The organism is Streptomyces sp. NPDC002730 (genome assembly GCF_042888805.1).
Classification (GTDB): Bacteria; Actinomycetota; Actinomycetes; order Streptomycetales; family Streptomycetaceae; genus Streptomyces.
Genome location: NZ_JBIAQG010000003.1, coordinates 563,299 through 619,217 on the forward strand (window position 1 = coordinate 563,299; position 55,919 = coordinate 619,217).

The following is a 55,919-nucleotide window of genomic DNA, read 5'->3' on the forward strand; positions in this document are numbered from 1 at the left end:
GGTGAACGGCGTGGACACCCCCGGGTATGTCACCCTTCTGGTGGCGGTCACCGCACTCGCCGGCGTACAGATGCTGATGCTGGGGGTGGTCGGCGAGTACGTCGGCCGTATCTACTACGAGGTGAAGCGGCGACCGCACTTCCTGGTGAAGGCCACCGACGCCGACCTTCCGCACCAGCAGGAAGGAGAACGGCGTACACGCACGGGGGAGCTCGTAAGACGATGACAGTCCGGGTCCAGATGGTCAGATTCGCCCTGGTAGGGGTGGTGAACACCGGGACGTACTACGGGATGTATCTGGCCCTGCTGACCTGGCTGCCGTATGTCGCGGCGCATGTCATCGCCTTCGCGCTCAGCATGGTCGGGTCCTTCTTCCTGACCTCGTACTTCACCTACAGGACCCGCCCGACCTGGCGGAAGTTCCTGCTCTTCCCGCTCACCAACGCCGCGAACTTCGTCGTCACCACGACCGGCGTCTATCTGCTGGTGGACGTACTGCACTTCGGCAGCCGCTATGCGCCGCTGATAGCGGCGGGCGCGGCGATCCCGATCACTTTTGTGGTCTCCCGGACGATCATGCTGCGACCGGATCCGGTCCCGCGCGAGCGGGAGCCGGAGCCGGAACGGGTGCCTCAGATCTGATACGGGAACGGGACACTATGCAGTCGGCCGGCTGACAGCCGCTCCGCGCATCCGCAACCGCAGGCGAATCGTTTGGCGAATCAGTGGCCCAGACCCCTGGGACTGCCTACCATCGATCACCGCAGGGTCTTGTGCACCGAAGCACAATCACGCCGGGAGGCTCCTTTGCACCGCCGCCGTCGCACCGCGCTCATCGTCTCCGCCGCGCTCCTCACCGCCGCGCCTCTCCTCTCCGCCTGCGGCAGTGACGCGCACCCAGGGGCCGCCGCCGTCGTCGGTGGCGAGCGGATCGATGTGTCCACCGTCCAGGCGAAGGTGAAGGACGTACGCGCCGCCCAGCAGCGCTCCCCCCAGTCCGCGCAGCTCATCAAGGACAGTGGGCAGCTCAGCCGCGCCAAGCTCTACGACCTCATCGTCGACCAGGTCGTCCAGCGCGCCGCCGACGACGCCGGCGTCAAGGTCAGCCGCAAGGAGGTCCAGGACGGCCGGGCCACCCTGGTTCAGCAGTCCGGTGGCGAGGAGCAGCTCTCCGCCATGTATCTGCAGCAGCGCGGCGTCGCCCCGGCCCAGCTCGACGACGTCGTACGCCGCGACGTCCTGGTGAACAAGCTCGCCACCTCCCTCGGTGCGACGAACACCCCCGAGGGCCAGCAGAAGCTCAACCACGCCTTCACCGCCGCCGCCAAGGCGCTGCACATCGACGTCAACCCGCGCTACGGCACCTGGGACGACCAGAAACTCGAGCTCAGCAGCTACAAGGCCCCCTGGATCACCCAGGTCACCAAGGAGGAGCAGCCCGTCGAGGCGGGTGCCTAGTGCGAGGTAGGTTCGACGGGTGACCACAGAAGCACCCGCTGCCTCCGGCCGTATCGTCCTGCTCACCGCCAGCCACCGCGTCGCACCCGGGCTGTTGTCCTGGCCCGCGTGGCAGACGCTGCACGCAGCCGACCGGGTGCTGTGCGCCGACGAGGGGCATCCGCAGCTGCCGTATCTGCGCGAGGCGGGTGTCGACGTCGAGATCGCCGCGCCCACCGCACAGGAGCTCGTCGACGCCTGCGCCGGCGGCCGTACCGTCGTGGTCGTGCCGTCCGGCGAGGGCGACCGGGCCCTGACCGACGGGCTCGCCAGGCTGGCCGGGTCCGGACGGGTGCAGATGCCGGATCTGGAGCTGCTCCCCGGCTCGTACGACCTGCCCGGCGCCCGTCTCATCGACCTCGTCCAGGTCATGGACCGGATCAGGCTCGAGTGCCCGTGGTCCTCGCAGCAGACCCACAAGGGCCTCGCCAAGTACGGCATCGAGGAGGCGTACGAACTCGTCGAGGCGATCGAGGACGGCGACCGCGACGAGCTGCGCGAAGAGCTCGGGGACGTACTCCTCCAGGTCGTCTTCCACGCGCGCATCGCGGAGGAGGACGAGGAGCAGCCGTTCTCTGTCGACGATGTCGCCGGGACGATCGTCGAAAAGCTGATCCACCGCCACCCACATGTCTTCGGCGACGAGAGCGCCGAGACCCCGGAGGACGTCAAGGAGCACTGGCTCCGCACGAAGGCGATAGAGAAGCAGCGTGACTCTGTGACGGACGGCGTGCCGCTCGGCCAGCCCGGCCTTGCGCTGGCCGCGAAGCTCGCGGGCCGGGTCCGTACCGCGGGACTGACCGTGCCGCTGCCCGTCGGCGAAGGCATCGGGTACGAACTGCTGGCCCTCGCCGCCCGTGCCGAGGCGTCCGGCACCGACCCGGAGGCCGCGCTGCGGGCTGCTGCCCGGGCCTACCGGGATGCGATCCGCGCGGCGGAGGGCCACGCCGGGTAGTACCTTTCGGTGCCCCGGTGCCAGGGAGGCGCTCGACGGGAAGCCGGATAACGTCGGGGCGTGAGCAACACACCTGCCCCCGAACTCTTCACCTGGGAGTTCGCCACCGACCCCTACCCCGCCTACGCCTGGCTGCGCGAGCACGCCCCCGTGCACCGCACCCGGCTCCCCAGCGGGGTCGAGGCATGGCTGGTGACCCGGTACGCCGACGCCAAGCAGGCGCTCGCCGACCAGCGGCTGTCCAAGAACCCGGTGCACCACGCCGAGCCTGCGCACGCCAAGGGGAAGACGGGGATCCCGGGCGAGCGCAAGGCCGAGCTGATGACGCATCTGCTGAACATCGACCCGCCCGACCACACCCGGTTGCGGCGGCTGGTGTCGAAGGCGTTCACTCCGCGCCGGGTCGCCGAATTCGCGCCGCGGGTGCAGGAGTTGACGGACCGTCTCATTGACACCATCTTCGAGAATCAGCACAGCACGGAGAAGGGGGAGGCGGACCTCATTCATGAGTTCGCGTTCCCACTCCCCATCTACGCCATCTGCGACATGCTCGGAGTCCCGCGCGAGGACCAGGACGACTTCCGCGACTGGGCGGGCATGATGATCCGGCACGGCGGCGGTCCGCGTGGCGGTGTCGCTCGTTCTGTGAAGAAGATGCGTGGCTATCTCGCCGAACTCATCCACCGCAAAAGGGAAGATCCGGGCGACGACCTCATCTCGGGCCTCATCCGCGCCAGTGACCACGGCGAGCACCTCACCGAGAACGAGGCCGCCGCGATGGCCTTCATTCTTCTCTTCGCGGGCTTCGAGACGACGGTCAATCTCATCGGCAACGGCGTGTACGCGCTGCTGCGCAACCCGGCGCAGCGGGAGCGGCTCCAGGCCTCCCTCGCGGCCGGGGAGAGCGAGCTGCTCGCGACAGGTGTCGAGGAACTGCTGCGGTACGACGGGCCGGTGGAGCTCGCGACCTGGCGGTTCGCCACGCAGCCGCTCAGCCTCGGCGGACAGGACATCGCCGCCGGCGATCCCGTACTCGTCGTACTCGCCGCGGCCGACCGGGACCCGGAGCGGTTCACGGACCCGGACATTCTCGACCTCTCCCGGCGCGACAACCAGCATCTCGGGTACGGGCACGGCATCCACTACTGCCTCGGTGCGCCGCTCGCCCGGCTGGAGGGGCAGACGGCGCTGGCGACGCTGCTCCGCAGGATGCCCGACTTGCGGCTTGCGGGAGATCCGGCCGATTTGCGGTGGCGCGGGGGGCTCATTATGCGTGGATTGCGCACTCTGCCCGTTGAGTTCACACCTCGATAGATCTGACGGAGCGTCAAGACTGTGACTTTCACGTGATCTCCGCTGCATCGACTTGTGACCCGCGTTCGAATGCGGCTACCTTCACCGTCGTCCCACCAGTCACATCTGTGGTCAGGCCTGTGGTCAGGTCCGCAGCCATGGCTGTAGTCACGTCTGTAGTCACGCGAAAGGCAACCGCATGCGCTCCGGGAACGGACGACACCGCCGACCCCGCCAGGCTCCGGCCATCGTCGTCGCGGCAGGGGTGACTGGATCGGCCATCGCCATCCCGCTGCTCGGCGCCGGATCGGCCTCCGCCGCCGACGCCTCCACGTGGGACCGCGTCGCGGAGTGCGAGAGCGGCGGCATGTGGAGCGCCGACCTCGGCAACGGGTTCTACGGCGGTCTGCAGCTCTCGCAGGAGACCTGGCAGGACTTCGGCGGTACGGCGTACGCGCCCACCGCCGACCTCGCGAGCCGCTCCCAGCAGATCGCGGTCGCGGAGAAGGTCCTCGACGCGCAGGGTCCCCAGGCGTGGGCCACCTGTTCGCTGCTGTCGGGGCTGACGAACGACGGCGCCGCGACCGGCGTCGACCCGGGCGCCATGCCGTCGCCGGGGCAGAGCACCCCCGCACCGCCGGCCGCGTCCGCGGAGCCCTCCGCCGGGACCTCCGGGTCCGCCGAGCCGTCCGCCGAGCCGTCCGCGGACTCCTCCGCGCCGGCGAGCCCCAAGGCGTCGACCCAGCCGTCCGGGTCGGCGAACCCGGGTGCGGGGCAGGACGCCGACGCCGACAGCGGCACCGGCAAGCACCGTGGCGCCCCGGAGGAGACCGAGCCGGGCAATACGGACAATCCACGCGAAGATGCCCGCCATGCCTCGCGAGGTGACGGTGCGACACGTGACGAGGTCGACAAGACCGGCAACACCGACAAAGCGGACGCCCTGCCCGGCGAGTACACCGTCCGCCCCGGCGACAGCCTGTGGGCCATCGCCGACGAGCAGAAGCTGACCGGTGGCTGGTCCGCGATCTATGAGGCGAACCGCGAGACGGTCGGCGCCGATCCCGATCTCATCCTCCCTGGCCAGAGCCTCGATCTGGACGTGAAGTAGCGGCAGTTCGCCAACGTATGTCCGAGTTTGTACAACTGAGACATGGGTCTCTTTGTCCCAACTGGCATATCTCGCCCCTCGGGTCCGGTTGTTCCGCTTCTCACCTGCGGAAACGAGAGTTCCCTGAGCAGTGAAATGGGCGATTTCTCCCCGATGTTCATCTTTGGATATCGGGGAGAGCTGTGTCTACGGTCTGAACCGCTCGCCACCGCGGGCACCACTGACCGTCACGCCGAATCCTGCCGCCGGTCGGGGGGACTAGTCGTTCGCACAGAGCGCCGAAGGCAGGAGCGGGGGACCCAAGGTAAGCGCCGGGCCCGGCCGTTGAGAGCAGTTCGCAACGGCCGACGGACCGGCTTGGGGTGAAGCCGCGCGCAGGACGCGCGGCCGGGCAACTCACTTGGCCCGAACCCGACAGCTCACCTCGTAGGCGTCGGTGAGGAGACGTTCCATGCTGTTTTCCAGCAAGAACAAGCACCGCCGCCCGACTGTTCTTGATCGGACTGCCCGCATCGCCGCGCTCGCCGGTGTCACCGGTGCCGTCGTCGCCGCCCCGCTGATGGGCGCCACCTCGGCCTCCGCCGCGACCGCCTCCGAATGGGACAAGGTCGCCCAGTGCGAGGCCGGTGGCAACTGGTCCATCAACACCGGCAACGGCTTCTACGGCGGCCTGCAGTTCTCGGCCTCCACCTGGGCCGCGTACGGCGGCACGGCGTACGCCTCCTCCGCCGACCAGGCCTCCAAGTCCCAGCAGATAGCGGTCGCCGAGAAGGTCCTGGCCGGCCAGGGCAAGGGTGCCTGGCCGAACTGCGGCGTCGGCCTGTCCAACGCCGCCTACAACGGTGGCTCCGGCACCACGCAGCAGGCGCAGCCTGCCCCGAAGCCCGCCCCGAAGCGCGCCGAGGCTCCCACCACGCGCTCCGAGCGCCCCGCCGCCCCGGCGAAGTCCGCGCCCGCCGCCAAGGGCTTCAAGAAGGGCGACGGCGAGTACAAGGTCAAGGCCGGCGACACCCTCGGCACGATCGCCGAGGCCAAGAAGGTCAAGGGCGGCTGGCAGAAGCTGTTCGACCTCAACAAGGACATCGTCAAGGACTCCGATGTGATCTTCCCGGGCCAGCAGCTCCACCTGAGCTGACCCCCCGGGTCCCAGACCCCCGGTGCAGCTCCACCTGAGCTGACCCCGGGTCCCAGACCCCCCGGTCCGGCGCGTCTCCCCCCCCCGTACGCGCTGGGCCGGGGCTCTGTCTGTCCCGGTCGCTACCCGTCGTTACCGGTCCCTGTCGGGCCCTCGTGGCGTTACCCGCAGGTAGTTCACGTGCTGTTTGTCCTGGGCCGCGAGTCTTCGGGGCGTTTTTCGTCCCAGCGGGCGGGCAACGGCTGGCCGATGCCGTGGAGCCGGTTAGGCTCATGTCGCAAGGCCAAGAGACCCTGCACTTCTCGCGTCACATCCCAGAAGGAGATGCTCGTGCCGTCCATCGACGTCGTCGTAGCCCGGGAAATCCTGGACTCCCGAGGCAACCCCACGGTCGAGGTCGAGGTTGGCCTCGACGACGGCAGCACGGGCCGTGCTGCTGTTCCGTCCGGCGCCTCCACCGGTGCGTTCGAGGCTCTTGAGCTCCGCGACGGTGACCAGAACCGCTACCAGGGCAAGGGCGTCGAGAAGGCCGTCCTCGCCGTCATCGAGCAGATCGGCCCGGAGCTCGTCGGCTACGACGCCACCGAGCAGCGCCTGATCGACCAGGCGATGTTCGACCTGGACGCCACTCCGGACAAGTCCTCCCTCGGCGCCAACGCCATCCTCGGCGTCTCCCTCGCCGTCGCGCACGCCGCCTCCGAGGCCTCCGACCTGCCGCTCTTCCGCTACCTCGGTGGCCCGAACGCGCACCTGCTGCCCGTTCCGATGATGAACATCCTGAACGGCGGCTCGCACGCCGACTCCAACGTGGACATCCAGGAGTTCATGATCGCGCCGATCGGCGCCGAGTCCTTCTCCGAGGCCCTGCGCTGGGGCGCCGAGGTCTACCACACCCTCAAGTCCGTCCTGAAGACCAAGGGCCTCTCCACCGGCCTCGGCGACGAGGGCGGCTTCGCGCCGAACCTGGATTCCAACCGCGCCGCCCTGGACCTCATCCTCGAGGCCATCAAGCAGGCCGGTTACGCCCCGGGCAAGGACATCGCGCTGGCGCTCGACGTCGCCGCGTCCGAGTTCTACAAGGACGGCCTGTACGAGTTCGAGGGCAAGTCCCGCTCGGCCGCCGAGATGACCGAGTACTACGAGGAGCTCGTGGCGGCCTACCCGCTCGTCTCCATCGAGGACCCGCTCTTCGAGGACGACTGGGCCGGCTGGAAGGTCCTCACCGACAAGCTGGGCACCAAGGTCCAGATCGTCGGCGACGACCTGTTCGTCACGAACCCGGAGCGCCTGGCCCGCGGCATCGAGGACGGCGCCGCGAACGCCCTGCTCGTCAAGGTGAACCAGATCGGTTCGCTGACCGAGACCCTGGATGCCGTGGAGCTCGCCCAGCGCAGCGGCTTCAAGTGCATGATGTCCCACCGCTCCGGCGAGACCGAGGACGTCACGATCGCCGACCTGGCCGTCGCCACCAACTGCGGCCAGATCAAGACCGGCGCCCCGGCCCGCTCCGAGCGCGTCGCCAAGTACAACCAGCTGCTGCGTATCGAGGAGATCCTCGACGACGCCGCGGTGTACGCGGGCCGCTCCGCCTTCCCGCGCTTCAAGGGCTGATCACCGGCTGACGCCCTGTCATTCGCGCTGTGCATCCAGAGAAGTGAATGGGTGGCAAAGGCGTAGCGAAGCGAAGCGTCCCCGGTCACGGTCCCGTACCGTGTCCGGGGACGTACGCGCGTAATGGGGAGGCGAGACCATGGCACGCAAAGGGGACCAGGACCGGTTCTCCACCGCGACCAGGCTGCGGCTGCTCGGCGAGCAGACCGCGGCCCGCGTCTACCGTTCCCAGAGCCGCCGGCAGGACCGCCGCTCCCGGCTCACCGGCCGGGCGGCGTTTCTGACCCTGGTGATCTGCTCGCTGGTCGTCGCCCTCGCGTACCCGATGCGTCAGTACGTCTCCCAGCGCGCCGACATCGCCGAGCAGAGGCGCCGGATGGACAACGCCGAGCAGCAGGTCGAGCGGCTCAGGGACGAGAAGGCGCGCCTCCAGGACGACAGGTACATCGAGCGGCTGGCCCGCGAGCACCTGCACTTCGTGCTTCCGGGAGAGACTGGGTACACGGTGATCGACCCCGAGGCCGCCGAGCACCGCCGTACCGACGAAGGCGCGGCGGACCGTCCCTGGTACTCGAACGTCTGGGACGGCGTCGACAACGCCGACCGCAAGTAGCAGCCAAGTAGAACCAAGGCAGGCATGGAAACGCCCCCTCCCACCACCGACCCCACTCCGCCGACCGACGCGGACATCGCCGCGTTCAAGGAGCAGCTCGGCCGCCCGCCGCGCGGTCTGCGCGCGATCGCGCACCGCTGCCCGTGCGGCCGGCCGGATGTCGTCGAGACCGCTCCGCGGCTCCCCGACGGCACGCCGTTCCCGACGCTGTACTACCTGACCTGCCCGCGGGCCGCGTCGGCGATCGGCACGCTCGAGGCGAACGGCGTCATGAAGGAGATGACCGAGCGCCTGGCGACCGACCCGGAGCTGGCCGCCGCGTACCGCGCCGCCCACGAGGACTACATCGCGCGCCGTGACGCGATCGAGGTGCTGGAGGGCTTCCCCAGCGCCGGCGGCATGCCCGACCGGGTGAAGTGCCTGCACGTCCTGGTCGGCCACTCGCTCGCGGCCGGGCCCGGGGTCAACCCGCTGGGCGACGAGGCGATCGCCATGCTCCCCGAGTGGTGGCGCAAGGGCCCCTGTGTCGCACCGTGTGAAGCGGTCGCGCCCCGTGAGGAAGTCGCGGCTCGTGAAGAAGTCGCGGCTCGTGAAGAAGGGGACAAGGAGTGACCCGGGTCGCCGCCATCGACTGCGGTACGAACTCCATCCGCCTCCTTGTCGCCGACGCTGACCCCGAGACCGGCGAGCTGGTCGACCTCGACCGGCGGATGGTCATTGTCAGGCTGGGTCAGGACGTGGACCGCACCGGACGGCTCGCGCCCGAGGCGCTGGAGCGGACCTTCGCGGCCTGCCGCGAGTACGCCGCCGTCATCAAGGAGCACGGTGCCGGGAAGCTCCGCTTCGTGGCCACCTCCGCCTCGCGTGATGCCGAGAACCGCGACGAGTTCGTCCGTGGCGTCCTCGACATCCTCGGCGTCGAGCCCGAGGTGATCACCGGCGAGCAGGAGGCGGAGTTCTCCTTCACCGGCGCCACCGGGGGCCTGCCGGGCCATGAGGAGCGCCTGGTCGTGGACATCGGCGGCGGCTCGACCGAGTTCGTCGTCGGCGAGGAGCACGTGCTGGCCGCGCGGTCCGTCGACATCGGCTGCGTACGGCTCACGGAGCGCCACATCCGCAACGATCCGCCGGCGGCCGACGAGATCGCCGCGATCCGCGCGGACATCCGGGCCGCGCTCGATCTGGCGGAGGAGACCGTCCCGCTGCGGGAGGCGCGCACCCTGGTCGGTCTCGCCGGATCGGTGACGACGGTCGCGGGGATCGCGCTCGGCCTCGACGCATACGACTCGGCGAAGATCCACCACGCCCGGATCCCTTACGAGCAGGTGGTGAGGATCAGCGACACGCTGCTGGAGTCCACGCACGAGCAGCGCGCCGCGCACCGGGTCATGCACCCGGGGCGCGTGGATGTCATCGGCGCCGGGGCGCTGGTGCTGAGGGAGATCATGGAGCGGATCGGCGCGCGCGAAGTGGTCGTCAGCGAGCACGACATCCTCGACGGGATCGCCTGGTCCATCGCCTAGAGACCGGTCTCGCGACTGCGGCGCGACGAACTTCGTGAAGTTCTTCACAAGGAAAACGTCCTTGTTGGGCGCTGCGGGGGGTCGAAAGCCCCCCGCGGCCCACCCGTCGGTCCCGGGCGCGTGCATTCCGGACGGATCCAGGCATGTTGCGGGAGTGTTGATCAGGGCAGTGGTCCACCGCCGGGCGGCCCCTTAGGGACCAGCTCACGGGGGGCGAACAATGTTTGCCTTTACACCGTGGTTCCCCTCCACCGCCATGACCTCGGTCACGTGGGCGGCGCAGTGTAGCAGAGGTGGGTCAGGACCTTGTGAAGGGGCTCACGAGCCCCCCCTCCGAGGGGGGTGGATACTCGATGGCATGAGCACCACGGAGCGTCCCAGGATCCTCGTTGTAGGCGGTGGGTACGTAGGCCTGTACGCAGCTCGACGCATTCTGAAGAAGATGCGTTATGCGGAAGCGACCGTCACGGTCGTGGACCCGCGCTCGTACATGACGTACCAGCCCTTCCTCCCCGAAGCCGCCGCCGGCAGCATCTCGCCGAGGCACGTCGTCGTACCGCTGCGACGCGTCCTGCCCAAGGCCGAGGTGCTCACCGGTCGGGTCACCACCATCGATCAGGACCGCAAGGTCGCCACGATCTCGCCGCTGGTCGGCGAGGCGTACGAGGTGCCCTTCGACTACCTGGTCGTCGCGCTCGGCGCGATCTCCCGCACCTTCCCGATCCCCGGCCTCGCCGAGCAGGGCATCGGTATGAAGGGCATCGAAGAGGCCATCGGCCTGCGCAACCACGTACTCGAGCAGCTCGACAAGGCCGACTCGACGACCGATGAGGACGTCCGCCGCAAGGCGCTCACCTTCGTCTTCGTGGGCGGCGGCTTCGCCGGCGCCGAGACCATCGGCGAGGTGGAGGACCTGGCGCGCGACGCGGCCAAGTACTACACGAACGTCAAGCGCGAGGACATGCGCTTCATCCTGGTCGACGCGGCCGACAAGATCCTTCCCGAGGTCGGCCCGAAGCTGGGCAAGTACGGCAAGGAGCACCTCGAGGGCCGCGGCATCGAGATCTACCTCTCGACGTCGATGGACTCCTGCGTGGACGGCCACGTGGTGCTGAAGAACGGCCTCGCGGTCGACTCCAGCACCATCGTGTGGACGGCCGGTGTGAAGCCGAACCCGGCGCTGGCCCGCTACGGCCTGCCGCTGGGCCCGCGCGGCCACGTCGACACCACGACGACGCTGCAGGTCCAGGGCACCGACTACATCTGGGCCGCCGGCGACAACGCCCAGGTCCCGGACGTCGCGGCCCGCAAGGCCGGCGTGGAGAACGCCTGGTGCCCGCCGAACGCCCAGCACGCGCTGCGTCAGGCGCGGCTGCTCGGCGACAACGTCATCTCCGGTATGCGGGGCTTCCCGCAGAAGGAGTACAGCCACGCCAACAAGGGTGCGGTGGCCGGTCTCGGCATGCACAAGGGCGTCGCGATGATCGTCATGGGCAAGGTGAAGATCAAGCTCAAGGGCCGGCTCGCCTGGTACATGCACCGTGGCTACCACGGCATGGCGATGCCGACCTGGAACCGCAAGATCCGTGTCTTCGCGGACTGGACGCTGGCGATGTTCCTGAAGCGTGAGGTCGTCTCGCTCGGCGCGATGGAGTCGCCGCGCGAGGAGTTCTACGAGGCGGCGAAGCCGGCTCCGGCGGCCGCTCCGAAGCCGGCAGCGGAGAAGGCCGAAGCGCAGAAGGCGGAAGCAGAGAAGGCCAAGGCCTCCTAGCCGCAGCAGCACAGCACGTCCTACCCCGAAGGGGTCGCCCGCCATCCGTGGTGCGGGCGGCCCCTTCGGCCGTGCGCGGGACATTTCTTCCGTCAACGGAGCAGCCGCACGCGCCCGTTCCCGTCGCCCGGACGGGTACGTGTGGCATGCAGGTATTTTGCTCGGGCATTGCGTGATGTCGGGAAGCGCGCAGGGTGGTCGGATTGTTCCCTGGAGTGCACCGCGCAGCCCAGCGCGTGGTGCGCAGCATTTCTGGGATCCACCGTCACGGAGGTGTGCGCCATGGCCGACGCCGCACTGCGGCTGACCGCTCTTGCCGAGGAGTTGCTCGGAGACCCGCTCCCGGTCCGTATCCGGGCCTGGGACGGCAGCGAGGCCGGGCCGCCGGGCGGTCCCGTTCTCGTCATTCGGCACCGGCGCGCGCTGCGCCGGCTGTTGTGGCGGCCCGGGGAGCTCGGGCTGGTCCGGGCCTGGGTGGCCGGGGAGATCGATGTCGACGGCGATCTGTACGCCGCGCTCGGCCTGCTCGCCGGGCTCCTCTGGGAGCGCGGCGACGAGTCCACGGACAGCGTCCACCCGGTCCGCGACCCGCGCATGCGCGCCGCCGCCCGCGGGCTGCTGAAGATCGGCGGGATGCTGCCACCGCCCGCCCCGCCCGCCGAGGAAGTCCGGCGGCGCTTGGGGCCGCTGCACACCAAGCTCCGCGACAAGCGGGCCATCAGCCACCACTACGACGTCGGCAACGACTTCTACGCGCTGGTGCTCGGGCCGTCGATGGTCTACTCGTGCGCGTACTGGGAGGACGAGGACAGCAGTCTCGAAGATGCCCAGCGCGACAAGCTCGACCTCATCTGCCGCAAGCTCGACCTGAAGGAGGGGAACCGGCTCCTCGACGTCGGCTGCGGCTGGGGCGCCATGGCCATCCATGCCGCCCGCGAGTACGGCGTCCAGGTCATCGGCGTCACCCTCTCCCGTGAGCAGGCCGCCTTCGCCCGCAAGCGCATCGCCGAAGAGGGCCTCACCGACCGGATCGAGATCCGCGTTCAGGACTACCGGGACGTCAGGGACGGTCCGTACGACGCCATTTCCTCCATCGGCATGGCCGAACACGTCGGTGAGGTCCGCTACCACGAGTACGCCGAACAGCTCTTCTCGCTCCTCAAGCCCGGCGGCCGGCTGCTCAACCACCAGATCGCCCGCCGTCCCGAGAAGGACGAATCCGCCTACCAGGTGGACGAGTTCATCGACCGATACGTCTTCCCGGACGGTGAGCTCGCCCCGCTCGGCCGTACCGTCGGCACGCTCGAGGAAGCCGGCTTCGAGGTCCGTGACGTCGAGTCGATCCGCGAGCACTACGCGCTCACACTGCGCCAGTGGGTCGCCAACCTGGAGGCGAACTGGCGCAAGGCGGTGCGGCTCAGCACTCCTGGCCGTGCCCGTGTCTGGCGGCTCTACATGGCTGCCTGCGCGCTCTCCTTCGAGCGCAACAGGATCGGGGTCAACCAGATCCTGGCCGTGAAGTCGCCGGAGAGCGGGACCTCCGGGCTGCCGCTGCGTACGCGCGAATGGAATCGGGCCGGGTGAGTCGGCCCGGGGCCGACTGAGGTTCCGGGCGATCCGGAGGCAACCGCAAGGGCCCCGCGACCTGCACAGGTCGCGGGGCCCTTGCGGCGTACAGGACCTACTCGGTCTTGATCGCCGTCAGCATGTTCAGCTTCGCGGCACTGCGCGCCGGCCACAGCGCGGCCAGCACCCCGACCACACCGGCGAGCAGCAGGAAGATCCCGATCCGGTCCCACGGCATGACCAGCGCGTACCCGGGGATCTGCTTCCTGATCGTCTCGCCGATCGCCCAGGCCAGGAAGGACCCGAGCCCGACACCGATCACCGCGCCGAAGACCGAGATCACCACCGCCTCCAGGCGGATCATGCGCTTGACCTTGCGGCGGTCCAGGCCGATCGCCCGCAGCATGCCGATCTCCTGCTGACGCTCGAAGACGGACATCGCGAGGGTGTTGATGACGCCGAGGACCGCGATGATCAGGGCCATCGCCAGCAGTCCGTACATGATGTTCAGCAGGGTGTTGATCATGCCGCCGAACTTGTTCCGGATGTCCTGCTGGTCCATGACGCTCATCGCCGGGCTGTTGCCCAGCGCGTCCACCAGCGCCTGCTCGTTGGCCTTGGTCGGACCGCCGTCCATCTTCACCCAGACCTCGGGGATGTACGGCTTCGCCTCGTACGGAGCGACGATGTCCGTGGAGACCAGCACCGGCGAGAGGAACTCGTTGTCGGTGTAGACCGCGCCGACCGTCAGGTTCTTCGTCTCGGCCTTGCCGCCGTCATGGTCGTCGCCGAACTTCACCGACAGCGAGTCACCGGGCTTCCAGCCGTTGGACTTGGCGGTCTTCTCGGCGACCGCGATCTGGCCCTTGCCGAGGGTGGCCATGGAGCCGGAGACCGTCTTGAGGTCGAAGACCTTCTCCACGTCCCCGGGAGTGACCGCGGAGACCGAGTGCCATTCGCCCTTGATCTCCAGCGAGGTGGCCTGTTGCGGGGAGACCGCGCTGACACCCTTCGCCTTCTCCAGCGCGGTCAGCGCCGACTTGTCCAGCGCACCGCCGCCGGCCATCGTCACCAGGTAGTCGGCCCTGATGTTGTCCGTGGTCATCTTGTCCACGGCACGGCCCATCGTGACGCCGAGTACCGAGAGGCCGGTGACCAGGGTGAGGCCGATGGCCAGTGCCGAGGCGGTGGCTCCGGTACGGCGCGGATTACGGACCGCGTTCTGGCCGGCCAGCTTGCCGGACACTCCGAACACACGGTGCAGCAGTGGACGCGCCAGTGCGATCACGGGACGGGACAGCAGCGGAATCAGCACGATGATGCCGATCATCGTCAGGAACGCGCCGCCCGCGATGAGCATCCGGCCGTCCTTGCCGATCGCCGCGCCGCCGAGGATCCCGGCCGCGCCGAGCAGCGTGATCACGCCGCCGATGGAGTTCCGTACGACCAGCGACCTGGTGGTCGCCACCGCGTGCACGCTGCTCATCGCCGCCACCGGCGGGATCTTCGCGGCCCGGCGGGCGGGCAGCCACGCGGCGAGCACGGTGACCAGCACACCGACCGCGAGGGCGGAAGCGATCGCGGTGGGCGAGATGATCAGCGGACCCGCCGGCACCTTCGCACCGAAGGAGGTCATCGCGGAACGCAGCCCGGTCGCCAGCCCGATACCGAGAACGAAGCCGATCACGGAGGCGAGTGCGCCGACGACCAGCGCCTCGAGCATCACCGAGCGCTTGACCTGGCGGCGCGAGGCGCCGACGGCGCGCATCAGCGCCAGTTCCCTGGTGCGCTGGGCGACCAGCATGGTGAAGGTGTTGGCGATCAGGAAGACGCCGACGAAGAGCGCGATGGCGGCGAAGGCGAGCAGCGTCGTGTTGAGGTTGCTGAGGCCTTCCTCGATCTCCCGGGCCTGGTCGTCGGCGAGCTGCTTGCCGGTCTGCGCCGCGGCGTCCTTGGGCAGCAGCGGCTTGACCGTGTCCAGGATCTTCTGTTCGGAGGCTCCGGCCGCGGCGGTGACGGTGACGTCCTTGAAGTAGCCGGGCTGCAGATACAGCTTCTGCGCGACCGGGGTGTCGAAGAGGACCAGGCTGCCGCCGGCGTTGACGGCGCCGTCCTCGGTGGTGAAGACACCTGAGAGGGTGTACTCCTTCACCGGGCCGTTGGTCGCGACCCGTACGGTGTCCCCGACCCGGTACTTGCCCTTGGTCGCGGAGTCCTGGTCGAGGGCGACCTGGCTGTCCTTCACCGGGCCCGAGCCGTCGGTGAAGGTGTAGGCGGAGTCCTTGCCGTCCTTGCCGGGGGCGAAGTTCGCACCGGTGTTGGACCAGCCGTTGCCGATCAGCTTGCCGTCCTGGTCGGCGACGCCGGCGAAGCCGGAGACCCGCCCGGTGGCGCCGGCGACCCCGTCCAGACCCCGGATCCTTTCCAGGGTCTTGGTGTCGATCCCGGCGTTCTTCTTGCCGTCGGTCTGATCGGCGTACGTGGTGACGGCGACCGCGACGTTGTCGTAGCTCTTGGCCGACTGCTTGCGGTAGGCGTTGCCGAGGGTGTCGGTGAAGACCAGGGTGCCGGAGACGAAGGCCACGCCGAGCATGACGGCGAGTACGGTCATCAGCAGTCTGGCCTTGTGCGCGAGCACATTGCGCAGGGCGGTACGGAACATGTCTGAGTCAGTCCTGGTGTGAGAGCCGGAGGTCTACGGGTCAGCGGTCGTTCAGCTGGTCCGGCCCCTGGCGTCGAACTCCTTCATCCGGTCGAGGACGCCGTCCGCGGTGGGGTGCAGCATCTCGTCGACGATCCGGCCGTCGGCCAGGAAGATCACCCGGTCGGCGTAGGAGGCGGCCACCGGGTCGTGCGTGACCATGACGACGGTCTGCCCCATCTCGCGTACGGAGTTGCGCAGGAAGCCCAGCACCTCCGCGCCGGAGCGCGAGTCCAGGTTTCCGGTCGGCTCGTCACCGAAGATGATCTCCGGCTGGGAGGCCAGGGCGCGGGCGACGGCGACGCGCTGCTGCTGGCCGCCCGAGAGCTCGGTGGGGCGGTGGCTGAGCCGGTCCTGCAGGCCCACCATGTCGATGACTCGCTGCAGCCACTGCTTGTCCGGCTTGCGGCCCGCGATGTCCATCGGGAGGGTGATGTTCTCAAGACCGGTCAGCGTCGGCAGCAGGTTGAACGCCTGGAAGATGAAGCCGATCTTGTCCCGGCGAAGCTGGGTCAGCTGCTTGTCCTTGAGCGACCCGAGCTCGGTCTCACCGATCCGTACGGACCCGGAGCTGAAGCTGTCCAGGCCGGCCACGCAGTGCATCAGCGTGGACTTGCCGGAGCCCGAGGGGCCCATGATCGCGGTGAACTCCGCCTGCCGGAAGTCCACGGTGACCCGGTCCAGCGCGACCACCTGGGTCTCGCCCTGTCCGTACACCTTGGACAGTTCCGTGGCGCGAGCGGCCACTGCGGTGGCGCGGTGAGCGATGGGGGTGGTGGTCACGAGGATGGCTCCTGTCGAGGTGGCTGAGGGGACCACCCCATCCTGTCCGCCACCCGGCCGCGGATCGTCCGTCCGGATGCCCGTTCCCGGGGCCCACTTGGGTCGGACCACGCGGCCCGTTCCTCCTCCTTTGGTATGACGGCGTCCCTGAGACGCGAGGAGGCGACTTTCCGTCATTCCCATGATGGCGCGAGGGCGGCCGGCGGCCGTGCGGTGCGGGTACGAATGCCCCCTTACCTGCACTGACGCACCCTCAGAAGCCAATAAAATAAGACAACATCGGGCCACAGGGCCCGCAGACCGGTAGATCCACCCGGATAGGCTCAGGGGCCGAAGCGGACCGCACGCCTTGCCCGGATGGTGGAATGCAGACACGGCGAGCTTAAACCTCGCTGCCCCTCGGGGGCGTGCCGGTTCAAGTCCGGCTCCGGGCACTTCATCGCCCGTTCCACCTGCAGCTGACCGCCCCGCCGGGGCGCCGTCCTGGATGCGGGTCCGGTCACGATCCTGGAAAGATCCTCCCCGAGCACTAGAGTGTTGCTTTTGCCTTCGCATTACTCTTGTCGTCAAGGCCGCGCAGGGTGGCCATGGAGGAGTGAAATGAGGAGCAGTAACCCGGTCTTCTCGCGACGGGGGTTCAGCCGCGACAACGGCTACGCGGGGTTCAACGCGCAGCAGCCGCAGGCCGGGGGCCCCACCGTAGGAACCAACCCCTACGCCCAGGGCGCGGGCAACCCGTACGCGACCAACCCTTACGCACCGGCGGACGCGCAGTACGGCGCCGGCCCGCAGGCTCCCGCCCGCGCCAATGTGATGACCATCGATGACGTCGTGGCGCGTACCGCCATGACGCTCGGCACGGTCGTCCTCACTGCGGTGCTCGCCTGGGTCATGCTGCCGGTCGACGAAGCCAATATCGGCAAGTCGTACGGCATCGCGATCGGCGCGGCCCTGGTGGCCATGGTCCTTTCGCTCATCCAGGCGTTCAAGCGCAAGCCGGTGCCGGCGCTCATCCTGGCGTACGCGGCCTTCGAGGGTGTCTTCCTCGGAGTGATCTCCAGCGCCGTCAGCACCTACATCGGCCCGGGCACGGTGGTGCAGGCCGTCATGGGCACCATGTGTGTCTTCGTCGGTGTGCTCATCGCGTACAGGACCCGGCTGATCCGGGTCAACCGCCGCTTCTACGGCTTCGTGATGGCAGCTGCCATGGGCTTCATGCTGCTCATGGCCGTGAACCTGCTGTTCGCCCTGTTCGGCGGCGGTGACGGCCTCGGCTTCCGCAGCGGTGGCCTCGGCATCCTCTTCGGTGTCATCGGCATCATCCTCGGCGCGTGCTTCCTTGCCCTCGACTTCAAGCAGGTCGAGGACGGGGTCACGTACGGCGCTCCGCGCGAGGAGTCGTGGCTGGCGGCCTTCGGCCTCACCATGACCCTGGTGTGGATCTACCTGGAGATGCTGCGACTGCTGTCGATCCTCCAGGGCAACGACTGACGCAGCCGGCTGTAGTCGTGCGAAGGGCCCGCAGGCAACCGCCTGTGGGCCCTTCGGCGGTTTCGGCACACCTGGAGCGGCTAGAGCAGTTTGCGCGCTGCCCGCCTCAGGTCGTACTCATGGATGATCGCTTTGGCGTGTCCGTAGGCGAGGTCGTGCTCGCTCCGGAGCCAGCTGACCTTCTCCTCGAAGCGGAAGAGGGACGGGCCTTCGTCGACGGTGCGGAGCCAGTCGGAGATTTCACGACCGGTGCAATGGGGGATTCGCGAGAGCAGATTTCGATGGGTCTCTTCGGAGAAGACTTGGGACATCGGCGCCTCCGGACGCGTTGCGCGTGTGCTCCTTCCCGCCACCGTGCCTGAGCGCTCGCGTATTGGCAACAGGCCGGGGGCGGCGCGTAGGGTCGCGGCGTGTTTGATACCACTGAGCTGACGGCCGCCGTGGACCGCTTCGCCGACCGGTTGCGGGCCGCGCCGCAGAGCCGGCTGCAGCGTGGTGCGGCCGCCGAAGGGCTGGTGCTGGCCAGGGAATTGGCGCTGCGGGCCCAGCGGATCGAGGCGCCGGACAGGGCGCCGCGGATCATGCCCGACGCGGGTCCGTTCGCGGTTGCGGATCAACTGATGGTGGCCGGGCGGGATTTGGCCGAGGCATTGCGAGCGGCCCCGTCCGGTTCTCTGGAGGAGGTCGACGAGGCCGTGAGTCTGGTGCGGGCGGCGATGGGCCGGGCGGGGCTGTAGCCCGGGGCCTGGCGCGCGTGGGGCCGGGCTGTCACCCGTGCGGCCGGGCGCGCGGGGGCCGGGCTGTCGCCCGTAGACCGGTCTAGAGCGACGCGATCACGCGGTCCGCGAGGATGTACACGCTCTCCTCGCCGCACGCGAAGGTCAGGGCGTACGCGCCGGAGACACCGGAGCCGCCCAGCAGCACCGGGCTGTCGCCCGCGCGCAGCGCCTCGGCGAGCCGCTCCGCCGTCTCCCGGTGGCCGGGGGTCAGACAGAGCGTCGTGCCGTCGGCGAAGGCATAGACATCGAGTGTGCCGAGCGGGCCGGGGCGTACGTCCGTGAGCTCCGTACCCGTCTCCGCGAGCTGCTCGAGGCGGGCCACGGTGCGCTCGTGGTCGGTGACCACCGGGGTCTGGACCGGCACGAAGTCGGGGTGCGAGGGGTGGCGGCGGCGGGCGGCGGCCAGCTCGGGGGAGTCCTCGGCGAACTCCGTCACCTCGGGCAGGTCCGCCATGTCGTCGAACGCCTCGACCGCGTCGAAGTCCATCGCCTCCAGACCCACGAAATCGGACTGGCGCGGGACGTAGAACGGGAGCTCCTCGCCGGGGGCGGCCAGGCCACCGAGCAGCGAGGGTGCGTCCGCCGCATCGCGGGTCTCCTGCGCCGCCCAGAAGGCGCGCGCCTCGGCCAGCTCGCGCTCCCGCTCCTCGGCGAGCGCCTCCGCGACGGCGGCACGTATCTCGGCGGCGGGGGTGGCGCGGGCCTGCGGTACGACCGCGAGGCGGCCGGTGCCGTGCGTCCTGGCCAGCTCGGTGCGCAGGGCGGTGACCTGCTTGCGCAGACGGTAGGCGGCGTGCAGGGCAGCGGCGCCCACGGCCGTGGCGGTGGCCGCGGTCAGCAGCAGGGCAAGAGGCATGGCGCTCACTGACGTACTCCCTGTTTCATCGATCCCCCCGACTTCCTACATCAGCTTGCGGTGAACCCGCTCGTCCTGTCAGTGCATTACGTCACGAATTGGACAGAACTTTGGCCCCGGTGTTTAGCGGGAAAACCACTCTGACCTGGGGAAATGGCTCTCCCCCAGGGCATAGGTCACATCCTGGGGGAGATTCAGTCACGACTTGAGCTCCGAAGGGCCCGAGAAGTGCGTCAGCTCAGGCGCTCGATGACCATCGCCATGCCCTGGCCGCCGCCCACGCACATGGTCTCCAGACCGAACTGCTTGTCGTGGAACTGCAGGCTGTTGATGAGCGTGCCGGTGATCCGCGCGCCCGTCATGCCGAAGGGGTGGCCGACGGCGATGGCGCCACCGTTGACGTTGACCTTGTCCACGTCCAGGCCGAGGTCCCGGTAGGACGGGATGACCTGGGCCGCGAAGGCCTCGTTGATCTCGGCCAGGTCGATGTCGCCGATGGTCAGGCCGGCGCGCTTGAGCGCCTGCTTGGAGGCCTCGACCGGGCCGTAGCCCATGATCTCGGGGGAGAGGCCGGAAACGCCGGTGGAGACGATCCGGGCCAGCGGGGTCAGGCCGAGCTCGCGCGCCTTGGTGTCGCTCATGATCACGAGCGCGGCGGCGCCGTCGTTGAGCGGGCAGCAGTTGGCGGCGGTGACGAAGCCGTCGGGGCGGAAGACCGGCTTCAGGCCCTGCACGCCCTCCAGGGTGACGCCCGCACGCGGGCCGTCGTCCCTGGAGACGACCGTGCCGTCCGGGGTCGTCACCGGAGTGATCTCGCGCTCCCAGAAGCCGTTCTTGAGGGCTTCCTCGGCGAGGTTCTGGGACCGTACGCCGAACTCGTCCATGTCCTGGCGGGTGACGCCCTTGAGGCGCGCCAGGTTCTCGGCGGTCTGGCCCATGGCGATGTACGCGTCCGGGACCAGGCCGTCCTCGCGCGGGTCGTGCCAGTCGGCGGCGCCGTTCTCGGCGACGGCGGCGGTGCGGGCCTGGGCCTCGGCGAAGAGCGGGTTGTGCGTGTCCGGCAGGGTGTCGGAGTTGCCCTTCACGAAGCGGGACACCATCTCGACACCGGCCGAGATGAAGACATCGCCCTCGCCGGCCTTGATGGCGTGCAGCGCCATGCGGGAGGTCTGGAGCGAGGAGGAACAGTAGCGGGTGACGGTGCAGCCGGGGAGGTGGTCCATCCCCATCTGCACGGCGACGATCCGGCCGAGGTTGTGGCCCTGCTCACCGCCGGGCAGGCCGCAGCCGAGCATCAGGTCGTCGATGTCCTTGGGATCGAGCTCGGGGACCTTGGCGAGCGCGGTCTGGATGATCGTGGCGGTCAGATCGTCGGCGCGCAGGTCCTTCAGGGAGCCCTTGAAGGCCCGGCCAATGGGGGAGCGGGCAGCAGAGACGATCACGGCTTCGGGCATCACGGCTCCAGGAGGGCGAGAGTACGCAGGACTGTCTGGGAAGTTACCCGTACGTATCGCGTAGGTCACCGTGCGAGCCGTGTGATGCGGGCCTCTTTTCTAAGCGTCCGCTCAGTCCGGATATTCCCGTGCCCGGTTGCGACCGGTTGCGCCCGGTGTGCCACTGGACGTGCCCGTGCCCGTGCCTGTCCACGCCTGCTGTGCCTCCGACGCTGCCGGCTCCGTCGTCGGCGAAGGTGCCGGAAGGCGCCGGCGCCTGCGGTGCTTGAGCAGTGCCCAGGGCGCCCTCGCGGCCGTGACCTCCGTGCCCGCCTCCGCCGCCGCGGTCGCCGCCGCCCTGGCCACGGGCAGCACGCCTTCGTTGCGGTCCGCCTCCGGGTGGTCCGACTCCGGCCACAGACCCAGCACCGCGCAGAGCGTCGGCAGCATCGCCATCGCCGCCGTCGCGTACCCCTCCGCCGACGGGTGGTAGTTGTCCGCGCCGAACATCTCGCGCGGATTCGCCGCGAACTCAGGGCCCAGCAGATCGCCCAGCGAGACCGTACGGCCGCCCTGCTCCACCACCACGATCGTCTGGGCCGCGGCCAGCTGCCGCGAGACCCGGCGGGCGAGCCAGCGCAGCGGCTGGTACACCGGCTCGATCGTGCCCAGATCAGGGCATGTGCCGACCACCACCTCCGCGCCCGCCGTACGCAGCCTGCGCACCGCGGAGGACAGATACCGGACAGACTGCGTGGGTGGCATCCGGTGCGTGACGTCATTCGCGCCAATCATGATCACGCAGACGTCGGGCGTACGGGTCCGGTCCGCCAGCAGCAGCGTGACCTGGCGCTCCAGATCGTCCGACATCGCGCCCGGAAGCGCGATATTGACCACCTCCACCGGCCGCTCCGCCACCGCCGCCAGGCCGGACGCGAGCAGCGCCCCCGGCGTCTGACCGGCTCGGCGCACGCCCTGCCCCGCCGCCGTCGAGTCGCCGAGTACCACCAGGAGCAGCGGATCGGTGCGCCCGAAGGCCAGCCCGTACATGCCGTCCCCGCGCGGCGGGACCGGGGCCTTGCCCCCGCCCACCGAGCGCTTCGCCAGCTGTACCTCGGCCAGCACCACCCCTACGGCCGCCGCCCCGAGCAGCCCGATGCTGCCGCCGCCGTAGGCCGCACCTGCGGCGATGCGTCGTGCCACCCTCGCCCTCGACACAGTCCGAGTCACCTCCTCGTAGCCACCTCGTGGCCGTACGTCAGCCATCGGCAGTCATCAGCTAACTGCCCCGTAGCCACCGTCGCCCAATCCCGTGCTCGTCGGCTTACGCTGGCCGCACCACTACGGAGATCCCGGAGAAACATTGTGCGCATCCACCACTCGATGATCAGTCTTGTCGGCAATACCCCGCTGGTGAAGCTGAACAGCGTGACCGCAGGCATCCAGGCGACCGTCCTGGCCAAGGTCGAGTACTTCAACCCCGGCGGCTCGGTGAAGGACCGGATCGCCCTGCGCATGATCGAGGCGGCCGAGCAGAGCGGCGCGCTGCAGCCCGGCGGCACGATCGTCGAGCCGACCAGTGGAAACACCGGTGTCGGACTTGCCATCGTGGCTCAGCAGAAGGGCTACAAGTGCATCTTCGTCTGCCCGGACAAGGTGTCCACGGACAAGATCAATGTGCTCCGTGCGTACGGCGCCGAGGTCGTCGTCTGCCCGACGGCCGTCGACCCCGAGCACCCCGACTCGTACTACAACGTCTCGGACCGGCTGGTGCGGGAGACTCCGGGCGCCTGGAAGCCCGACCAGTACTCCAACCCCAACAATCCCCGTTCGCACTACGAGACCACCGGTCCTGAGCTCTGGGACCAGACGGACGGGCGGATCACCCACTTCGTCGCGGGCGTCGGCACCGGCGGCACCATCTCCGGGACCGGCCGCTACCTCAAGGAGGTCAGCGACGGGAAGGTCACGGTCATCGGCGCGGATCCGGAGGGCTCCGTGTACTCCGGCGGCTCCGGCCGGCCGTACCTCGTCGAGGGCGTCGGCGAGGACTTCTGGCCGAGTGCGTACGACCGGACGGTGACCGACGAGATCGTCGCCGTCTCCGACAAGGACTCCTTCCAGATGACGCGCCGCCTCGCCAAGGAGGAGGGGCTGCTCGTCGGCGGCTCGTGCGGCATGGCGGTGGTCGCCGCGCTGCGCGTGGCCGAGCGGCTCGGCCCCGACGACGTCGTGGTCGTCCTGCTGCCGGACAGCGGCCGCGGCTACCTCAGCAAGATCTTCAACGACGAGTGGATGGCGGACTACGGCTTCCTGGAGGGCGAGGGCCCGTCCGCGAGCGTCAACGATGTGCTCAAGGACAAGGAGGGCGGCAAGATCCCGAGCCTGGTGCACATGCACCCGGAGGAGACCGTCGGCGAGGCGATCGAGGTGCTGCGGGAGTACGGCGTCTCGCAGATGCCGATCGTGAAGCCGGGAGCGGGACACCCGGACGTGATGGCCGCGGAGGTCATCGGCTCCGTCGTCGAACGGGAGCTGCTGGACGCGCTGTTCACGCAGCGCGCCTCGCTGACCGACCCGCTGGAGAAGCACATGTCCTCGCCGCTGCCGCAGGTCGGCTCGGGCGAGCCGGTCGGCGACCTGATGAAGGTGCTCGGCGAGGCCGACGCGGCGATCGTGCTGGTCGAGGGGAAGCCGACCGGTGTGGTGAGCCGTCAGGACCTGCTGGCGTTCCTGGCGAAGGGCGGCAACTAGCGGCGGCAACTGGCGGCGGAAACGTGCGCGTTTCCGTCGCGGCTGGTCCGGGGGCAACCTCCCGGACCTCCCGGCCGCGAAAAAGGTACGAGCGCGTCACGTTCACGCAGCACCCGCTTAACACGCGTCGGGCACATTGGTGGATGTCGGCAGGGCGACCGGGCAGGTAACCCGGCCGACACCCACAGCGGCGTCTAGGACCTCCGGAGCGGCTCCCGGACCTCCCAAGACGCCCTGGACGCGGAGACCGGCCCTGACCCGGGACCGTGTCCCACGCGGGGACCGCCGTCGTCCCGCCCTCCGGTTCGCCGGGGGTGCGGCGGTCCCCGCCAAGACTTTTTTGCCGGCCCCGCGGCCGAGCCGGTCCGGCCGCAGGGCACGCCTTAGTCCTCCCAGTCGGACTTCTCGCGCTGCTGCCGGCGCAACCACGGCCAGCCCCTGGCCGCGTGGACCGCGTTCACGCCGACGATGCCGAGCCAGGTCACCACCAGGCCCTCGAAGTTGGCGTTCACCACGCCGATCGCCGACAGCGGGATGGCCAGGATCATCGAGACGATGCCGAAGCCGAAGCGCTCCCCGAAATTCGACTCCGAGGAGTGCGGCGGGCGGGCGCCACGGGCGACCACCATCTGCTGCTCGGCGAGCTGGCGGCGGACACGGCGGTCCACCGTGCCGTCGAGCCGCTGCTCGACCTTCTCCAGGAACGATTCGACGAGTGCGGACTCGTACTCCTCCCCCAGCTCGCGGCGGGCGTGCAGGGTGGCGTCGAGCTCCTTTTTGAGCTCAGGGTCGCGGGCTTCCATAGTCGTTCACGCTACGTGCGACCGGCCGTCGCGTCAGTGGGGTTAGCCCCACTGTTTTTCCCTGGGGGTACCTGGGGGGCGGTCCTGGCCCCCACCCGGTCGGGAGTTGCTCCCGCACCCGGGTGGGGACAGCCGGTACAGGCGCCCTACTTCTTGGTGAGGCCGTGCTGCTTCGCCCAGTCGTTCGCCACGTCTTCCGGGTCCTTCTTGTCCTTGTCGACCAGCCGGTTGAGCTCGGTCAGCTGCTCCGTCGTCAGTACGGCGCCGAGCCGGGCCAGCGCCTTGCGGACGGTGGAGTCGGCCTTGCGGTCGGCGATCAGCGGGACGACATGCTGGCCGGGCACGAGGTTCTTCGGGTCGGCGAGCACCACCCAGCCCTCATCGGCGATGTCGGTGTCGGTGGTGAACAGGTTGGCGACATCCACGTCGCCCTTCTTCAGTGCGCCCTTGACCAGCGGCCCGGAGGAGTCCAGCGACTTGAACTCCTTGAATTCCACGCCGTATTCGTCCTTCAGGCCGACGACGCCGACGACCCGCTTCTTGACCTCGGGCGCGGCTCCGATGACGAGCTTGCCGTTCTGCTTCGCGAGGTCGGCGAGGGTTTTCAGGCCGTACTTGCCGGCGGTCTCGCGGGTGACGGCGAAGGCGTCGGAGTCCTCCGCCATGCCGTACGGGAGGATCTGCAGCCCCTTGGGGAGCGCGACGGCGAGGGCGTTCTGCATCTCGCCCTCCTCGGTGGCCTTCGCCTTCGGGTCGAGGTAGTGCAGCAGCGCGCCCTGGTACTCGGGCAGCAGATCGATGTCGCCGCCCTTGAGGGCGGGAATGAGGATCTCGCGGGTGCCGAGGTTGGGGCGGACCTTGGTCGTGACGCCGGCGGCCTCGAGGGCTGCGGCGTACAGGTAGCCGAGTATCTGGTTCTCCGTGAAGTTGGCGGTGCCGATGGTGATGCCGCCGGCGCTGGAGCCCCCGCCGCCCGAAGTGGTGCCCTCGCCTTCGAGGCTGGTGATGCCGCTGCTGCAGGCGGCGAGCGCGGGGACGGAGGCCGCGGCGAACAGGCCGCCGAGGAGGGTACGTCGGTTCATGGCTGGAGCTCCTCAGGCTGTACGGCGGTGTCGGAACAGGGCGCGCTGGAGTGCGGCGAGGGCGAGGTCGAGTACGACGGCGACCACCGCGACGAGTACGGCTCCGCCCAGTACCTGGACGAGGTCGCGCTGGGCGAGGCCGTCGAAGACGTACCGGCCGAGGCCGCCGAAGCTGACGTACGCGGCGATGGTGGCCGTCGCCACGACCTGGATCAGCGCGAGCCGCAGCCCGGTCATGATCAGTGGCAGCGCGAGCGGGATCTCGACCTGGAGCAGGACCTGGTGGCCGCGCATGCCCTGGCCGCGGGCGGCGTCCTTCACCTCCGGGTCGACGGCGCTCATGCCTGCGTAGGTGTTGGTGACGATCGACGGCACGGCCAGGGCGACCAGCGCGACGTACACCGGGGTCATGGACAGGCCACTGGCGAGGAACACCAGGACGACGAGACCGACGGTGGGCAGTGCCCGGCCGAACGACGAGAGGTTGATGGCGAGGAACGCGCCGCGGCCGGTGTGCCCGATGAGCAGACCGACGGGCAGCGCGATCACGGCGGCGATCAGGGTCGCGAGCAGCGAGTACTGGAGGTGCTCGGCGAGGCGGTGGGCGATGCCGTCGCTGCCGGACCACTGGGCGCCGCTGGTCAGCCAGGAGCCGAGGTCCTTGAAGAGTTCGTACATGTCGTCAGGCCCTCTGCTTCCGTGTCCAGGGGGTGAGGACGTACTGGACGGCGACCAGCAGCGCGTCGGCGACCAGCGCGAGGAGGAGGGTGAGGACGACACCGACGACCACGGGGGTGGGGAAGTTGCGCTGGAAGCCGTCGGTGAAGAGCTGGCCGAGGCCGCCGTCGCCGATGTACGTGGCCACGCTGACGAGCGAGATCGACATGACGGTGGCGATGCGTACGCCCGCCATGATCACGGGCAGCGCGAGAGGCAGCTCGACGGTGAGCAGCGTGCGCAGGGGACGGGTGCCCATCGCCTTGGCGGCCTCCTTGGTCCTGGCCGGTACGGAGTCGAGGCCCTCGACGGTGTTCCGCAGCAGGACGACGAGTGTGTAGATCGTCAGGCCGATGACGGTCGTGGTGCGGGTCAGCCCGGAGACCGGGAGGAGCAGCACGAAGACGGCGATGGAGGGGATGGTGAACAGGACGTTCGACAGCCCGAGGAGGAAGCCGCGCAGAGGGCGGACCCGGTGGGCGAGGACGGCCAGGGGGAGGGAGATGAGCAGCCCGAACAGCACGGCGGACAGGGCGGCTTGGAGGTGCGAGAGGGTGAGGGTGGTGAGATCGCCCGTGTGGTCGGCTATCCACGACCATTCGATGGTCATGAGGTGCCGCCCTTGGGGGTGGCGGGTGTGGTGCCGGGCGCCGCGTCGGTGTCCGCGGTGGTCGGGGCCGAGTCCGAGCCCGCGGCGCCGGGGTGCGCGCCTGCGGCCGTTGCGCCCGTGCCCGCGGTGCCGGGCTGCGTGCCCGTGGCCTTTGCGCCTGTGGCCGCCGGCTCCGCGCCCGCGCCCGCCGGGTGCCTCGACGCCGCGACGTGGAACTCGCCCGCGCGGGCGTGGATGACGTCCCGTGACGTAACCCCGGTCAGAACGCCGTCCGCGTCGACCCTGGCCACCAGGCCCGCGGGGGAGGCGACGGACTCGTTGAGCGCCGAGAGCAGTGAGTCGCCGTCGCCCAGCGGTCGTACGGGGATCAGCGGCGCGTCCTCCGCCGTGCCCCGCGCGGGTAGCGCATCCGTGTCGAGCCAGCCCTGTGGCCGGCCCTTCGCCGAGACGACGAGCAGCCAGCGGCCGTCCGCGCTCGCCGAAGCCACCGGCTCGTCGGCCCGTATCGCGGCTGCCCGCTGCTGCGGCACGTCCGCCAGTGTCGACAGCGACAGCAGCTTCAACCCCCGCTCCGCGCCGAGGAAGTCCGCCACGAAGTCGTCCGCCGGGCGAGCCAGCAGCTCCGCCGGGGAGGCGCACTGGACCAGATGGCCGCCCGTACGGAACACGGCTATCCGGTCGCCGAGCCGGACCGCCTCGTCGATGTCGTGCGTGACGAAGACGATCGTCTTGCTCAACTCCTGCTGCAGTCGCAGCAGTTCGTCCTGGAGCTGGGTGCGGACGACCGGGTCGACCGCGCCGAACGGCTCGTCCATCAGCAGCACCGGCGGGTCCGCCGCCAGCGCGCGGGCCACGCCGACGCGCTGCTGCTGGCCGCCGGAGAGCTGGTGCGGGTAGCGCCTGCCGGCGTCGGCCGGCAGGCCGACCGTCTCGAGCAGCTCCGCCGCGCGGGCGCGGGCCGTGCGCCGGCCCCAGCCCAGCAGCAGCGGCACCGTCGCGATGTTGTCGAGGATCGTGCGGTGCGGAAAGAGGCCGGACTGCTGGATGACGTATCCGATGGAGCGGCGCAGCTCTGCCGCGTCCTGCGTCAGGACGTCCTTGCCGCCTACGTGGATGGTGCCGGAGGTCGGATCGACCATCCGGTTGATCATGCGGAGCGTGGTGGTCTTACCGCATCCGGAGGAACCGACCAGGACGGTGATACCGCCCTGGTCCATCTCCAGGGTGAGGTCGTGGACTGCCGTGGTGCCGTTGGGGAAGCGCTTGTTCACTGCTTCGAATTTGATCATCAGTCGTCCCTTGCCCGGCCTGCATATCGTCATGCAGAGTTCTCGGCGTCTGAATAAAATGTCAATGCCCCGGGGTAAATCACTGGTTACGGATGCTCGGGAAGCAAGACAAGCCGTCCGAAAAGGAAGGGTTTGCGCGTGATGTCGTCCCACATGATGGACTCGCCTATCGGCATCGTGGTCCTCGACGGACAGAGCCTCCCGGTCGCGGACATCGTCCGACTGGCCGATGGCGCGGCCCGTCCCGTACCCGGATCCGAAGCGGTCAAGCGCGTCGAGATCTCCTGGGACGCCGCGCGGGAGCTCGCCGCCTCGGGCCGGGTGTACGGGCGCTCCACCGGCGTCGGTGCCAACCGGAACGAGGATGTGCCGACCGAGACCGCCGCCGACCACGGGCTGCGGCTGCTGCGCTCGCACGCCGGCGCGATCGGCGATCCGCTGCCCGCCCGACAGGTCCGCGCCATGCTCGCCGTACGGGCCAACCAGCTGCTCGCGGGCGGTGCCGGGCTGCGGCCCGGCGTCGTCACCGCGCTCTGCGAGGCGCTGGAGAGCGGTGCGTATCCCGTCGTCAACGAGTTCGGCTCGGTCGGCACCGGCGATATCGCGGCCCTGGCCCAGCTGGGCCTCGCGCTGGCCGGTGAGCACCCTTGGGAGGGCGGCCCGCCGCCCGAGGCGCAGGCCCTCGACAACAACGACGCCCTGGCCCTGATCAGCTCCAACGCCCTCACCCTCGGGCAGGCCGCGCTCGCCCTGGACGAGCTGCGCGCCCTCGTCTCGGCCACCGAGCTGGTCGCCGCGCTCTCGCTGCTCGCGGTCGACGGCTCTTACGAGGCGTACGCCGAACCCGTCCACGCGGCCCGCCCGCACCCCGGCACGTACGCCGTCGCCACCAGGATGCGGCGGCTGCTCGGTGCGCCCGAGCGGCCCACGCCACCGCTCGGCCGGATCCAGGATCCGTACGGATTCCGCTGTCTGCCGCAGATCCACGGGCCCGCCCAGGACGCGGCGGACGCGCTGGAGCGGACCCTTGCCGTCGAGATCAACGCGGCCGCCGAGAACCCGCTCATCCGCGCGTCCGACATGGCGGCGTACCACCACGGCGGCTTCTACATGGCCCAACTGGCCCTGGACCTGGACCACTTCAGGCTCGCCATAACCCAGACCGCGCGGCTGTCCACCTCCCGGCTCTCCGCCCTGAACGAGCCCGCCTTCACCCGGCTGCGGCCCTTCCTCGCGGACGCGGAGGCAGCGAGCTCCGGCGTGATGATCCTCGAGTACGCGGCCGGCGCGGCCCTCGGTGATCTGCGGGCCTTTTCCGCCCCCGCCTCGCTCGGCCACGCGGTACTGTCCCGAGGCGTCGAGGAGCAGGCCAGCTTCGCCTCGCTCGCGGCGCGCCAGACACTGCGGGCGGGCGGCGCGTACCGGCTCGTCGTCGGCTGCGAACTCGTCGCCGCGGTACGGGCGTTGCGCCAGCGCGGGCTGCGGCCCGATCCGGAGCTCCCGGTGGGCAGGGCCTTCGAGCTGGCCGAGGCCGTACTGGACGACGAGCTCGCCGACCGGCCGCTGACCGATGATGTGACGGGGGCGGCGGCGCTGCTCGACCGGTTCACGGATCTGATGACGGAGACGACCGACCTGATGAGGGGGATGGCATGAGCGACAGCCCTGCCGCACGGCTGCAGCAGCTCTTCGAGGGGCACCGGCTCACCCCCACCCAGCGGCGTATCGCACACAGCATGGTGCGCCGGGCCGCCGATGCGCCGTTCCTGTCCAGCGTGGAGCTCGCCGAACTGGCAGGGGTCAGCCAGCCGTCCGTCACCCGCTTCGCCGTCGCGCTGGGCTTCGACGGCTATCCGGCGCTGCGCAAGTATCTGCGGGAGGTCGCGCCCGAGGAGAGCGAGGCCGGGAAGGACACGTACAACGAGTACCAGCAGGCGGTGCAGGCCGAGATCGAGAACCTGCGCCATCTGGCCGAACTGCTCGCCGACCCGGCCCCGGTCGAGCGCGCGGGCCGGCTGCTCGCCGCGTCCCGCCCGCTCCCGGTGCTCGGTCTGCGCGCCGCGTCCTCTCAGGCCCGCGGCTTCGCGTACTTCGCGGCCAAGGTGCATCCGGACGTGCGCCTGCTCGACGAGGGCGGCACGCTGCTCGCCGACCGCATCGACGCGGCCCGCCGGGCGGGCGCGAGCGCGCTGCTCTGCTTCGCGCTGCCGCGCCACCCGAAGGAGGTCGTGGAGGCGCTGGCGTACGCGCGCTCGGCGGGCCTGAAGGTGGTGACGGTCGCGGACTCGGCGTTCGCACCGGTGGCGCGCCACAGCGACCTGCTGATCCCGGCGGCGGTCGGCACGGGCCTGGCCTTCGACACGGCGTGCGCGCCGATGCTGCTGGGCCGGGTGCTGCTGGAGGCGATGTGCGACGACCTGCCGGACGCGCAGGCGCGCCTGGAGGAGTTCGACACAAGAGCGGCGGCGCGGGGACTGTTCGTGGAGTAGCGGGGCACCGCCGCGGACCCCGATCCTCAGTCATCGGAGTGGCTCCAGTGCGGAGCCACTCCGATGACTGAGGACACCAGAGGCGGTCAGACCTCCAGCTCGGCCTCGATCTTCTTCAACTGATGCCTGGCCATGGCGAGGTTCGCCCGGTCCTTGTCGAGCGCCAGATAGAGGAACAGACCGTTGGCCCCGCGGCCCTTCATCAGCCGGATCAGGTGGTACTGGGAGCCGAGCGTGATCAGGATGTCCTCGATCGAGTCCTTGAGCCCGAGCTGCTCCATGGTGCGCACCTTGGCGCGCACCACATCGGTGTTGCCCGCCGCGGCGACCGACAGGTCCAGGTCCTTTCCGCCGCCGACAGTGCCGAGGGCCATTCCGCTGCTGTAGTCGACGAGCGCGGCGCCGAGGGCCCCCTCGATGACAGTGGTGGCTTCCTTGAGGGCGCTTTCGGTAGTCGCCATGAGATGCGCACTTCCTTTCCGTCTGCTGGGTGTTCGCGATGGTGTGTCGGTCATGGGTCAGGTGTTCTCCGGTCGTTCGAGTGCGCCGTCGACCAGCTCGCCGATGCGGGCGCCGGAGCGGCGGGCCTCGAGGTGGAGCCGTCCCACGTTGATGCGTGGCTCGGCCAGGAGGGTGAGGACGGCCGAGGAACCCGCCGCGTAGGTCGCGACGTATCCCCGCTCGCCCTTGACCAGCAGCTCGCGGAAGCCCCCCTGCCCGGTGGCCTCGGTCAGCCGCAGCGCGACGCCGAGGGCGGCGGCGGTCAGTGCGGCGACGCTCTCCGCTTCCGCGGTGTCGGCCGCCAGCGCGAGGCCGTCGGTGCTGGCGGCGAGTGCGCCGGTCACCTGCGGCACACGCACGCGCAGCTTCTTCAGTTCAGCGAGCACGTCGGCCTCGGCCGTCATGAGCTGTCTCCTCTCGGCGCGCAGCCTCAGCGCGCGTCTCATGACGGTGCGCAATGGACCTGGTGGACGGAGCGGTGCGTCACAGGTTTGCCTCCAGGGCGTCGCGGAGCCGGCGGAGCAGGGCGGAGTCCAGGACGGACGGGGGCTCGGCGGTGTCGCGAAAGGCAGCGCGCTCGCGGGGCGCCGCGGTCTCGGGCAAGGCAGCGGGCTCACTCGGCGCCGCGCTCTCAGGAATGGCGGCGGGCCCCCCGGGCGCGGAGGACTCGGCGGGCGTCGCGATGAGCCCCTCGGCGGCCAGCCTGCGCACCTCGATCAGGGTGTTGAAGGCGGGGCGTCCCAGTTCCCGGGCGACCACGGCCGGCGTACGTACGCCGTCGGCGAGGTCCAGCAACGACTGCCGGCGGGGCCCGACCGCCCGTCCCGCGGTGTGCGGGCAGCGCACCAGCGGCGCGGTGTCGACCGCGGGGTAGGGCCATACGGAGTCCAGCAGCCGGCTGCGGCGCTGGGCCTCGCGTTCGACGACCCGGGTGGGCACCGGCCGCACCCGGCCGATCCAGTGGACGACGCCGTAGCGGAAGCGGGTCGGGCCACTGGCGGGCGCCAGGGCGAAGAAGGCAGCGTCGAACAGCGCGCCGAGATGGCAGATCTCCAGCTCGCCGCCCGCCACTTGGCCGCTGTCGACGAGGAAGCGGGCGACCTCGCCGCGCGAGCCGGCCCGCGCGACCGCGTCCGCCCAGCTGCCGGGCTCCAGCCGGCCGCGCGCGGTCAGCAGGACGTCAAGGCCGGGCGCGTCGGGGCTCTCGGCGTGGACGACCTGGCCGTCGGCCAGATAGAGGGCGCCGTGGTCGCGTACCAGCACGCCGGTGGCGCGCTCGTCCGCGAGTCTGACGAGCATCGGGGAGACGGCCGCTCTCATCCGAGCACCAGCCTTTCGGCGAGGTTCTGGAGGCGCAGCCGGGCCAGCGCGAGATTGCCCAGGTCCCGGTCGAGCCACAGATACAGGAACACGCTGCTGTCGAAGGTGGTCTCCACGAAACGCACCACGTGATAGCCGGTGCGGGTGGTGACGATGAGGTCCTCGACGGGCGGCCCCTCGGCCTTGCCCTCGGCCTCGCCTTCCCGGCCCGGGCCTTCACTCCCGTACGCCGTGGGCTCCTTGGGCGCGAACGTCGTGTACTCGGTGGCCATCCTGGCCAGTTCGGCCGTCTCCGCGGCGGTGGCCTCGTGGTCGCTGCCCGGCGACTCACCGACCGCGCCGAGCGCGAGCCCGCTGATCCAGTCCACGATGGATGCTCCGCGCGCGCCCGGCACCAGCATGGCTTCCAGCAGACACTCGTCGATTCCGGGCACGCGGATTCCCCTCTCCGCCACGGCGCGCCGCGCGCACTGATGTGCGGCAGTGACGGAGAAGTTACGCAACGTTGCTACTGCGGGGGGGAGTTGGGGCATTTTCCATCGGAACATGCCCCTGGCCCGCTAAGGTCCGCGGACATCGCCCGTTTCTGATGTTTTGAGACCGGGCCGTCCGGCATGCGCGGATGCGGGCGGTCGGCTCAGTGGGCGGTCAGCGCGTCCGCGTGCGCGCCGCCCGACTCGGCGACGATCTCCGCGAGGCTCTGCGGGGTCCGGACGGTGGTGAACCGCACCGACCCGTCCGCAGCGGTGGCAAAGCCGTGGACGCCGGGCCGGGGCAGGCTGTTGTAGCCGTAGTGGTTCGAGAAGTAGTACGCGCCGGTGTCCAGCGCCGCGATCACATCGCCCTGCTTCAGCAGCGGCAGCGGGCGCGCCTCGGCGAGCAGGTCGCCCGCGAAGCAGGCGGGTCCCGCGATGTCCTGGGCGACGGCGGCACCGTCCTTCGGGCGGCCCTCGGCGTCGTACGCGGCGATGCGCAGCGGCCACGAGATGGGGTCGTACACCGTACGGGTGGCGATCTGGACGCCGGCGTGGGTGACCGCGATGGGGCGGGACCCGGCGGTCTTGGCGTACTCCACGCGGGCGAGGACGGCCCCGTTCTTGGCGAGCAGGGACCGGCCGAACTCGGTGACAAGGCCGTAGCGGCCGTCGAGCAGCCCGGGGACCAGCTCCTTCAGCAGCCGGGCGTACTCGGCGAAGGTGGGCGACTCTTCGTCGGAGGCGAAGTTGACCGGGAGGCCGCCGCCGATGTCGACCGTGTCGATCTGCTGCCGGCCGGCCGCGGCATTGATCTCCTCGGCCAGCTCGTACACGGCCCGGATGCCCTGGGCCATGAGAGTCAGCGGCATGCCCTGCGAACCGGAGTGGGCATGCAGCCGGGTCAGCCACGGGCGGTCGAGATATGCGCGTACGACCCGGTCGCGGGCGCCTTCGTCGCGCAGCGCGACACCGAATTTGGAGGTCGCGGTGGCCGTCGACAGGGCTCCGATGGCACCGCCGCCGACCTGCGGATTGACGCGCAGGCCGAGCGGGGACCGGGTGGCGGCGGAGTGGACGAGGGCGTCGATACGCGCGAGCTCCTGCGGATTGTCGGCGTTGACGGCGATCCCGAGGGTGAGGGCCTCGCGCAGTTCGGCGGGCGTCTTGGCGGGGGAGTCGAGGACCGTGTGGTCGGTGGGCACACCGGCGGCGCGGGCCAGCGCCAGCTCACCCGGGCTGGCGACCTCCGCGCCGATGCCTTCGGCGTGCAGCAGCGCGAGTACCGGGACCAGCGGCGCGGCTTTCACGGCGAAGGCGTGCAGTACCGCGGCGTCGGTGACGGCGGCGAAGGCGGCCCGCAGAGCGGCCGCCGAGGCGCGGATACCGGCCACGTCGAGGAGCGCGGCCACCGGCTGCGCCTCGCTGAGAAGACCCTGCTCCACTGCCGCTCGTACGGCCTGATCCCGACGGTCCTTAGCCATGTGCGCCAGCCAATCACCCGGCGGGGCGGGCCGCAGCTGTTGACTAAGACTATTCAGGCCGACAAGATGTGAATAGATAAGCCAACAGTCATGGTCACAGTCGCGAGGAGGCATCGCCATGTCAGGACCCCGCCCCGTACGGGCACCGCGCGGTACGGAACTGAGCGCCCTGGGATGGCAGCAGGAAGCCGCCCTCCGCATGCTCCAGAACAACCTCGACCCCGAGGTCGCCGAGCACCCCGACAAGCTCGTCGTCTACGGCGGCACCGGCAAGGCGGCCCGCGACTGGCGCTCCTACGACGCGATGGTGCGCACGCTGCAGACCCTGAAGCAGGACGAGACGATGCTCGTCCAGTCCGGCCGTCCCGTCGGCGTGATGCAGACGCACGAGTGGGCGCCGCGGGTGCTCATCGCCAACTCCAACCTGGTCGGCGACTGGGCGAACTGGGAGGAGTTCCGGCGCCTGGAGGCCCTCGGCCTGACCATGTACGGCCAGATGACGGCCGGCTCCTGGATCTACATCGGCACGCAGGGCATCCTGCAGGGCACCTACGAGACGTTCGCCGCGGTCGCCGCGAAGAAGTTCGGCGGCACGCTCGCCGGGACGATCACACTGACGGCCGGTCTGGGCGGCATGGGCGGCGCGCAGCCGCTCGCCGTGACGATGAACGACGGCGTCGCGATCTGTATCGACGTCGACCCCCGCGCGATCGAGCGTCGTATCGAGCACCGCTACCTGGATGTGCGCGCGAACTCGCTGGAGCACGCGCTCCAGCTCGCCGTCGAGGCCCGCGACGCCCGCAAGCCGCTCTCCATCGGCCTGCTCGGCAACGCCGCGGAGCTGCTGCCGCGGATGCTCGCCGAGGGCGCGCCCATCGACATCGTGACCGACCAGACCTCGGCCCACGACCCGCTCGCCTACCTGCCGATCGGCGTCGACTTCGACGACATGGCGTCGTACGCGGCGGAGAAGCCCGCGGACTTCACCCAGCGCGCGCGTGAGTCGATGGCCAAGCATGTCGAGGCGATGGTCGGCTTCATGGACGCCGGCGCCGAGGTCTTCGACTACGGCAACTCCATCCGCGGCGAGGCCCAGCTGGCCGGTTATGAGCGGTCGTTCGCCTTCCCCGGCTTCGTCCCCGCCTACATCCGGCCGCTCTTCTGCGAGGGCAAGGGCCCGTTCCGCTGGGCGGCCCTGTCCGGCGAGGCCTCGGACATCCACAAGACCGACAAGGCGATGCTCGAGCTCTTCCCGGAGAACGAGTCGCTGCACCGCTGGATCAAGATGGCCGGCGAGCGCGTCCACTTCCAGGGCCTGCCGGCGCGTATCTGCTGGCTCGGCTACGGCGAGCGCGACAAGGCGGGCGAGCGCTTCAACGACATGGTGGCGTCCGGCGAGCTGGCCGCCCCGCTGGCGATCGGCCGCGACCACCTGGACTGCGGCTCCGTCGCATCCCCGTACCGCGAGACCGAGGCCATGCTGGACGGGTCGGACGCGATCGCCGACTGGCCGCTGCTCAACGCCATGGTCAACGTGGCCTCGGGCGCGAGCTGGGTGTCGATCCACCACGGCGGCGGCGTCGGCATGGGCCGCTCCATCCACGCCGGGCAGGTCTCGGTGGCGGACGGCACCAAGCTCGCGGGCGAGAAGATCCGCCGCGTACTGACGAACGACCCGGGCATGGGTGTCATCCGCCATGTGGACGCGGGCTACGACATCGCCGAGTCGGTCGCGGACGAGCGCGGCGTGCGCGTCCCGATGCGCGAGGGCGACCCGGCGTGACCGTGAACGCTCCCAGCGGCCCCCCCGCCGGACCGGCGGGGGCCTCCTTCCACGAGATGTGGCGGGACCTCGCACCCATCGGCCGCGACGCCGACAGCCGCGGCTACCGCCGCTACGCCTGGACCCGCGCCGACGCCGACTGCCGCGCCTGGTTCAAGGCACAGGCCGAATCCCGTGGCCTGACCTACGAGCTCGACCGCAACGGCAACCAGTGGGCCTGGCTCGGCGATCCGCTCGCCGAGGGTGCCGTCGTCACCGGCTCCCACCTGGACTCGGTCCCCGACGGCGGCGCCTTCGACGGCCCGCTCGGCGTGGTCTCCTCCTTCGCCGCGCTCGACGAACTGCGCGGCAGAGGAGCGCAGTTCACCCGGCCCCTCGCCATCACCAACTTCGGTGACGAGGAGGGCGCCCGCTTCGGTCTCGCCTGCGTGGGATCCCGTCTCACCTCCGGACAGCTGACGCCCGAAGCGGCGTACGCGCTGCGCGACGGCGACGGGGTGTCGCTCCCGCAGGCCATGGAGGCGGCCGGGTACGACCCGTCCGCCATCGGACCCGACCCGGAACGGCTGGCCCGTATCGGCGCGTTCGTCGAGCTCCATGTCGAGCAGGGCCGGGCGCTGGACCTGTCCGGCGACCGCGTCGGCATCGCATCCGCGATCTGGCCGCACGGCCGCTGGCGGTTCGACTTCCACGGCGAGGCCAACCACGCCGGCACGACGCGGCTCGTCGACCGCCGCGACCCGATGCTGACGTACGCCGAGACGGTCCTCGCGGCCCGCCGCGAGGCCGAGCTCGCGGGCGCGGTCGCCACGTTCGGCAAGATCTCCGTCGAGCCGAACGGCGTCAACGCGATCCCGTCGCTGGTGCGCGGCTGGCTGGACTCGCGCGCCGCCGACCAGACCACGCTCGACACGGTCGTCTCCGCGATCGAGCGGGCGGCGAAGGAGCGGGCCGAGCGGGACGGCGTCGACCTGCGTGTCGTACGCGAATCCTTCACCCCGGTGATCGAGTTCGAGCATGCGCTGCGCGACGAGCTGAACAAGATCCTCGGCGGCTCCGTCCCCGTGCTCGGCACGGGCGCGGGACACGACGCGGGTATTTTGTCCGGATCGATCCCCACCGCCATGCTGTTCGTACGCAATCCCACCGGCGTCTCGCACTCCCCGGCGGAGTTCGCCGCCGAGGACGACTGCGTGGCCGGGGTGATCGCACTCGCCGACGTACTGGAGGGCCTGGCGTGCAGGTGACGTACTGGGCGGAACACGCCTGGCTGGACACGAACGTCGAGCCGGGCGTGGCGCTCGAGGTGACGGACGGCCGGATCACGGCGGTACGCAAGGGGGCCGAGGTCCCGCCGCCGGGCGCCGTGGTGCTGCGCGGCCTGACCATCCCGGGCCTCGCGAACGCACACTCGCACGCCTTCCACCGCGCCCTGCGGGGCACGGTGCAGGTGGGCTCAGGGACCTTCTGGACCTGGCGCGAGGTCATGTACCAGGTCGCGTCGCGGCTGACGCCCGAGACGTACTTCTCGCTCGCCCGGGCGGTCTACGCGGAGATGGCGCTGGCCGGGATCACGGTGGTCGGCGAGTTCCACTATCTGCACCATGCGCCCGGCGGTGTCGCGTACTCCGACCCGAACGCGATGGGCGAGGCACTGATCGCTGCGGCGGCGGATGCGGGTATCCGGATCACGCTGCTGGACACGGCGTATCTGTCGTCCGCCATCAGGGATAAGCACAGTGGCGAGGCGCCGAACAAGCACCAGTTGCGCTTCTCCGACGGCACGGCAGAGGCATGGGCGGAACGGGCCTCCGCGCTGAAGAGCAGTGACCATGCGCTGATCGGCGCGGCGCTCCACTCCGTACGCGCGGTGCCGGCCGCGCAGCTGAGCACGGTGGCTCAGTGGGCGGAGGCCCGCCGGGCCCCGCTCCATGTCCACCTCTCCGAGCAGACGGCGGAGAACGACGCGTGCCGGGCGGCACACGGCTGTACGCCCACGCGCCTGCTCGCCGACCACGGTGTACTGGGCCCACGCACGACGGGCGTCCACAACACGCACCTGACGAACGAGGACATCGCGCTGCTGGGCTCCTCCGCCACCGGCACATGCATGTGCCCGACGACGGAACGCGATCTGGCGGACGGCATCGGCCCGGCGGCGACGCTGCAGCGGGAGGGCTCACCGCTGTCGCTCGGCAGCGACAGCCACGCGGTCATCGACCTGCTCGAAGAGGCCCGCGCCATGGAGCTGAACGAACGCCTGCGCACCCGGACGCGCGGCCACTGGACGGCCGCGGCTCTCCTGCGGGCCGCGACCGAAGACGGCCACGCCGCACTGGGATGGCACGACGCGGGCCGCCTCGAGCCGGGCGCGCCGGCGGACTTCACGACGGTGGCCCTGGACTCGGTCCGCACGGCGGGTCCGGTGCCGCGCCTGGCGGCGGAGACGGCGGTCTTCGCGGCGACGGCGGCGGATGTGCGCCACACGGTTGTGGCGGGCCGCCATGTGGTGCGGGACGGGGTGCACACGCTGATCCCGGATGTCGCGCGGGCGCTGGCCGAGTCGATCGACGCGCTGCGGGCTTGAGGCCCTGTTTTCTTCCCCCACCCCGCCCAATTCCCGTAGCCGGGGCTCCGCCCCGGACCCCGCGCCTCAAACGCCGGCGAGGCTGAAGAGGTCGGCCCGAACTTTCAAGCCCGTCCGGCGATTGAGGACATGCCCGAAGGGCGTTCGGGGTCTGGGGGCTTGCCCCCGGCTGCGGGAAGGGGCGGGCAGGGGAAAAGTCCCCCACCGAGAGGAACCCATGACCACCACCGTCATCACCAACATCGGCAGCCTCGTCACCAACGACCCCGCCCTCGGCGAAGGCCCCATCGGCCTCCTCCAGGACGCCGCCGTCGTCATCGACGGCGACCGCATCGCCTGGACCGGCCCCGCCGCAGGCGCGCCCGACGCCGACGAGGCGTACGACGCCGGCGGCCGCGCCGTCATCCCCGGCTTCGTCGACTCCCACTCCCACCTCCTCTTCGCCGGCGACCGCACCCAGGAGTTCAACGCCCGGATGTCCGGCCGCGCCTACTCCGCCGGCGGCATCCGCACCACCGTCGCCGCGACCCGCGCAGCCACCGACGAGGCGCTCGAAGCGAACCTCACGCGCTACCTCGACGAGGCCCTCCGCCAGGGCACCACCACCTTCGAGACCAAGTCCGGCTACGGGCTCACCGTCGAGGACGAGGCGCGCGCCCTTCGTATCGCCGCGCTCCACACCGACGAGGTCACCTACCTCGGCGCGCACATCGTGTCGCCCGACTACGCCGACGACCCCGCCGCGTACGTCGCCCTCGTCACCGGCGAGATGCTCGACGCCTGTGCTCCGTACGCCCGTTGGGTGGACGTCTTCTGCGAGAAGGGCGCCTTCGACGGCGACCAGGCCCGTGCGATCCTCACCGCCGGCAAGGCGAAGGGCCTGCACCCGCGCGTCCACGCCAACCAGCTCAGCTACGGCCCCGGTGTGCAGCTCGCCGTCGAGCTCGACGCCGCCTCCGCCGACCACTGCACGCACCTCACCGACGCGGACGTCGACGCGCTCGCCAACGGCGCGACCGTCGCCACGCTCCTCCCCGGCGCGGAGTTCTCCACCCGCGCGCAGTGGCCCGACGCCCGCCGCCTGCTCGACGCGGGTGTGACCGTCGCGCTGTCCACGGACTGCAACCCGGGCTCGTCCTTCACCTCCTCCGTTCCGTTCTGCATCGCGCTCGCCGTACGGGACATGGGCATGACCCCGGACGAGGCGATCTGGTCCGCCACGGCGGGCGGCGCGGCGGCCCTGCGCCGTACCGACATCGGTCGCATCACCCCCGGCGCCCGCGCGGATCTCGCTCTGCTCGACGCGCCGAGCCATGTCCACCTGGCCTACCGGCCGGGCGTGCCGCTCGTCTCGGAGGTCTGGCGTCAGGGCAAGAGGTGCCGGTAACTGCGCGGGTGCCCGGCCAGGTACGCGGTGAAGGTCTGCGCCGGACGGCCCGTCAGCCGTGGCACGACATCGGAGACGGTGGCCATCTCGCCGTTGGCGATGGCCTGGTAGGAGGACACCCAGCCGGCGACCTCCCACTCCTCCGCGCCGTACTTGGCCCGTGAGGCGTACGCCTCCTCGTGGGTCTCGGGCACATAGGTGACCTGTCGCCCGGTGAACCGGGTCAGCTCCGCGGCGGCCTCGTCGAGGGAGAGTGCCTCGGGTCCGGTGACGTCGTATGTCGCCCCGTCGTGTCCGTCCCCGAGCAGTACGGCAGCGGCGACATCAGCGATGTCCTCGTGCGCCACCGCCCCCACGCGCCCGTCCCCGGCCGGCCCGCGGATGACCCCGTCCGCGCCGGCCATGGCGGGCAGCCCGGCCAGATAGAGGTTGTCGCGAAGGAAGGTGTACGCGAGTCCTGTGCCCCGGATGTGCTCCTCGGTGTGCCAGTGGTCGCGCGCGAAGGTGAAGGTCGCATCGGGCGCGGCGCCCAGGAACGAGACGTACACGATGCGCCCGATCCCCGCCGTGACGGCCGCGTCCACGGCGGTGATGTGCTCCCGCACCCGGTCGGCCGCCTCGTGTGCCGACACCAGGAAGAGCGTGTCGGCCCCGTCGAGCGCCCGGCGCATGGCCTCCCCGTCCCCGTAGGCCGCGGGCGGCGCCTTGACGCACCCGGCGAGCTCCGGCAGCCGTCCGGGATCCCGCCCCAGCAGCCGCGCGCCCAACCCCTGCGTGGAGAGCCGCCGCGCGAGACGCCCGCCGATCTGTCCGCCGGCTCCGGTGACGGCGATGACTGGGGGCATGGGCGCGTCCTCTCGTCGTGCTGCTTTCTCCGAGGCTACGGCCGGGCCCGGTCGAACCCGGTGAGCAGCGCCTCGACCGCGAAGCGGAAGCGCTCCGTGTCGCCCCCGCCCCGCCCCCGGTCCCGGTCCCGGCGGCCCTTATGGGATGGTCCGCGCGACCTCCGGCTTCGCGCCGGAGGTGATGGCCCAGCGGGTGATCAGGAACGAGACGGGCATCACCAGCACGCCGGCGACGAGTGCCGCGAACTGCTCGTCCATGCGCAGCCGGCTCACGGCCAGATGAAGCAGGATGCCGCTGCCCGCGAGGTTGGCCAGTCCGGACAGTGGAAAGCGGAAGAAGGCCCGCCAGGTGGGGCGGGTTCGCAGTGTGATGTACGAGTTGAGCAGGAACGACCCGGCGAGGCTCACCGCGTATGCCAGGGCGTGGGCGGCCAGGTAGGGCATCCAGAGGTTCAGCACGACGTACACGGCGTAGTAGACCGCGGTGTTGGCGAGGCCGATCGCGGCGAAGACGGCGAACTGGTGAAGGGCGGGCGGGTTCATGGCTTGGATGCCGCTGCGCCGGCGACGGGGAGAACACGGGCGGACCGCAGGGGGGCCGACTCGTTGCCGAAGTTCCGGCTGAAGGAGGTGCAGCGCACCTGCGGCGCGGTGGCCGCCAATTCCCTCAGCAGTTCTGCCGTACCGGCGCCGCTGCCGTCGTCGACGTAGCAGATCTCATAGGGCTCACCGATCGGCTCGAGCTCAGCGGTCAAGGCAGCATGAAAGGTTTCGATCACTTCATTCTCTTCGTGGCACGGCACGACGACCGAAATCCCGATCTCCGGCATGCCCACAGTGGAACACACCCGACGGTACGCGCCGCGGTATGTGCTCCCTGCGTGGCGGTGGCATCCGCAATCGGTCCTTTCGCCGTGCCCGCACAGCCTGAACAGACGCTCTCGGTTGCCGCATTCAAAACCTGGCCATGACGGTAGACGTCGCCCACCCGGGTGACGATCAGCATGTCACCCACACCATGAGGGCGTGCGGCAGGTTCAGCGCGGCAGGATGCGTCATCGATGAGGCTCCCTGGCTGAAGAGTTGAGACATCGAATATCTCGCTCAACAGCCCGAGGGCCTCGTCTGTTACGTGCCATCGCCTCACCTGATCAGTGGTCACCCTGAAAATCCATAGTCAGGTGACGTAGCGAAACGGTGCCATCCCGAAGGCCCGAAGGAGCTCCTATGGCTTCCCAAGAAACCCCGACCGCCTACGTCGGGGGCACCGGCGACATGGCCGCATCCCGGATGCGCTACCAATCCGAAATGAGTATCGGGGTGGATCGCTTCCTCGAGCCGCGGAACACCGAATGCCCCTGGTGCAATTCGGCCGCACTGAAGGTGCTGCTGCGGAGCCCGGATGTGGTCCAGCACAAGCCGGGGCGATTCACACTTGAGGAATGCGGTGGCTGCGGCCATGTGTTCCAGAACCCGCGGCTTACCCCGGAGGGGCTGGAATTCTATTACCGTGACTGCTACGACGGTTACCAAGAGGCCCTCCGGGAGAGGATGTTCAAGCTCCAGGCCGCCACCTACCGGGGGCGGATCGCGTTTCTCGACCGTCACACCTCGCCCAAGGCCTGGCTGGATGTGGGAGCCGGGCACGGACACTTCTGCAGGGCGGCCCGCGCTCATTGGCCCAACGCCGTATTCGACGGCCTGGACTTCGGGGACGGGGTCGACAAGGGAGTGCGCCGGGGCTGGATCGACCGGTCCCATCGCGGCCCGTTCCCTGAGCTGGCCGACGACCTGACGGGGCGCTACGACGTGGTGAGCATGCACCACTACCTGGAGCACACCCTTGATCCCTTCGCGGAGCTGGACGCGGCAGCCCGGGTGCTCCCGCCCGGGGGGCATCTGCTGATCGAGGTTCCCGACCCCGAGTGGCCGCTGAGCCGTGTCCTCGGCTGGCGCTGGAACCCGTGGTGTCAGCCCCAGCATCTGCACATGTTCCCGATCGGCAATCTCAAAGAGGCGCTGAGGAACCGGGGCCTGGATCCGGTGGCCGAAGAGCGGGGAATGGCACACCAGCCGGGGGCCGACCTCCTGATGGCCATGGTGCATTTCTGGAACGCTCTGATGCCCGATCCCGACGCCCCCTGGCTGCCGAGCCGCGGCACCGGATACCGGATGTCACGGAAGGCGGCCCTCGTGGCGAAGGCCCCGTCTCTCGCTCTGGCGGGATTCCTTGATGTCCTCATCCTGCTGGCGGCGCGGTCGGCGAACCGGGGCAACGCCTACCGTGTACTGGCACGGAAGGCTCCGTAGCGCGCCGAAGGCTAACTCTCCTTGTCCGACGGCTTGTCCGACGGCTTGTCCGTCGGCATGTTCGGCGGCTTGTCCGTCGGACCGGTGCCCTCCTCCGCGGGCGTGCTGCCCGCCGGCTCCTTCTCGGCCCGTGCGATACGCGCGTTCATGATCAGCACAACGCCCGCCCCCAGCGCCCACACCCCCAGCAGCAGCGGCGTCAGCCACGCGGTCAGCGGCCCCGCCAGCGACACCACCGCCACCACGAAGCCCGCCCAGCCGAGCCAGGCCGGGATCGAGTGGGTCTCCTGACCCGCCCGCCAGAGCGCGAAGAGCATCACCGCCGCGCCCGCCATCGACGCGATCAGAGCTCCGTACGCCATGTTCAGCAGCAGGATGGCGAACAGCGCGGTCCCCGGGAGCACCGGGAACGCCTCGGAGTGGTTCGCCGTGATGGCGAAGATGTTCCCGGCGACCGCCGCGACCATGAGCAGGGCCGCGAAGACCGTGCCGCCCACCAGCACCAGGTGGGAGCGGTTGCCGGCCAGCCGGGAGAGGGCGACCAGGAAGAACAGGAAGAGCAGGCCCGACACCAGCAGTATCAGGGCCGTGGCCTCCGACAGGTCCCGATTGCTGCCCTTGAGGTAGTAGAAGAAGACGTGCCTGAGCGCGCCGCTCCCCTTGGTGCCGGGTGTGCCCATCCACAGAGCTTGCCCGGCGATCAGCAGCCCACCGGCCACCAGCCCGGCTATCCCGGGCCAGAGGTCTCTGTGCTGAGCGGGCAGGGCAGGTTCTGTGCCTTGCGACGCCATCATTGTTGCCTCCCACGGGAGCATCCCCGAGAAAGGGTATTTGTCCCATTTTCTCACTGACGGCCGAGTCGGCACGGCGGGCATGGCACAGTGAGCCGATGAAGACCATCGGGCTGATCGGCGGCATGAGCTGGGAATCCAGCGCTGAGTACTACCGGCTTCTCAACGAGCTCGTACGGGAACGGCTCGGCGGGCTGCACTCCGCCAAGTGCGTTCTCCACTCCGTCGACTTCGCCGAGATCGAGGAGCTCCAGGTCGCGGGGGAGTGGGAGCGCGCCGGTGAGATCCTCGCCGAGGCCGCACGAGGGCTCCAGGCCGCGGGCGCGGATCTGCTGCTGATCTGTACGAACACGATGCACAAGGTCGCGGGGCAGGTGGAGGCCGCCGTCTCCGTGCCGCTGCTGCATCTCGCGGACGCCACCGCCGATGCCGTACGCGCGCAGGGGATCGGCCGGGTCGGGCTGCTCGGAACGGCTTTCACCATGGAGCAGGACTTCTACCGGGACCGGCTGGCCGGACACGGGCTCGAGGTACTCACGCCCGACACGGAAGGGCGTGCCCTGGTGCACCGGGTGATCTACGAGGAGCTGTGCCTCGGAGTCGTACGGGAGGAGTCCCGAGCCGCCTACCAGGACGTGATCGGCCGGCTTGTCGCCGCCGGGGCGGAAGGCGTCGTACTCGGGTGCACCGAGATCGAGTTGCTCATCGGGGAGAAGGACAGCCCGGTGCCCGTGTTCCCGACGACCCGGCTGCATGCCGAGGCCGCGGTGGACGCCGCTCTGGGCGGGCGCTGACGTCCGCCCACAGCGTGCGCCGACGTCCGCCCGCAGCTTGCGCCTCAGGCCCGGGGCCGTACCGGCAACGTGTGCACGCTGTTGCCCACGAAGCTCGTGTGCCGCGGCAACTCCGCCTCCGGGACGGCCAGATCCAGCTCCGGGAAGCGCGTGAACAGCTGCTCCAGCGCGATCGTCGCCTCCATCCGCGCCAGCGGCGAACCCAGGCAGTAGTGCGGGCCGTGGCCCAGTGACAGATGCCGGGCGCCGCCGGTCCTGGTGATGTCGAAGCGGTCCGCGTCCGGGCCGTGCGCCGACTTGTCGCGGCCGGCCGCCGAGTAACCGGCAAGCACCGGCGTGCCCTTGGGGATCACCGTTCCGTCGACCGTCAGATCCCGGGTCGGATAGCGGAACGGGAAGTAGCTGACCGGGCTGTCCCAGCGCAGCGTCTCCTCGACCACGTCCGACCAGGCCGCCTTTCCGGACCGCACAAGCTCCAGCTGGTCCCGGTGGGCGCACACCGCGCGCACCGCGTTGGTGATCAGGTTCAGTGTCGTCTCGTGCCCGGCGATGATCATCAGCAGCAGCGTGCCGATCAGTTCGTGCCGGCTGAGCCTGTCGCCGTCCTCCTCGCGGGCCGCGATCAGCGCGCTGGTCAGATCGTCGCCGGGGGCCTCCGTACGGGACGCGGCGACCGCCCCGAGCACCGCGACCATCTCGCGGTTCGCGGCCATCGCCTCCTCCGGGCCGATGGAGGTGCTCACCACCTGGTTCGACAGATGGTGCAGCCGGTCCTGGTGCTCGGCGTCCACACCGAGGAGTTCGCAGATCACGCCCATCGGCAGCGGCAGCGCGAAGTGTCTGCGCAGATCGGCGACGCCCTCGCCCGCGGCGGCCGCCTCGTCCAGGTCGTCAAGGAGCTGCGCCGTCACCGTCTCGATCCGCGGCCTCAGCTCCTCCACCCGGCGGGCCGTGAACGCCTTGCTCACCAGAGAGCGCAGCCGCCGGTGGTCCGCGTCGTCGGCGGTGGTCATGCCCTGCACCGTCGCGAAGGTCTTCAGTGGCCAGCCGTTGGGTATCTCCCCGTCGCGCAGCGCGGTGAAATGCGCCGCCCCCTTCGCTACGTCGGGATGGGCGAGGAACTCCTTGAGCGCGTCATGGCCGAGCACCGCCATGCCCGCCACCTCGCCGGGGAGCACGACCGGCGCGACCGCGCCCGCCGCGAGCAGCCGGGCATTGTCCGCGTGCGGGCAGCCGCCGGCCGGGTCCATCCGGTGCGCGGTGTCACGTGAGGTGGTCAACAGTCCTCCAGGACACGTCGAACTCCCCTGAGTGACCGGGAGCATTCGGATGGTACGAGCAGCGGACCTTGTTCGAACGCGAGTTGGGCAACTCCAGCCACGATGGCGAAGAGTTGATTCCGGCACTCGAACACCTCGCGTATCCCTCCATTCTGAGTCCTTCACGAAACGGTCACAAGAAGTGCGACGGTCCCTACCCTGTCGGGATATGGGCCGGTAGCGTCCTGTCCTGGGGAAAAGCTCATGGGGAGGGACCGGGGGGTCGAGTTGAACGGTGTACGCATTCGTGTCGTGAAACCGGACGAGCTGGGCGAGGGAGAGATCGAGGCCTGGCGGGAGCTGCGTGCCAAGACCGGCGCACCCGCCAATCCGTTCATGGAGCCGGAGTTCACCCTCACCGTCGGCCGCGTGCGGCCCGCGGCCAGGGTGGCGGTGCTGTGGGAGGACGGGGAGCCCGTCGGCTTCTTCCCGTACGAACGAGGGCCACTGGGCCACGGACGCGCGATCGGTCTGGGGGTCTCCGACTGCCAGGGCGCCGTGCTCCGCGCCGGCCTCACCGTCGCGCCCCGTGAGTTGCTGCGCGCCTGCGGGCTGTCGGCGTGGGAGTTCGACAACCTCGAAGCGGACCAGGAGATGTTCGTGCCCGATGCCGCCGAGGAGTTCGCCTCTCCCGTGATCGACATCGGCGCGGGATACGCGGCGTACGAGGAGGTCCTGCGCGCGCAGTCGCCCAAGTTCCTCAAGACCACCCTGGCCAAGGAACGCCGGCTGGGGCGGCAGGCGGGCCAGGTGCGGTTCGTCTTCGACGAGCGCGACCCGGCCGCGCTGCGTGCGCTGATGGAGTGGAAATCCGCGCAGTACCGCAGGACCGGCCGCCGGGACCGCTTCGCTCAGGAGTGGATCAACACGCTGGTCCACCTGCTGCACGAGACACGCACCTCCGGCTGCTCCGGAGTGCTGTCCGTGCTGTACGTCGCCGACCGGCCCGTCGCCGCGCACTTCGGGCTGCGCTCGCGCACCGTGCTGTCCTGCTGGTTCCCGGCGTACGACGTCGAGTTCGCCAAGTACTCGCCGGGTCTGATTCTGCATCTGCGGATGGCCGAGTCCGCCGCCGACGAGGGCATCGGAATGCTCGACCTGGGGCGCGGGGCCGCGGAGTACAAGGACGCGCTGAGGACCGGTGAGCTGCGGGTCCACGAGGGCTCCTCCGTCCGGCCGGGGGCGGGGGCGGCCCTGTACTGGCTGAGCCGCGAGCCCTCGCGTCGCGTGCACAGCTTTGTACGCAGCAGGCCGCGGCTCGCCGGGTACGCGCAGCAGGCGCTGAACCAGGTCGGCCGGTTGCGGGGCAACTGAACAGCAGGAACATCCGAGCAGGCGGGGGATTCGCATGCCGAGCACACCGAACAAACCACACGGACTGGCCGAGATCCAGGTCGCCGAGCTGGATCTGGACGGTCCCGACGGCGCCGTCCTGCGGTTCGGACCGGCGCCCGGCGGTGGTCCACCCGTACGGGCCGGTGATGTCTACGCCCTCGTCCGGCTCCGCGGCCGCCCCGTCGCCACCGTCGTCTGCGCCGTCCCACCCGGCAGGGACCCGGCCGACGCCGTAGCCGCGGCCGCCCGCGCCAAGCTCGCGCACGATGCGCCTCCCGCCCCGGGTGCCCACGAGGAAAGCGGCCCACCTGGGCCACAAGACCGGGTAACTGTCGTCGTCGCAACCCGCGAGCGCGCCGATCAGCTCGCCCGCGCGCTCGACTCGCTGCTCGCCCAGGACCACCCGGACTTCGAGATCGTCGTCGTCGACAACGCGCCCGTCACCAGTGCCACCCGCGACCTCGTCGAGCACAAATACGGTGAGCGCGTCCGGTACGTCCGCGAGCCCGTACCGGGGCTCGCCGTCGCCCACAACCGTGGGATCGCCGCCGCCGACGGCGCGGTCATCGCCTTCACCGACGACGACGTCGTCGCCGATCCGCACTGGCTCACCGCGCTGACCGCGCCCTTCGCCCGCGATCCGGGCCTGGGCTGTGCGACCGGCCTGATCCTGCCCGCCCGGCTGCGCACGCCCGCGCAGATCCTCCTCGAGAGCCACGGCGGCTTCGCCAAGGGCTTCGCGCCGCGCCAGTACGACCCGGCGCACCCGCCCGCCGGCGAGCCGCTCTTCCCGTTCACCGCCGGCAGTTTCGGCTCCGGCGCCAATATGGCCTTCCGGGCCACGGTGCTGCGCGAGATCGGCGGCTTCGATCCCGCCACCGGCACCGGCACTCCGGCCAGGGGCGGCGACGACCTGTACGCGTTCGTCAGCGTCCTCGCCGCCGGGCACCGGCTGCGCTACACGCCCGACGCGCTGGTCTGGCACCACCACCGCGAGAGCTGGCAGGACCTGAAGAACCAGGCGTACGGCTACGGCGCAGGCCTCACCGCGTATCTCACCGCCGTCCTGGTCCGCCGGCCCGCGCTGCTGCCCGCACTGCTCAGAAAGCTGCCGCGCGGACTCGCGCACGCCCGCTCCATCACCGCGCACCGCGACGCCGGCGGCGCCTCGGTGCCCGGGGAGCACGGGGCGCAGGACTATCCGTGGCCGCGCCATCTCTCCCGGCTCGAGCGGCGCGGGATGCTGGCCGGGCCGATCGGGTATGCCAAGGCGCGCCGACGCGTGCGCGGCGTACCGCTCCCGTGGGGCAGCCGGCCGCAGCGGGACGAAGAGTGAGACGAAGAATGAGAGGTGCTGGTACGACGATGCCACGGATCCCCGTACTGCTCTACCACGCAGTGATGGACGAGCCGCCCGACTGGATCGCCGAATTCACCGTCACACCACGGGAGTTCGGCGCGCAGCTGGACGCGATCGTGGCCAGCGGCCGCACCCCGGTCACCATCGGCGCACTCGCGGACCAGCTCGCGGGCCGTGCCCCGGTGGTCTCCCGGCCCGTCGTCCTCACCTTCGACGACGGCTTCGCCGATCTGCCGGGGCCCACCGCCGAAGCGCTCGCCGCACGCGCACTGCCCGCCACCGCGTATCTCACCACCGGGGCCATCACCCCGGGCCGGCGCAGTCTGCTGCCGCCCGCACCGATGATGACCCTCTCCCAGGCGCCACTGCTGGAGCAGTACGGAATGGAGGTGGGCGCCCACACCGTCACCCACCCCCAGCTGGACACCCTCCCGCCGAAGGCACTCCACCGTGAACTGCGCGAGTCCAAGGCGGTTCTGGAGGACGTCCTCGGCCATCAGGTGACGCACCTCGCCTATCCGCACGGCTACAACAGCCGTGCCGTGCGCAAGGCCGTCGCCCGCGCGGGCTACGCGTCGGCGGTCGCGGTGCGGCACGCACTGAGCTCGGACACCGACGAGACGTACCGCATCGCCCGCCTCATCCTGCGCCGCAGCCACACCGTCGCGGACATCGAGGCGTGGATGGACGGTCGCGGCGCGCCGGTCGCGCCGTTCCCCGACTCGCTGCCGACGGTCGGGTGGCGGTTCTACCGGCGGGCCCGCGCGGTCGTGAAGGGCCCGGTCTTCGCCGGGTAGCAGGGGCAGTGACACAACCGGAGAAGAGAGCCACGCAAACACGAAATCTGTTCCTATACTTCGCTGAAGGGACAGCGGCGTGACGGCCGCGACCACTTCCGTGGGGGGAGTCGCACTGTGCGCCAACGCGTGCCCGCACCGCTCACAGGGCGCAGCGCGCCGCCGTCCGCCCTGGAGACCACCGGCCAGGAACCACCCGGCGACACCGCCCGCCCACGCATCCGCAGACCGCCCGACCTGCTGCGGCCCGACCTGCTGTTCAGCTGGCTGCCGCTGTTCCTCGGCATCGGCCTCTGGCTGTACGCGCTGCCGCGCATCGGATTCCGCTCCATGGGCGACTACGGTCTCCTCGACCGGCTGCCCGCCGCCTTCTATCTCGCGCTGCTGATTCTGACCTGCGGCTTCCTGCTCAGCCTGCGCCGTGCCGGTACGGCACCCTGGTGGCCCGCCGCCTACTGCGTCGGACTGCTCTTCGCGCTCAAGGCGGCGCCGGCCGTGCTGTACGACTCGGTGCGCTACCCCTGGGCCTCCAAGCACGACGCGGTCATCAACCAGCTGCTGCTCAACGGCGAACTGCGGCCGAACGCCGCCCTGTCCGGCAACATGTCGGCGTACGACCAGTGGCCCGGCTTCTTCTCCCTCAACGCCGCCCTGGTGCGGACCTTCGGCGTGGAGAGCGCGGCCGCCTACCTCAACTGGGCGCCGATCGTGCTCGGGCTGCTGGTGATGCCGGTACTGGTCCTGATCTACCGCACCTTCACCGAGGACTGGCGGCTGGTGTGGACCGCCGTCTGGATCTTCCAGGCCGCCAACTGGGTCGGGCAGGACTATCTGGCCCCGCAGGGCTTCGCGTATCTGCTGCATCTGACCGTACTGGCCGTGGTGCTGCGCCATTTCGTACGGCCGGGCTCGGCAGGCAGGCTGCGCGACCGCACCTGTCTCGATCCGGTGGCCGCCCCCGTCCCGCCGCCCACCGGGGTGCGCCAGCGGGCCGTCTGCATCGCCATCCTCGCCCCGCTCATCGCCGCGATCAACGCCTCCCACCAGCTCACGCCGGTCATGCTGTGCGTCTCGCTGCTCGGCCTCACCCTCACCCGCCGCTACCGCAACTACGGGCTGCTCGTCGTCGCCGGGCTGCTGATGCTGATCTGGGACCTGACGATGGGGCGGCCGCTGTTCGTCGAGACGCTGGGCACCCTGCGCGACTCGATCGGCGAGCTGATGCAGAACTCCCGGGCCGGGTACGCCGGTCAGCTCACCGGGCCCGGGCCCGAGCTGGCCGGGCGCGCCAATGTGGTGATGGTGCTTGCGGTCGCCGCCCTTGCCGGGATCGCGGTGCTGACGCGACGCCGGCTGACCCGGAGCGCGTTGCCGCTGCTGCTGGTGTCGGCCGCTCCCGTACCGATGTTCGCCGTCAACGACTACGGCGGCGAAATGCTGTTCCGCGTCTACCTCTTCGCGCTGCCGGGCGCGGCGTTCTTCGCGGCCGCGGCACTCGTTCCGGCCGTCGTCGGGGCCCGCAGGCCACAAACCCGGGCCGGCACGGTCCGGCGCCGGATCGCCGCGGTCGCACTGCCGCTGGCGCTGACAGCGCTGGTCGCGGGCTTCATGCCCTCGTACTACGGCAAAGAGAAGATGTACTACACGCCGCCCGCCGAGACGGCGATGGTCACCCGGACCATCGACCGGGCCCCTCAGGGCACGCTGATTCTCGCCACCACCGGCTCGTTCCCGCAGGCACTGCACCGCTACGACCGGCTGGAGCACTGGTTCTTCGCCGAGCAGGAGCTGCCGGAGAACGAGAAGATGCTGAAGGACCCGGCGGGATATCTGGCCCGGGGGATCGCGCGCGGCACCAAGGCGTACGTCATCCTCACCCGTACACAGGACATCTACACCGCGGGCGAAGGCCTGCTGCCGCCCGGCGGCTTCGCCGCACTGCGCTCGCGCCTGTCGGCGTCACCGCTGTTCAAGGTCGTCGAGGAGCAGCCGTACGGCGTCGTACTCGAATACCGGCCAGGAGGCCCACGGGGCTCCCGAAGCGGGGGGATCACCCGATGAAGGTCCATCAGAATCAGCTCAGAGCGGCCGTGGCGGTCTCCGGATGGGTGGCTCTCGCCGCGACCCTGCTGCCGGGCGGTTCGCCGCTGCGCTGGATACCGGTGCTGCTCTTCGTCTGCTTCGGGCCCGGCCTGGCCATGCTCTATCCGCAGCCCAGCGGGCTGCGATCCGGCGCCCGCCTGGAGGCGTTCGCGCTGGCGGCGCCGATCAGCCTGTCGCTGGGCGTGCTCACCGCCACCTCGCTCTATCTGGTCAAGGCCTTCTCGGCCACCGCCTTCTTGGTGGCGCTCGCCGCGTTCGCGACCGTCGTCGCCGCGCTGCCCGGTCTGCCGCTGCCCGCCGCCACGCAGGGCGCCGCCGAGCGGGTCAAACGCAGGCCCGCGGACGGTGGCTGATGAACGGCCGCCACGCGGGGCCTCACAAGAGGGCGTACACCGCCGTCGTCCTGGTCGCGGTGGCGCTGCTCGTCGCCGGGCTCGGCGTCTGGGCCGGTGGCCTCGACGGTACGGCGGGGAACGGGGACGACGCCCGCTCGCCGGGCCGGGATCTGCCCCGCAACGCGGCGTCCGGCGGGCTGCCCACCGGGTCCTGCGCACCGGACGAGAAGCTGGTCGCAGGGTGCGGGGCCTGGTGGGGTGCGTACATCCCGTACGACCGGAACAGCTCCCTCACGAAACCGGTGTACGCGTTTGAGAAGAAGATCGGCCGCAAGCTCGATCTCGTCTACACGTACCACGACATGTCGGGCGGAAAGGCCGACGGTGAACTGCTCACCGCCGACGAGCAGGAGCTCGGCAAGGACCGCCTGCTGATGCTGGCCTGGGAGTCCACGGTGTGGAAGGAACCGCACCACGCCAACTACACGGAGACCCAGCTCGGCTGGAAGAACATCGCCGCCGGGAAGTACGACGCCAAGATCATCGACCCGCAGATCCGCCGCCTCAAGGCGTACGGCAAGCGGGTCTTCTTCTCCTTCGACCAGGAGGTCGACGCCCGTATCAAGGAGGGCGCGGGCACCCCGGCCGAGTATGTCGCCGCCTACCGGCATCTGTACGACCGGTTCCGGAAGCTGGGTGCCGACAACGCCGTCTGGGTGTGGACGGTCTCCGGCTATCTGGGCAGCGCCGATGCCATGAAACAGCTCTATCCGGGCGACGACTACGTCGACTGGATCGGCATGGACCAGTACAACTACTTCGGCTGCCACGACACCACCGACTGGAACGACTTCGACGAGAGCCAGCGGCCCACCTACGACTGGCTGCTGGAGAACATCTCCGCGAAGAAACCGCTGATGATGGCGGAGTTCGCCACCGCGCCCGACCCGGCGGACCCGGACCGGCAGCGCGGCTGGTACTCGGCCATTCCCGAGGCCATCAGGACCATGCCGAAGGTGAAGGCGATGGTCCAGTGGAACCGGGCGACCTCCGCCGAGGCGAAATGCGATCTCACCGTCAACGAGGGCCCGGCGCTGGAGGGTTACCGGAAAGCGGGCGGCGACCGCTACTTCAAGCAGACGGTTCCGAGCCGCTGACAGCGCGCCGGCCGGTGCGGCGGCGGCGTACCGTCGCACCGGCCGCCGCGGCCGCGTACAGCCCGGCGAATCCGGCGAACACCGGCAGCGCGGCAGCCGCCACCGTGTCCTGGGCCGCCCACCCGGCCACCGCCAGCACCCACACCGCGCCCGCCGTGACCCGCTCGCCCGCGCCCGTCGCGCGCAGCGTCACCGCTGCGAGCGCGAGGCAGAGCGCCTGGAGCGCGGCGGGCAGCACGCTCAGGACACCGGCCGGGCTGTCCAGGCCCGCCGCCTCGGCGAGGAAGCCCGCGAACGCCTCGGCCCACGAGCCCTCGGCCGGCTCCGGCCGGATACCGAGCAGCAGCGGCGCGGTGTGCAGCGCGGCGACCGTCACCAGCAGGGCCGCGCCGGTCAGGGCGAGCCGCGGCCGCTGGAGCGCGACGGCCGCGCAGTACACGACGACGAGCAGGATGCCCGCGGTGAGCGTGACCGGCGGCAGCGCGTCGAGCAGCTCGCCGCCGGACAGCCGGCTCCGGCCGAGGTCCTCGGCGCGGGAGAGCGGGATCCAGAAGAGCCCGGCGGCCAGCCCGAGCCACAGCCACAGCCAGCTGGTCAGCCGGACCTCGTCGCCGCCGGGTGCGGAAGGCCGCTCGTCCGCGGGCTCGGGGACGTACACCGGGATGCCGAGTGCGGGCGTCGCCGTGTCGTGCCCGCCCCGCAGGTACGCGGTCCGGCGCGCCCAGTCGGAGTCGAACTCCTGTTCCTCCCGGTCGGCCCGCTCGCGCCGCTCGGCGGCCTTCCTGGCCCAGTTCGTGCCGTAGTCGATCTCCTTCTTGCGCCCCCGGTGCAGCAGCCGGCCCAGCCGGGAGGGCTTCGGCTCGCGGCCCGACAGCGCGGCGCGCAGCCCGGGCACCGACACCGCGGCCATCAGCGTCATCGAGAGCAGCATCGCCAGGCCGGCACCAGGGATCCCGACGGGGCCGAGCAGCAGCGCGGCGCTGCCCAGCACCAGCGCGCACATCGCGCCCTGCAGCGCGGCGAGCACGCCCGTACGCCCCTGGACGCGCAGCACTCCGATGTACAGCTCGACGGCGACCCGCGGCAGCGCGGCCGCGGCCAGCAGCCGCAGCACCGTGGTGCCGTGCTCGGCGTAGGTGTGGCCGAACGGGGCGAGGATCTGCGGGGCGAGTACGACGAGGAACAGCACGACCGGCACCAGCAGCACGGACATCCGGCGCAGCGCGCCCCGCACCCCGGCGGCCAGCGTCTCCGGGTTGTGCGAGGCGTGGGCGGTCAGCGAGGAGGCCATATTGATGGCCATGAATTCCATCGTCCCGCCGACGGTGTACGCGATGTAGAAGTACGCGTTGTGCGCAGCGTCGAAGTGGATCGCGACCATCACCGGCAGCAGATTGATCATCGCCAGCGAGAACAGCGAACCGACCGAGTCACCGGCGAGGAAGCGCCTGATCTCGCGGAGGCTGGGCGGCTCGCGGTCGCGGTCGGCCGCGACCTGCCGCGGGATGAGCCTGCGGAAGATCAGCCAGCCCAGCGGCAGTACGGACAGGCCGATGGCCGCGGCCCAGGAGACGAAGATGCCCAGGACCGGCATGGCGGTGGCGAAGACGGCGAGCAGCAGCAGCTTGCCGATGGAGAAGACGGCGTTGCCGACGGGCACCCACACGGCCTTGCGCAGCCCGGTCAGCACCCCGTCCTGGAGGGTCAGCAGCGCCCAGGCGACGCAGGACGCGGTGAAGACCACACCCGCCGTGAGTCCGCCGAGAGGCGCGTACGAAGGCCCCCAGAGGTCGAGCGTGAACAGGAACGCCACGGAGGCGAGGCACACCACCAGCGAGCTGGCGGCGTACGCCCGCCACACCAGGGGTCCGGTGGCCCGTCCGGCCCGTGGCACGTACCGCACCACTGCGCCGATCATGGTCGTCGCGGTGATGGAGGCCAGCAGGCGCATCGCGGCGATGGCGGCCGAGCCCTCGCCGACCGACTCCTTGGTGTAGTAGCGGGCGGCCACCAGCCAGAAGCCGAGGCCCAGCGCGGCGGAGACGCCGGTGGAGAGCATCAGGGCGTAGGCGTTGCGGAACATCGAGTCGCCGCTGGGGGGCGCGCTCACCGCCGAGCCGTCTGCCTGGGACCCGTCCGCCCGGGACCCGTCCGCCTCGGACACGTCGGGGGCGGACGGCTCGGCCGACGGCCCCGCATCGGACGGCTTGCGCAGCCGGGTGGTGTCAGACACCGTGCTCGCCCTGCGTGGACGGTGGTGCCACGTCGGCTCCGGGCGGCCGGGCGGGCCGCGCGCGCAGTTCCGTGAGGACGGATATCACCTGGTCCGCGCGGAGCGGATCGACGGGCAGGGCGTGCCGGGCGAACCAGGCGGCC

General features: G+C 70.4%; 53 protein-coding genes, 1 tRNA gene and 1 riboswitch (2 of these 55 only partly in view). Of the genes, 31 read left to right on the top strand and 23 right to left on the bottom strand.

The window, feature by feature from the left end; translation table 11 throughout:
- The 13 genes from ACFYXH_RS10815 to ACFYXH_RS10875 all read left to right on the top strand — a co-directional run.
- Positions 1-226 carry the 3' portion of a glycosyltransferase family 2 protein gene (locus tag ACFYXH_RS10815; protein WP_389561734.1) on the top strand. It extends 752 nt beyond the left edge of the window, so 226 of the gene's 978 nt are visible here — the last part of the coding sequence; its start codon lies off the left edge, out of view; its stop codon occupies positions 224-226.
- On the top strand, positions 223-642 hold the full coding sequence (locus ACFYXH_RS10820) for a GtrA family protein (protein WP_389561735.1): 420 nt from the start codon (positions 223-225) through the stop codon (positions 640-642). Before ACFYXH_RS10815 ends, ACFYXH_RS10820 begins: the two co-directional genes overlap by 4 nt.
- A 165-nt stretch (positions 643-807) precedes the next feature.
- Positions 808-1,458 (top strand): SurA N-terminal domain-containing protein, encoded by a 651-nt coding sequence (locus ACFYXH_RS10825; RefSeq protein ID WP_389561736.1) that lies wholly within the window; start codon positions 808-810, stop codon positions 1,456-1,458.
- A 19-nt stretch (positions 1,459-1,477) separates the two neighbouring features.
- Positions 1,478-2,452, top strand: a complete 975-nt coding sequence (locus tag ACFYXH_RS10830) for a nucleoside triphosphate pyrophosphohydrolase (protein WP_389561737.1) — start codon at positions 1,478-1,480, stop codon at positions 2,450-2,452.
- Positions 2,453-2,512: 60 nt separating this feature from the next.
- Positions 2,513-3,766: a cytochrome P450 gene (locus ACFYXH_RS10835; protein ID WP_389561738.1), complete on the top strand. Its 1,254-nt coding sequence runs from the start codon at positions 2,513-2,515 to the stop codon at positions 3,764-3,766.
- A 178-nt stretch (positions 3,767-3,944) separates the two neighbouring features.
- Complete coding sequence (locus tag ACFYXH_RS10840; protein WP_389561739.1) at positions 3,945-4,856, top strand: transglycosylase family protein; 912 nt, start codon at positions 3,945-3,947, stop codon at positions 4,854-4,856.
- Between the two features lie 266 nt (positions 4,857-5,122).
- Positions 5,123-5,304, top strand: a riboswitch (cyclic di-AMP (ydaO/yuaA leader).
- A 3-nt stretch (positions 5,305-5,307) separates the two neighbouring features.
- Positions 5,308-5,991: a transglycosylase family protein gene (locus ACFYXH_RS10845; protein WP_389561740.1), complete on the top strand. Its 684-nt coding sequence runs from the start codon at positions 5,308-5,310 to the stop codon at positions 5,989-5,991.
- Positions 5,992-6,315: 324 nt separating this feature from the next.
- Positions 6,316-7,602 (top strand): phosphopyruvate hydratase, encoded by a 1,287-nt coding sequence (gene eno / locus ACFYXH_RS10850; RefSeq protein WP_327324051.1) that lies wholly within the window; start codon positions 6,316-6,318, stop codon positions 7,600-7,602.
- Between the two features lie 139 nt (positions 7,603-7,741).
- Positions 7,742-8,215, top strand: a complete 474-nt coding sequence (locus tag ACFYXH_RS10855) for a septum formation initiator family protein (protein ID WP_389561741.1) — start codon at positions 7,742-7,744, stop codon at positions 8,213-8,215.
- Positions 8,216-8,239: 24 nt separating this feature from the next.
- Complete coding sequence (locus tag ACFYXH_RS10860; RefSeq protein WP_389561742.1) at positions 8,240-8,827, top strand: DUF501 domain-containing protein; 588 nt, start codon at positions 8,240-8,242, stop codon at positions 8,825-8,827.
- On the top strand, positions 8,824-9,738 hold the full coding sequence (locus ACFYXH_RS10865) for an exopolyphosphatase (protein WP_389561743.1): 915 nt from the start codon (positions 8,824-8,826) through the stop codon (positions 9,736-9,738). The genes ACFYXH_RS10860 and ACFYXH_RS10865 overlap by 4 nt, the downstream gene beginning before the upstream one ends.
- Positions 9,739-10,096: 358 nt before the next feature.
- Positions 10,097-11,509 (top strand): NAD(P)/FAD-dependent oxidoreductase, encoded by a 1,413-nt coding sequence (locus ACFYXH_RS10870; RefSeq protein WP_389561744.1) that lies wholly within the window; start codon positions 10,097-10,099, stop codon positions 11,507-11,509.
- Positions 11,510-11,791: 282 nt separating this feature from the next.
- The gene (locus ACFYXH_RS10875; protein ID WP_389561745.1) at positions 11,792-13,093 is read left to right on the top strand and encodes a class I SAM-dependent methyltransferase; all 1,302 of its coding nucleotides are present in this window, start codon (positions 11,792-11,794) and stop codon (positions 13,091-13,093) included.
- 97 nt (positions 13,094-13,190) lie between these two features.
- On the opposite strand, the gene ACFYXH_RS10880 is transcribed toward ACFYXH_RS10875, so the two are convergent.
- Positions 13,191-15,737 carry an ABC transporter permease gene (locus ACFYXH_RS10880; protein ID WP_389561746.1) on the bottom strand — a complete coding sequence of 849 codons (2,547 nt, stop codon included), beginning with the start codon at positions 15,735-15,737 and terminating at the stop codon, positions 13,191-13,193.
- Positions 15,738-15,788: 51 nt separating this feature from the next.
- Positions 15,789-16,559: an ABC transporter ATP-binding protein gene (locus tag ACFYXH_RS10885; protein WP_327324044.1), complete on the bottom strand. Its 771-nt coding sequence runs from the start codon at positions 16,557-16,559 to the stop codon at positions 15,789-15,791.
- A gap of 351 nt (positions 16,560-16,910) precedes the next feature.
- Between ACFYXH_RS10885 and ACFYXH_RS10890 the strand changes: the two genes are divergently transcribed.
- Positions 16,911-16,993: transfer RNA gene (locus ACFYXH_RS10890), tRNA-Leu, on the top strand.
- Positions 16,994-17,159: 166 nt separating this feature from the next.
- Positions 17,160-18,050: a Bax inhibitor-1/YccA family protein gene (locus ACFYXH_RS10895; RefSeq protein ID WP_389561747.1), complete on the top strand. Its 891-nt coding sequence runs from the start codon at positions 17,160-17,162 to the stop codon at positions 18,048-18,050.
- Between the two features lie 80 nt (positions 18,051-18,130).
- On the opposite strand, the gene ACFYXH_RS10900 is transcribed toward ACFYXH_RS10895, so the two are convergent.
- A complete protein-coding gene (locus ACFYXH_RS10900; protein WP_327324042.1) occupies positions 18,131-18,361 on the bottom strand; it encodes a DUF4287 domain-containing protein in 231 nt (76 codons plus the stop codon).
- A gap of 99 nt (positions 18,362-18,460) precedes the next feature.
- Here ACFYXH_RS10900 and ACFYXH_RS10905 point away from each other — a divergent pair, with 99 nt between their 5' ends.
- A complete protein-coding gene (locus tag ACFYXH_RS10905) occupies positions 18,461-18,787 on the top strand; it encodes a hypothetical protein (protein ID WP_389561748.1) in 327 nt (108 codons plus the stop codon).
- A gap of 82 nt (positions 18,788-18,869) precedes the next feature.
- Here ACFYXH_RS10905 and ACFYXH_RS10910 read toward each other — a convergent pair whose 3' ends face one another.
- From ACFYXH_RS10910 to ACFYXH_RS10920, 3 genes are all read right to left on the bottom strand, one after another.
- A complete protein-coding gene (locus ACFYXH_RS10910; protein WP_389561749.1) occupies positions 18,870-19,694 on the bottom strand; it encodes a hypothetical protein in 825 nt (274 codons plus the stop codon).
- Between the two features lie 224 nt (positions 19,695-19,918).
- Entirely contained in the window at positions 19,919-21,139 is a 1,221-nt protein-coding gene (locus ACFYXH_RS10915) for an acetyl-CoA C-acetyltransferase (protein ID WP_389561750.1), read from the bottom strand.
- A 111-nt stretch (positions 21,140-21,250) separates the two neighbouring features.
- Positions 21,251-22,321, bottom strand: coding sequence for an SGNH/GDSL hydrolase family protein (locus ACFYXH_RS10920; protein WP_389561751.1), 1,071 nt, complete (start codon positions 22,319-22,321; stop codon positions 21,251-21,253).
- Between the two features lie 162 nt (positions 22,322-22,483).
- On the opposite strand from ACFYXH_RS10920, the gene ACFYXH_RS10925 reads away from it, so the two are divergent.
- A complete protein-coding gene (locus tag ACFYXH_RS10925) occupies positions 22,484-23,872 on the top strand; it encodes a cystathionine beta-synthase (RefSeq protein WP_389561752.1) in 1,389 nt (462 codons plus the stop codon).
- A 383-nt stretch (positions 23,873-24,255) separates the two neighbouring features.
- Here the strand turns inward: ACFYXH_RS10925 and ACFYXH_RS10930 are convergent, their stop codons facing one another.
- The 5 genes from ACFYXH_RS10930 to ACFYXH_RS10950 form a co-directional block, all read right to left on the bottom strand.
- Positions 24,256-24,675: a hypothetical protein gene (locus ACFYXH_RS10930; protein WP_389561753.1), complete on the bottom strand. Its 420-nt coding sequence runs from the start codon at positions 24,673-24,675 to the stop codon at positions 24,256-24,258.
- Between the two features lie 146 nt (positions 24,676-24,821).
- Positions 24,822-25,757, bottom strand: coding sequence for an ABC transporter substrate-binding protein (locus ACFYXH_RS10935; RefSeq protein ID WP_389561754.1), 936 nt, complete (start codon positions 25,755-25,757; stop codon positions 24,822-24,824).
- Positions 25,758-25,769: 12 nt separating this feature from the next.
- The gene (locus ACFYXH_RS10940; protein ID WP_362682556.1) at positions 25,770-26,435 is read right to left on the bottom strand and encodes an ABC transporter permease; all 666 of its coding nucleotides are present in this window, start codon (positions 26,433-26,435) and stop codon (positions 25,770-25,772) included.
- A 4-nt stretch (positions 26,436-26,439) separates the two neighbouring features.
- Positions 26,440-27,084, bottom strand: a complete 645-nt coding sequence (locus ACFYXH_RS10945; protein WP_389561755.1) for an ABC transporter permease — start codon at positions 27,082-27,084, stop codon at positions 26,440-26,442.
- Complete coding sequence (locus tag ACFYXH_RS10950) at positions 27,081-28,373, bottom strand: ABC transporter ATP-binding protein (protein WP_389561756.1); 1,293 nt, start codon at positions 28,371-28,373, stop codon at positions 27,081-27,083. The genes ACFYXH_RS10945 and ACFYXH_RS10950 overlap by 4 nt, the downstream gene beginning before the upstream one ends.
- A gap of 141 nt (positions 28,374-28,514) precedes the next feature.
- Here ACFYXH_RS10950 and ACFYXH_RS10955 point away from each other — a divergent pair, with 141 nt between their 5' ends.
- A complete protein-coding gene (locus ACFYXH_RS10955) occupies positions 28,515-30,029 on the top strand; it encodes an aromatic amino acid ammonia-lyase (protein ID WP_389561836.1) in 1,515 nt (504 codons plus the stop codon).
- Complete coding sequence (locus tag ACFYXH_RS10960) at positions 30,026-30,862, top strand: MurR/RpiR family transcriptional regulator (RefSeq protein ID WP_362682568.1); 837 nt, start codon at positions 30,026-30,028, stop codon at positions 30,860-30,862. The genes ACFYXH_RS10955 and ACFYXH_RS10960 overlap by 4 nt, the downstream gene beginning before the upstream one ends.
- A gap of 86 nt (positions 30,863-30,948) precedes the next feature.
- Here the strand turns inward: ACFYXH_RS10960 and ACFYXH_RS10965 are convergent, their stop codons facing one another.
- The 5 genes from ACFYXH_RS10965 to ACFYXH_RS10985 form a co-directional block, all read right to left on the bottom strand.
- Positions 30,949-31,323, bottom strand: a complete 375-nt coding sequence (locus ACFYXH_RS10965) for a hypothetical protein (RefSeq protein WP_389561757.1) — start codon at positions 31,321-31,323, stop codon at positions 30,949-30,951.
- Between the two features lie 57 nt (positions 31,324-31,380).
- Entirely contained in the window at positions 31,381-31,809 is a 429-nt protein-coding gene (locus ACFYXH_RS10970) for a roadblock/LC7 domain-containing protein (protein WP_362682574.1), read from the bottom strand.
- Between the two features lie 37 nt (positions 31,810-31,846).
- Positions 31,847-32,683, bottom strand: a complete 837-nt coding sequence (locus tag ACFYXH_RS10975) for a transcriptional regulator (RefSeq protein ID WP_389561758.1) — start codon at positions 32,681-32,683, stop codon at positions 31,847-31,849.
- Positions 32,680-33,117 (bottom strand): hypothetical protein, encoded by a 438-nt coding sequence (locus ACFYXH_RS10980; protein ID WP_389561759.1) that lies wholly within the window; start codon positions 33,115-33,117, stop codon positions 32,680-32,682. The genes ACFYXH_RS10975 and ACFYXH_RS10980 overlap by 4 nt, the downstream gene beginning before the upstream one ends.
- A 203-nt stretch (positions 33,118-33,320) precedes the next feature.
- Positions 33,321-34,640 carry a diaminopimelate decarboxylase gene (locus ACFYXH_RS10985; protein ID WP_389561760.1) on the bottom strand — a complete coding sequence of 440 codons (1,320 nt, stop codon included), beginning with the start codon at positions 34,638-34,640 and terminating at the stop codon, positions 33,321-33,323.
- Positions 34,641-34,758: 118 nt separating this feature from the next.
- On the opposite strand from ACFYXH_RS10985, the gene hutU reads away from it, so the two are divergent.
- The 4 genes from hutU (at position 34,759) to hutI (ending at position 40,397) form a co-directional block, all read left to right on the top strand.
- Entirely contained in the window at positions 34,759-36,423 is a 1,665-nt protein-coding gene (gene hutU / locus ACFYXH_RS10990; protein ID WP_389561761.1) for a urocanate hydratase, read from the top strand.
- A 56-nt stretch (positions 36,424-36,479) separates the two neighbouring features.
- Positions 36,480-37,670 (top strand): allantoate amidohydrolase, encoded by a 1,191-nt coding sequence (locus tag ACFYXH_RS10995; RefSeq protein ID WP_389561837.1) that lies wholly within the window; start codon positions 36,480-36,482, stop codon positions 37,668-37,670.
- Complete coding sequence (locus tag ACFYXH_RS11000) at positions 37,661-39,010, top strand: formimidoylglutamate deiminase (RefSeq protein ID WP_389561762.1); 1,350 nt, start codon at positions 37,661-37,663, stop codon at positions 39,008-39,010. The genes ACFYXH_RS10995 and ACFYXH_RS11000 overlap by 10 nt, the downstream gene beginning before the upstream one ends.
- A gap of 217 nt (positions 39,011-39,227) precedes the next feature.
- Positions 39,228-40,397 (top strand): imidazolonepropionase, encoded by a 1,170-nt coding sequence (gene hutI, locus ACFYXH_RS11005; RefSeq protein ID WP_389561763.1) that lies wholly within the window; start codon positions 39,228-39,230, stop codon positions 40,395-40,397.
- On the opposite strand, the gene ACFYXH_RS11010 is transcribed toward hutI, so the two are convergent.
- The 3 genes from ACFYXH_RS11010 to ACFYXH_RS11020 form a co-directional block, all read right to left on the bottom strand.
- A complete protein-coding gene (locus ACFYXH_RS11010; RefSeq protein ID WP_389561764.1) occupies positions 40,376-41,242 on the bottom strand; it encodes an SDR family oxidoreductase in 867 nt (288 codons plus the stop codon). The genes hutI and ACFYXH_RS11010 overlap by 22 nt on opposite strands.
- A 138-nt stretch (positions 41,243-41,380) precedes the next feature.
- Positions 41,381-41,785, bottom strand: coding sequence for a GtrA family protein (locus tag ACFYXH_RS11015; RefSeq protein WP_389561765.1), 405 nt, complete (start codon positions 41,783-41,785; stop codon positions 41,381-41,383).
- Complete coding sequence (locus ACFYXH_RS11020; RefSeq protein WP_389561766.1) at positions 41,782-42,072, bottom strand: glycosyltransferase; 291 nt, start codon at positions 42,070-42,072, stop codon at positions 41,782-41,784. Before ACFYXH_RS11020 ends, ACFYXH_RS11015 begins: the two co-directional genes overlap by 4 nt.
- Before the next feature lie 397 nt (positions 42,073-42,469).
- Between ACFYXH_RS11020 and ACFYXH_RS11025 the strand changes: the two genes are divergently transcribed.
- Positions 42,470-43,552, top strand: a complete 1,083-nt coding sequence (locus ACFYXH_RS11025; RefSeq protein ID WP_389561767.1) for a class I SAM-dependent methyltransferase — start codon at positions 42,470-42,472, stop codon at positions 43,550-43,552.
- An 11-nt stretch (positions 43,553-43,563) separates the two neighbouring features.
- Here ACFYXH_RS11025 and ACFYXH_RS11030 read toward each other — a convergent pair whose 3' ends face one another.
- Positions 43,564-44,346, bottom strand: a complete 783-nt coding sequence (locus tag ACFYXH_RS11030; RefSeq protein WP_389561768.1) for a hypothetical protein — start codon at positions 44,344-44,346, stop codon at positions 43,564-43,566.
- 95 nt (positions 44,347-44,441) lie between these two features.
- Between ACFYXH_RS11030 and ACFYXH_RS11035 the strand changes: the two genes are divergently transcribed.
- Positions 44,442-45,137: an aspartate/glutamate racemase family protein gene (locus tag ACFYXH_RS11035; RefSeq protein ID WP_385300788.1), complete on the top strand. Its 696-nt coding sequence runs from the start codon at positions 44,442-44,444 to the stop codon at positions 45,135-45,137.
- Positions 45,138-45,181: 44 nt separating this feature from the next.
- On the opposite strand, the gene ACFYXH_RS11040 is transcribed toward ACFYXH_RS11035, so the two are convergent.
- Complete coding sequence (locus ACFYXH_RS11040) at positions 45,182-46,387, bottom strand: cytochrome P450 (RefSeq protein ID WP_389561838.1); 1,206 nt, start codon at positions 46,385-46,387, stop codon at positions 45,182-45,184.
- A gap of 273 nt (positions 46,388-46,660) precedes the next feature.
- On the opposite strand from ACFYXH_RS11040, the gene ACFYXH_RS11045 reads away from it, so the two are divergent.
- From ACFYXH_RS11045 to ACFYXH_RS11070, 6 genes are all read left to right on the top strand, one after another.
- On the top strand, positions 46,661-47,770 hold the full coding sequence (locus tag ACFYXH_RS11045) for a GNAT family N-acetyltransferase (protein ID WP_389561769.1): 1,110 nt from the start codon (positions 46,661-46,663) through the stop codon (positions 47,768-47,770).
- Between the two features lie 34 nt (positions 47,771-47,804).
- Positions 47,805-49,127, top strand: a complete 1,323-nt coding sequence (locus tag ACFYXH_RS11050) for a glycosyltransferase (protein ID WP_389561770.1) — start codon at positions 47,805-47,807, stop codon at positions 49,125-49,127.
- A gap of 29 nt (positions 49,128-49,156) precedes the next feature.
- Positions 49,157-49,948 (top strand): polysaccharide deacetylase family protein, encoded by a 792-nt coding sequence (locus ACFYXH_RS11055; protein ID WP_389561771.1) that lies wholly within the window; start codon positions 49,157-49,159, stop codon positions 49,946-49,948.
- Positions 49,949-50,065: 117 nt separating this feature from the next.
- The gene (locus tag ACFYXH_RS11060) at positions 50,066-52,009 is read left to right on the top strand and encodes a hypothetical protein (RefSeq protein WP_389561772.1); all 1,944 of its coding nucleotides are present in this window, start codon (positions 50,066-50,068) and stop codon (positions 52,007-52,009) included.
- Positions 52,006-52,404, top strand: coding sequence for a hypothetical protein (locus tag ACFYXH_RS11065; RefSeq protein ID WP_327324008.1), 399 nt, complete (start codon positions 52,006-52,008; stop codon positions 52,402-52,404). Before ACFYXH_RS11060 ends, ACFYXH_RS11065 begins: the two co-directional genes overlap by 4 nt.
- A complete protein-coding gene (locus ACFYXH_RS11070; protein WP_389561773.1) occupies positions 52,404-53,543 on the top strand; it encodes a glycoside hydrolase family 26 protein in 1,140 nt (379 codons plus the stop codon). Before ACFYXH_RS11065 ends, ACFYXH_RS11070 begins: the two co-directional genes overlap by 1 nt.
- On the opposite strand, the gene ACFYXH_RS11075 is transcribed toward ACFYXH_RS11070, so the two are convergent.
- Both ACFYXH_RS11075 and ACFYXH_RS11080 read right to left on the bottom strand, forming a co-directional pair.
- Positions 53,518-55,776, bottom strand: coding sequence for a lipopolysaccharide biosynthesis protein (locus tag ACFYXH_RS11075; RefSeq protein WP_389561774.1), 2,259 nt, complete (start codon positions 55,774-55,776; stop codon positions 53,518-53,520). The two genes, ACFYXH_RS11070 and ACFYXH_RS11075, sit on opposite strands and share 26 nt — an antisense overlap.
- A protein-coding gene (locus ACFYXH_RS11080) for a DegT/DnrJ/EryC1/StrS family aminotransferase (RefSeq protein WP_389561839.1) crosses the window boundary here: on the bottom strand, positions 55,769-55,919 show its 3' portion. Its footprint extends 1,028 nt past the window's final position; 151 of the gene's 1,179 nt are visible here — the last part of the coding sequence; the start codon falls outside the window, past its right edge; the stop codon is at positions 55,769-55,771. Before ACFYXH_RS11080 ends, ACFYXH_RS11075 begins: the two co-directional genes overlap by 8 nt.

What these genes read in the sequence shown, in the direction of transcription:
- ACFYXH_RS10820 (WP_389561735.1), top strand. Translation starts at nt 223, where the DNA reads ATGACAGTCCGGGTCCAGATGGTCAGATTCGCCCTGGTAGGGGTGGTG.
- ACFYXH_RS10840 (WP_389561739.1), top strand. Translation starts at nt 3,945, where the DNA reads ATGCGCTCCGGGAACGGACGACACCGCCGACCCCGCCAGGCTCCGGCC.
- ACFYXH_RS10845 (WP_389561740.1), top strand. Translation starts at nt 5,308, where the DNA reads ATGCTGTTTTCCAGCAAGAACAAGCACCGCCGCCCGACTGTTCTTGAT.
- eno (WP_327324051.1), top strand. Translation starts at nt 6,316, where the DNA reads ATGCTCGTGCCGTCCATCGACGTCGTCGTAGCCCGGGAAATCCTGGAC.
- ACFYXH_RS10855 (WP_389561741.1), top strand. Translation starts at nt 7,742, where the DNA reads ATGGCACGCAAAGGGGACCAGGACCGGTTCTCCACCGCGACCAGGCTG.
- ACFYXH_RS10860 (WP_389561742.1), top strand. Translation starts at nt 8,240, where the DNA reads ATGGAAACGCCCCCTCCCACCACCGACCCCACTCCGCCGACCGACGCG.
- ACFYXH_RS10870 (WP_389561744.1), top strand. Translation starts at nt 10,097, where the DNA reads ATGAGCACCACGGAGCGTCCCAGGATCCTCGTTGTAGGCGGTGGGTAC.
- ACFYXH_RS10875 (WP_389561745.1), top strand. Translation starts at nt 11,792, where the DNA reads ATGGCCGACGCCGCACTGCGGCTGACCGCTCTTGCCGAGGAGTTGCTC.
- ACFYXH_RS10880 (WP_389561746.1), bottom strand. Translation starts at nt 15,737, where the DNA reads ATGTTCCGTACCGCCCTGCGCAATGTGCTCGCGCACAAGGCCAGACTG.
- ACFYXH_RS10895 (WP_389561747.1), top strand. Translation starts at nt 17,160, where the DNA reads ATGAGGAGCAGTAACCCGGTCTTCTCGCGACGGGGGTTCAGCCGCGAC.
- ACFYXH_RS10900 (WP_327324042.1), bottom strand. Translation starts at nt 18,361, where the DNA reads ATGTCCCAAGTCTTCTCCGAAGAGACCCATCGAAATCTGCTCTCGCGA.
- ACFYXH_RS10915 (WP_389561750.1), bottom strand. Translation starts at nt 21,139, where the DNA reads ATGCCCGAAGCCGTGATCGTCTCTGCTGCCCGCTCCCCCATTGGCCGG.
- ACFYXH_RS10930 (WP_389561753.1), bottom strand. Translation starts at nt 24,675, where the DNA reads ATGGAAGCCCGCGACCCTGAGCTCAAAAAGGAGCTCGACGCCACCCTG.
- ACFYXH_RS10935 (WP_389561754.1), bottom strand. Translation starts at nt 25,757, where the DNA reads ATGAACCGACGTACCCTCCTCGGCGGCCTGTTCGCCGCGGCCTCCGTC.
- ACFYXH_RS10940 (WP_362682556.1), bottom strand. Translation starts at nt 26,435, where the DNA reads ATGTACGAACTCTTCAAGGACCTCGGCTCCTGGCTGACCAGCGGCGCC.
- ACFYXH_RS10945 (WP_389561755.1), bottom strand. Translation starts at nt 27,084, where the DNA reads ATGACCATCGAATGGTCGTGGATAGCCGACCACACGGGCGATCTCACC.
- ACFYXH_RS10950 (WP_389561756.1), bottom strand. Translation starts at nt 28,373, where the DNA reads ATGATCAAATTCGAAGCAGTGAACAAGCGCTTCCCCAACGGCACCACG.
- ACFYXH_RS10955 (WP_389561836.1), top strand. Translation starts at nt 28,515, where the DNA reads ATGTCGTCCCACATGATGGACTCGCCTATCGGCATCGTGGTCCTCGAC.
- ACFYXH_RS10960 (WP_362682568.1), top strand. Translation starts at nt 30,026, where the DNA reads ATGAGCGACAGCCCTGCCGCACGGCTGCAGCAGCTCTTCGAGGGGCAC.
- ACFYXH_RS10965 (WP_389561757.1), bottom strand. Translation starts at nt 31,323, where the DNA reads ATGGCGACTACCGAAAGCGCCCTCAAGGAAGCCACCACTGTCATCGAG.
- ACFYXH_RS10970 (WP_362682574.1), bottom strand. Translation starts at nt 31,809, where the DNA reads ATGAGACGCGCGCTGAGGCTGCGCGCCGAGAGGAGACAGCTCATGACG.
- ACFYXH_RS10975 (WP_389561758.1), bottom strand. Translation starts at nt 32,683, where the DNA reads ATGAGAGCGGCCGTCTCCCCGATGCTCGTCAGACTCGCGGACGAGCGC.
- ACFYXH_RS10985 (WP_389561760.1), bottom strand. Translation starts at nt 34,640, where the DNA reads ATGGCTAAGGACCGTCGGGATCAGGCCGTACGAGCGGCAGTGGAGCAG.
- hutU (WP_389561761.1), top strand. Translation starts at nt 34,759, where the DNA reads ATGTCAGGACCCCGCCCCGTACGGGCACCGCGCGGTACGGAACTGAGC.
- ACFYXH_RS10995 (WP_389561837.1), top strand. Translation starts at nt 36,480, where the DNA reads ATGTGGCGGGACCTCGCACCCATCGGCCGCGACGCCGACAGCCGCGGC.
- hutI (WP_389561763.1), top strand. Translation starts at nt 39,228, where the DNA reads ATGACCACCACCGTCATCACCAACATCGGCAGCCTCGTCACCAACGAC.
- ACFYXH_RS11010 (WP_389561764.1), bottom strand. Translation starts at nt 41,242, where the DNA reads ATGCCCCCAGTCATCGCCGTCACCGGAGCCGGCGGACAGATCGGCGGG.
- ACFYXH_RS11015 (WP_389561765.1), bottom strand. Translation starts at nt 41,785, where the DNA reads ATGAACCCGCCCGCCCTTCACCAGTTCGCCGTCTTCGCCGCGATCGGC.
- ACFYXH_RS11020 (WP_389561766.1), bottom strand. Translation starts at nt 42,072, where the DNA reads ATGCCGGAGATCGGGATTTCGGTCGTCGTGCCGTGCCACGAAGAGAAT.
- ACFYXH_RS11025 (WP_389561767.1), top strand. Translation starts at nt 42,470, where the DNA reads ATGGCTTCCCAAGAAACCCCGACCGCCTACGTCGGGGGCACCGGCGAC.
- ACFYXH_RS11030 (WP_389561768.1), bottom strand. Translation starts at nt 44,346, where the DNA reads ATGATGGCGTCGCAAGGCACAGAACCTGCCCTGCCCGCTCAGCACAGA.
- ACFYXH_RS11035 (WP_385300788.1), top strand. Translation starts at nt 44,442, where the DNA reads ATGAAGACCATCGGGCTGATCGGCGGCATGAGCTGGGAATCCAGCGCT.
- ACFYXH_RS11040 (WP_389561838.1), bottom strand. Translation starts at nt 46,387, where the DNA reads ATGGACCCGGCCGGCGGCTGCCCGCACGCGGACAATGCCCGGCTGCTC.
- ACFYXH_RS11045 (WP_389561769.1), top strand. Translation starts at nt 46,661, where the DNA reads ATGGGGAGGGACCGGGGGGTCGAGTTGAACGGTGTACGCATTCGTGTC.
- ACFYXH_RS11050 (WP_389561770.1), top strand. Translation starts at nt 47,805, where the DNA reads ATGCCGAGCACACCGAACAAACCACACGGACTGGCCGAGATCCAGGTC.
- ACFYXH_RS11055 (WP_389561771.1), top strand. Translation starts at nt 49,157, where the DNA reads ATGCCACGGATCCCCGTACTGCTCTACCACGCAGTGATGGACGAGCCG.
- ACFYXH_RS11065 (WP_327324008.1), top strand. Translation starts at nt 52,006, where the DNA reads ATGAAGGTCCATCAGAATCAGCTCAGAGCGGCCGTGGCGGTCTCCGGA.
- ACFYXH_RS11070 (WP_389561773.1), top strand. Translation starts at nt 52,404, where the DNA reads ATGAACGGCCGCCACGCGGGGCCTCACAAGAGGGCGTACACCGCCGTC.